This is a genomic window from Paenibacillus sacheonensis, from assembly GCF_009909195.1.
Taxonomy (GTDB): domain Bacteria; phylum Bacillota; class Bacilli; order Paenibacillales; family Paenibacillaceae; genus Paenibacillus_Z; species Paenibacillus_Z sacheonensis.
Window position 1 is genome coordinate 1 of the sequence record NZ_JAAAMU010000002.1, and the last position, 57,671, is coordinate 57,671.

46 protein-coding genes (1 of these 46 running past the window's edge) are annotated in these 57,671 nt (G+C 57.2%); 34 read left to right on the top strand and 12 right to left on the bottom strand.

All coding sequences use genetic code 11. The features are described from left to right. From GT003_RS03070 to gyrA, 9 genes are all read left to right on the top strand, one after another. On the top strand, positions 1-1,933 hold a 1,933-nt coding region (locus GT003_RS03070), incomplete at its 5' end, for a dynamin family protein (RefSeq protein WP_211676296.1). A 602-nt stretch (positions 1,934-2,535) separates the two neighbouring features. After that, positions 2,536-4,314, top strand: coding sequence for an ABC transporter ATP-binding protein (locus GT003_RS03075; protein WP_161694337.1), 1,779 nt, complete (start codon positions 2,536-2,538; stop codon positions 4,312-4,314). Next, positions 4,314-6,149, top strand: coding sequence for an ABC transporter ATP-binding protein (locus GT003_RS03080; RefSeq protein WP_338045846.1), 1,836 nt, complete (start codon positions 4,314-4,316; stop codon positions 6,147-6,149). Before GT003_RS03075 ends, GT003_RS03080 begins: the two co-directional genes overlap by 1 nt. Before the next feature lie 122 nt (positions 6,150-6,271). Then, positions 6,272-7,450 (top strand): formate-dependent phosphoribosylglycinamide formyltransferase, encoded by a 1,179-nt coding sequence (gene purT, locus GT003_RS03085; protein WP_161695253.1) that lies wholly within the window; start codon positions 6,272-6,274, stop codon positions 7,448-7,450. Between the two features lie 203 nt (positions 7,451-7,653). Beyond that, the gene (locus GT003_RS03090) at positions 7,654-8,481 is read left to right on the top strand and encodes a GDSL-type esterase/lipase family protein (RefSeq protein WP_161694339.1); all 828 of its coding nucleotides are present in this window, start codon (positions 7,654-7,656) and stop codon (positions 8,479-8,481) included. A gap of 11 nt (positions 8,482-8,492) precedes the next feature. Further along, entirely contained in the window at positions 8,493-9,461 is a 969-nt protein-coding gene (locus tag GT003_RS03095; protein WP_239565620.1) for an ABC transporter ATP-binding protein, read from the top strand. Further along, on the top strand, positions 9,454-10,440 hold the full coding sequence (locus GT003_RS03100; RefSeq protein WP_161694341.1) for an ABC transporter permease: 987 nt from the start codon (positions 9,454-9,456) through the stop codon (positions 10,438-10,440). Before GT003_RS03095 ends, GT003_RS03100 begins: the two co-directional genes overlap by 8 nt. 511 nt (positions 10,441-10,951) lie before the next feature. Beyond that, on the top strand, positions 10,952-12,925 hold the full coding sequence (parE, locus tag GT003_RS03105) for a DNA topoisomerase IV subunit B (protein WP_161694343.1): 1,974 nt from the start codon (positions 10,952-10,954) through the stop codon (positions 12,923-12,925). A gap of 94 nt (positions 12,926-13,019) precedes the next feature. Continuing rightward, positions 13,020-15,473, top strand: a complete 2,454-nt coding sequence (gene gyrA / locus GT003_RS03110; protein WP_161694345.1) for a DNA gyrase subunit A — start codon at positions 13,020-13,022, stop codon at positions 15,471-15,473. On the opposite strand, the gene GT003_RS32090 is transcribed toward gyrA, so the two are convergent. Next, the gene (locus GT003_RS32090) at positions 15,470-15,637 is read right to left on the bottom strand and encodes a hypothetical protein (protein WP_170312117.1); all 168 of its coding nucleotides are present in this window, start codon (positions 15,635-15,637) and stop codon (positions 15,470-15,472) included. The genes gyrA and GT003_RS32090 overlap by 4 nt on opposite strands. A 196-nt stretch (positions 15,638-15,833) precedes the next feature. Between GT003_RS32090 and GT003_RS03115 the strand changes: the two genes are divergently transcribed. After that, positions 15,834-16,241, top strand: coding sequence for a MarR family transcriptional regulator (locus tag GT003_RS03115; protein ID WP_161695257.1), 408 nt, complete (start codon positions 15,834-15,836; stop codon positions 16,239-16,241). Positions 16,242-16,444: 203 nt separating this feature from the next. Here GT003_RS03115 and GT003_RS03120 read toward each other — a convergent pair whose 3' ends face one another. From GT003_RS03120 to GT003_RS03135, 4 genes are read right to left on the bottom strand one after another with little or no spacing between them, the layout of a single operon-like run. Further along, on the bottom strand, positions 16,445-17,824 hold the full coding sequence (locus tag GT003_RS03120; RefSeq protein ID WP_161694347.1) for a CapA family protein: 1,380 nt from the start codon (positions 17,822-17,824) through the stop codon (positions 16,445-16,447). Further along, the gene (locus tag GT003_RS03125) at positions 17,821-18,579 is read right to left on the bottom strand and encodes an RluA family pseudouridine synthase (RefSeq protein WP_161694349.1); all 759 of its coding nucleotides are present in this window, start codon (positions 18,577-18,579) and stop codon (positions 17,821-17,823) included. The genes GT003_RS03120 and GT003_RS03125 overlap by 4 nt, the downstream gene beginning before the upstream one ends. A 1-nt stretch (position 18,580) precedes the next feature. After that, positions 18,581-19,447, bottom strand: coding sequence for a class I SAM-dependent methyltransferase (locus tag GT003_RS03130; protein ID WP_161694351.1), 867 nt, complete (start codon positions 19,445-19,447; stop codon positions 18,581-18,583). Then, positions 19,434-20,165, bottom strand: a complete 732-nt coding sequence (locus tag GT003_RS03135) for a response regulator transcription factor (protein ID WP_161694353.1) — start codon at positions 20,163-20,165, stop codon at positions 19,434-19,436. Before GT003_RS03135 ends, GT003_RS03130 begins: the two co-directional genes overlap by 14 nt. A 120-nt stretch (positions 20,166-20,285) precedes the next feature. On the opposite strand from GT003_RS03135, the gene GT003_RS03140 reads away from it, so the two are divergent. Continuing rightward, the gene (locus GT003_RS03140; RefSeq protein WP_161694355.1) at positions 20,286-22,319 is read left to right on the top strand and encodes a sensor histidine kinase; all 2,034 of its coding nucleotides are present in this window, start codon (positions 20,286-20,288) and stop codon (positions 22,317-22,319) included. Here the strand turns inward: GT003_RS03140 and GT003_RS03145 are convergent. Beyond that, positions 22,316-22,645: a helix-turn-helix domain-containing protein gene (locus GT003_RS03145; protein ID WP_161694357.1), complete on the bottom strand. Its 330-nt coding sequence runs from the start codon at positions 22,643-22,645 to the stop codon at positions 22,316-22,318. The genes GT003_RS03140 and GT003_RS03145 overlap by 4 nt on opposite strands. A 372-nt stretch (positions 22,646-23,017) precedes the next feature. On the opposite strand from GT003_RS03145, the gene araA reads away from it, so the two are divergent. After that, a complete protein-coding gene (gene araA / locus GT003_RS03150) occupies positions 23,018-24,511 on the top strand; it encodes an L-arabinose isomerase (RefSeq protein WP_161694359.1) in 1,494 nt (497 codons plus the stop codon). Between the two features lie 167 nt (positions 24,512-24,678). Here the strand turns inward: araA and GT003_RS03155 are convergent, their stop codons facing one another. Continuing rightward, on the bottom strand, positions 24,679-26,577 hold the full coding sequence (locus GT003_RS03155) for a terpene cyclase/mutase family protein (protein ID WP_161694361.1): 1,899 nt from the start codon (positions 26,575-26,577) through the stop codon (positions 24,679-24,681). Positions 26,578-26,850: 273 nt separating this feature from the next. Between GT003_RS03155 and GT003_RS03160 the strand changes: the two genes are divergently transcribed. From GT003_RS03160 to GT003_RS03185, 6 genes are all read left to right on the top strand, one after another. Beyond that, positions 26,851-27,903 (top strand): FecCD family ABC transporter permease, encoded by a 1,053-nt coding sequence (locus tag GT003_RS03160; protein WP_161695259.1) that lies wholly within the window; start codon positions 26,851-26,853, stop codon positions 27,901-27,903. 1 nt (position 27,904) lies between these two features. Further along, positions 27,905-28,921, top strand: coding sequence for a FecCD family ABC transporter permease (locus GT003_RS03165; RefSeq protein WP_161694363.1), 1,017 nt, complete (start codon positions 27,905-27,907; stop codon positions 28,919-28,921). A gap of 37 nt (positions 28,922-28,958) precedes the next feature. Beyond that, positions 28,959-30,674, top strand: a complete 1,716-nt coding sequence (locus GT003_RS03170; protein ID WP_161694365.1) for an ABC transporter ATP-binding protein — start codon at positions 28,959-28,961, stop codon at positions 30,672-30,674. 175 nt (positions 30,675-30,849) lie between these two features. Next, positions 30,850-32,088: an aminopeptidase gene (locus GT003_RS03175; RefSeq protein WP_161694367.1), complete on the top strand. Its 1,239-nt coding sequence runs from the start codon at positions 30,850-30,852 to the stop codon at positions 32,086-32,088. Between the two features lie 222 nt (positions 32,089-32,310). Continuing rightward, the gene (gene pnuC, locus GT003_RS03180) at positions 32,311-32,955 is read left to right on the top strand and encodes a nicotinamide riboside transporter PnuC (RefSeq protein ID WP_161694369.1); all 645 of its coding nucleotides are present in this window, start codon (positions 32,311-32,313) and stop codon (positions 32,953-32,955) included. Then, positions 32,952-33,977 carry an AAA family ATPase gene (locus tag GT003_RS03185; protein WP_161694371.1) on the top strand — a complete coding sequence of 342 codons (1,026 nt, stop codon included), beginning with the start codon at positions 32,952-32,954 and terminating at the stop codon, positions 33,975-33,977. Before pnuC ends, GT003_RS03185 begins: the two co-directional genes overlap by 4 nt. Positions 33,978-34,032: 55 nt before the next feature. Here the strand turns inward: GT003_RS03185 and GT003_RS03190 are convergent, their stop codons facing one another. The 5 genes from GT003_RS03190 to GT003_RS03210 all read right to left on the bottom strand — a co-directional run bounded on the left by GT003_RS03190 (position 34,033) and on the right by GT003_RS03210 (position 36,422). Further along, the gene (locus tag GT003_RS03190) at positions 34,033-34,572 is read right to left on the bottom strand and encodes a GNAT family N-acetyltransferase (protein ID WP_161694373.1); all 540 of its coding nucleotides are present in this window, start codon (positions 34,570-34,572) and stop codon (positions 34,033-34,035) included. Positions 34,573-34,644: 72 nt separating this feature from the next. Beyond that, positions 34,645-35,277, bottom strand: a complete 633-nt coding sequence (locus GT003_RS03195; RefSeq protein WP_161694375.1) for a hypothetical protein — start codon at positions 35,275-35,277, stop codon at positions 34,645-34,647. A gap of 12 nt (positions 35,278-35,289) precedes the next feature. Beyond that, positions 35,290-35,697: a permease prefix domain 1-containing protein gene (locus tag GT003_RS03200; RefSeq protein WP_161694377.1), complete on the bottom strand. Its 408-nt coding sequence runs from the start codon at positions 35,695-35,697 to the stop codon at positions 35,290-35,292. Between the two features lie 2 nt (positions 35,698-35,699). Further along, a complete protein-coding gene (locus GT003_RS03205; RefSeq protein ID WP_161694379.1) occupies positions 35,700-36,026 on the bottom strand; it encodes a PadR family transcriptional regulator in 327 nt (108 codons plus the stop codon). Between the two features lie 204 nt (positions 36,027-36,230). Further along, the gene (locus GT003_RS03210; RefSeq protein ID WP_161694381.1) at positions 36,231-36,422 is read right to left on the bottom strand and encodes a hypothetical protein; all 192 of its coding nucleotides are present in this window, start codon (positions 36,420-36,422) and stop codon (positions 36,231-36,233) included. Between the two features lie 183 nt (positions 36,423-36,605). Between GT003_RS03210 and GT003_RS03215 the strand changes: the two genes are divergently transcribed. From GT003_RS03215 to GT003_RS03290, 16 genes are all read left to right on the top strand, one after another. Next, on the top strand, positions 36,606-37,028 hold the full coding sequence (locus tag GT003_RS03215) for a VOC family protein (RefSeq protein WP_161694383.1): 423 nt from the start codon (positions 36,606-36,608) through the stop codon (positions 37,026-37,028). A 202-nt stretch (positions 37,029-37,230) separates the two neighbouring features. After that, positions 37,231-38,532, top strand: coding sequence for a potassium channel family protein (locus GT003_RS32220; RefSeq protein WP_204798861.1), 1,302 nt, complete (start codon positions 37,231-37,233; stop codon positions 38,530-38,532). 215 nt (positions 38,533-38,747) lie between these two features. Then, positions 38,748-39,227 carry a DUF6530 family protein gene (locus tag GT003_RS03225; RefSeq protein ID WP_161694385.1) on the top strand — a complete coding sequence of 160 codons (480 nt, stop codon included), beginning with the start codon at positions 38,748-38,750 and terminating at the stop codon, positions 39,225-39,227. 97 nt (positions 39,228-39,324) lie between these two features. Then, positions 39,325-39,897, top strand: coding sequence for a GNAT family N-acetyltransferase (locus GT003_RS03230; protein ID WP_161694387.1), 573 nt, complete (start codon positions 39,325-39,327; stop codon positions 39,895-39,897). A gap of 238 nt (positions 39,898-40,135) precedes the next feature. After that, complete coding sequence (locus tag GT003_RS03235) at positions 40,136-41,104, top strand: ABC transporter permease (protein WP_161694389.1); 969 nt, start codon at positions 40,136-40,138, stop codon at positions 41,102-41,104. A gap of 16 nt (positions 41,105-41,120) precedes the next feature. Further along, positions 41,121-42,011: a carbohydrate ABC transporter permease gene (locus tag GT003_RS03240; RefSeq protein WP_161694391.1), complete on the top strand. Its 891-nt coding sequence runs from the start codon at positions 41,121-41,123 to the stop codon at positions 42,009-42,011. Between the two features lie 85 nt (positions 42,012-42,096). Continuing rightward, positions 42,097-43,863, top strand: coding sequence for an extracellular solute-binding protein (locus tag GT003_RS03245; protein WP_161694393.1), 1,767 nt, complete (start codon positions 42,097-42,099; stop codon positions 43,861-43,863). A gap of 172 nt (positions 43,864-44,035) precedes the next feature. Further along, positions 44,036-45,817, top strand: coding sequence for a sensor histidine kinase (locus GT003_RS03250; protein ID WP_161694395.1), 1,782 nt, complete (start codon positions 44,036-44,038; stop codon positions 45,815-45,817). Continuing rightward, a complete protein-coding gene (locus GT003_RS03255; protein ID WP_161694397.1) occupies positions 45,810-47,402 on the top strand; it encodes a response regulator in 1,593 nt (530 codons plus the stop codon). The genes GT003_RS03250 and GT003_RS03255 overlap by 8 nt, the downstream gene beginning before the upstream one ends. Before the next feature lie 4 nt (positions 47,403-47,406). Next, positions 47,407-49,416 (top strand): beta-galactosidase, encoded by a 2,010-nt coding sequence (locus tag GT003_RS03260; protein WP_161694399.1) that lies wholly within the window; start codon positions 47,407-47,409, stop codon positions 49,414-49,416. A 248-nt stretch (positions 49,417-49,664) separates the two neighbouring features. Next, positions 49,665-50,648 carry a substrate-binding domain-containing protein gene (locus tag GT003_RS03265; RefSeq protein ID WP_161694401.1) on the top strand — a complete coding sequence of 328 codons (984 nt, stop codon included), beginning with the start codon at positions 49,665-49,667 and terminating at the stop codon, positions 50,646-50,648. Continuing rightward, positions 50,645-52,084: a sensor histidine kinase gene (locus GT003_RS03270; protein WP_161694403.1), complete on the top strand. Its 1,440-nt coding sequence runs from the start codon at positions 50,645-50,647 to the stop codon at positions 52,082-52,084. The genes GT003_RS03265 and GT003_RS03270 overlap by 4 nt, the downstream gene beginning before the upstream one ends. Then, positions 52,081-53,670 carry a response regulator gene (locus tag GT003_RS03275; RefSeq protein WP_161694405.1) on the top strand — a complete coding sequence of 530 codons (1,590 nt, stop codon included), beginning with the start codon at positions 52,081-52,083 and terminating at the stop codon, positions 53,668-53,670. The genes GT003_RS03270 and GT003_RS03275 overlap by 4 nt, the downstream gene beginning before the upstream one ends. Before the next feature lie 41 nt (positions 53,671-53,711). Then, complete coding sequence (xylF, locus tag GT003_RS03280; protein ID WP_161694407.1) at positions 53,712-54,794, top strand: D-xylose ABC transporter substrate-binding protein; 1,083 nt, start codon at positions 53,712-53,714, stop codon at positions 54,792-54,794. A 257-nt stretch (positions 54,795-55,051) separates the two neighbouring features. Then, positions 55,052-56,155, top strand: coding sequence for a sugar ABC transporter substrate-binding protein (locus GT003_RS03285; protein ID WP_161694409.1), 1,104 nt, complete (start codon positions 55,052-55,054; stop codon positions 56,153-56,155). A gap of 94 nt (positions 56,156-56,249) precedes the next feature. Then, positions 56,250-57,671 carry the 5' portion of a sugar ABC transporter ATP-binding protein gene (locus GT003_RS03290; RefSeq protein WP_161694411.1) on the top strand. It continues 99 nt past the right edge of the window, so only the first 1,422 of its 1,521 coding nucleotides appear in the window; the start codon lies at positions 56,250-56,252; its stop codon lies off the right edge, out of view.

The following is a 57,671-nucleotide window of genomic DNA, read 5'->3' on the forward strand; positions in this document are numbered from 1 at the left end:
CGCGGGCGCGGGCGCGCCCGCAGCAGCGGCGCCAAGCCCCGCCGCCGCGGAAGCCCTCGCTCCGCAGCGCCAAGCGGCGGAGCGGCTGAGCCGGGCGGCGGCACTGCTGGCGCCGCATGCATCGCTGGCCGCGACCGTGAACGGCATGCGCGACAAAGCGGAGCGTCTGCGCAGCAGCCGGTTCACGATCGCGCTGTTCGGTGCCTTCAGCGCGGGCAAATCCTCGCTCGCCAACGCCTTGCTCGGCGACGCGGTGCTGCCGGTCTCGCCGAATCCGACGACGGCGGCGGTCAACCGGATCGTTCCGCCGACGGCGGAGCGGCCGCATGGAACCGCGGCGGTCTGGATGAAATCGCGCGAGGCGATGCTGGATGACCTGCGTTACTCGCTCGGCTTATTGGGAGAGAACGCGGCGCAGCTAAGCGGCGACGAGCTGCTGCAGGCCATTCGCAAGCTGTCGCCGGACGGCGTGCATGCAGGCGGACGCCCGCATTACAGCTTCTTGAAGGCCGCGGCGAAGGGCTGGGCAGAGCACGAAGCCCATCTCGGGCAGCAGCTGGCCGTCAGCGCCGAGGATTACCGCCGTTATGTCGCGGAAGAATCGCGCTCCTGCTTCGTCAGCGAGATCGAGCTCTACCATGCGAATCCGCTGACCGCCCAAGGCATCGTCCTCGTGGATACGCCGGGCGCGGATTCCGTCAATGCGCGGCATACGGGCGTCGCGTTCAATTATATCAAGAACGCGGACGCGATCTTGTTCGTCACGTACTACAATCATGCCTTCTCGCAGGCCGACCGCCAGTTTTTAATGCAGCTCGGGCGCGTGAAGGATCAATTCGAATTGGATAAAATGTTCTTTATCGTCAATGCATCCGATCTCGCGGCCAGCCGGGAAGAGCTGGAGGGCGTGCTCGCGCACGTGGAGCGCAACCTCCAGCAGCACGGCATTCGTTTCCCGCGGATGTTCCCCGTATCGAGCCTGCAGGCGCTGGACGGCAAACGCGCCGGCAGCAGCCGCTTGATCGCGGAATCCGGCATAGGCGCCTTCGAGGAGTCGTTCCTCGGATTTACGCGGGGGGATCTCGGCGCGTTGGCCGTCGCTTCAGCCGAGCAGGAGCTCGAACGCGCCCGCCGCACGATCGCGAACTGGCTGGAAGCTGCTTCCGGGGATGAGCAATCGCGGGACCGCGTCCGAGAAGCCTTGCGCGCCAGTGCGGAGCGGGCGCGTCAGATGGCCGCGGCGCTCGCGGAGCCGAAGCAGCACGCGCAGCTGCAGCAGGAGCTGAAGGAGCTGCTCTTCTATGTGCTGCAGCGGGTGCAGTTCAGATTCGGCGACCATTACCATTTCGCCTTCAACCCGGCCGCCCTGCAGGACGACGGCAGGGACCTGAAGAAAGCGATGTGGACGTCGTGGCTGGAGCTGCAGCGATTGCTGCAAATCGAGCTGGCCCAGGAGCTGGAGGCGACATCGCTTCGCTTGGACAACACGCTCAACAAGCTGGCGGCGAAGCAGTATGCGGACACGGCGGAGGAAGCCGCCGGCTTGCTGGACGGTTTCGCGCCTTCCCCTTACAAGCCGCTGGAGCTTCCGACGCCGGAGGAGCAGCCTGCTTGGACGGCTCCCTCCGTGGACATGAAGCTGCTGTGGAGCAAGTTCAAATCGCCGAAGCATTTCTTTGAAGGCGAAGGCAAGACGGCGCTTCGTGCTTTGCTGGAGAAGGAGCTTGATATGCCGCTCCAAGCGTGGATGTCGGAGGCGGAGCAGGCATGGAGCCTCCGTTACGGCGACCTGATGCAGCAGGCTGCTGGGAACTGCGCGCGTCAGCTGCAGGCTGATATTGACGCGTTCTCCCAAGGAAAGCTGGCCTCTTTATCGGGCGGCACGAACGTTGCCGAGCTGCAGCGGATCCAGCAGGAACTTCAAGCGATTTAGCGGTTTGTTTCAAACGATTTCTAGGTTCGTTCCAAGCGATCGAACGGTGTATTTCAAACGATGTAACGCTTCAAGCCGATCAATTGAACGATTAACGTAAAACCGCATATTCAAAGGTTAACGAGCATACAGGTATTCTCATCGACAAGAAGCTTATTCGCGCCTTATTCGCGCCAATAAGCTTCTTTTTCGTTGCGATTCGAACGTACATTTGGAGTCAGCCCTCGATTCTATCTCCGGCCCGGCATGCGCGGCTTCCCCTGACGGATTGACAGCATCAAAAACGGCACGCGAAAGCCCCGATTTCCATGAAAAATAAATCATGCAAAAACAGAGGCAAATGTGCAAAAACGGAGGAATATGCTCCTATTTGCCACGATAGGAGACGATATCGAAGAATACCCCCTTACTTTTGAGCAGGATGGAAGCGCAAGCGAATATTGTCAATTATATGCCCCCGCACTCTGTTTGCCGTACCGGACTCATGCTGTTAATATTCAGACATATCAAGAAGAAACGGCCGTTGTCAACGTTGCGGCGCGGAACGTTTCTTCGCACCTACAAACAGCAGCACAAACCAGCACAGGGAGAGGGTTACCCAATTGGAAGTCTTCAAGCAGCTTAAACCGTATTACTGGGTCGAACGCAGAAGTTTGCTCGCTTCGATCGTCTTCATGATGTGCGCAACCGCGCTCGGACTCGTTTACCCCAATTTGCTTCGCGTTTTAATCGACAAAATCATCGTTCCCAAAAACTTCACGTGGGTTCCGGCATTGTCGCTCTCCGTAGTCGGGGTCATTATGATTAAAGGCAGCTTCGCGTTTCTGTCCGGTTTGTTCGGCGGCAGACTGGGTAACCGGGTTGCCTATCGTCTGCGCAACGCCTGCTACGAGAAGCTTCAAGCGCTGTCCTATCAATATTACGATACCGCCAAAACCGGAGACCTTATGTCCCGACTGACGGCGGATCTCGAAGCGGTGCGGAACTTCATCGGCTTCGGCTTCGTGCAAATCCTGAATATGTTCCTGATGGTTGTTTTCGGAGCGGCCATGATGTTCTCGATCCATTGGCAGCTGACGCTGATCACCTTGTGCACGATGCCGTTCCTCGCTTTCACGGCGATGCGCTTCGAGAAGAAGATTCATCCGGCTTTCCGGGAAATGCGGCAGGCGATGAGCAATCTGACGACGGCGGTTCAAGAGAACATCACGGGCGTCCGGACCGTCAAATCGTTCGCGCGCGAACCGTTCGAAATGGATAAATTCTCCAATCGCAGCGAGTTGTACAAGAAGAATCAAATCGGCGCATCGCAGCTGTGGGGCAAGTTTTTCCCGGTCATGGAGCTGCTCGCTAGCTTAAGCGTCGTCATCCTGCTCATCGCGGGCGGGAGACTCGTCATCAATGGTTCCATTACGCTCGGTTCGATGGTTGCTTTCTACAGCATGCTCTGGTATATCATCGGTCCCATGTGGAGCATCGGGTTTCAAATCAACAACTACACGCAGTCCAAGGCATCCGGTGAACGTCTGCTGGGACTGCTCAATGAATATGTACACGTAAAAGACAACGATCATCCGCTCGTTTTGGACGAAAGCACCGTCAAAGGCCATGTCGCGTTCCATGACGTCACATTCAATTACGCGGATAAAGCCCCGGCCGTGTCCAACATCAGCATCGACGCCAAGCCTGGATCGGTCATCGGATTGCTCGGCGCTACCGGCTCCGGCAAGTCGACTATCATCCAGCTGCTGATGCGGGCTTACAACGTCAAATCGGGCACGATCACGATCGACGGCATCGATATTCGCGATCTGTCGCTGGAAAGCCTGCGCAGCCACATCGCCATCGTCTTTCAAGAAACGTTCCTGTTCTCCTGTTCCATTCGCGACAATATCGCATACGGCATGGACGGCGTCACGATGGAACAGATCATCCATGCGTCGAAACTGGCGAAAGCGCATGACTTCATCATGGAGCTTCCGGAAGGCTACGATACCGTCGTCGGGGAGCGCGGCATGGGGCTCTCGGGCGGTCAGAAGCAGCGGATCGCCATCGCGCGGGCGCTGATCAAGAATCCGCGCATTCTGGTGCTGGACGACGCCACGAGCGCGGTCGACATGGAAACCGAGCATGAGATCCAAGCCGGCTTCAAGGAAGTCATGGCCGGTCGCACGACGTTCATTATCGCGCATCGGATATCGTCGCTCCGCCACGCGGACGAGATTATCGTGCTCGACGAAGGCCATATCAAGCAGCGCGGCACGCATGAGCAATTGGTTCGCCTGCCGGGACGGTACCGGGACACGTACGACATCCAATATGCCGACCGTCCGCTGACTGCCGACGAAATCATTGCAAAAGTAGAGAGAGGGGTCGTCTAGTGAGCGAGCAAGAGCAGCATAAGCCCCGCGGCGCGCATGAAAGATTCATCTACAAGGATGACGACGCGATCGAAAAGCCGTTTAACTGGGCCCAAATCGGCAGATTGTTTACGTATATGAAGCCGTACCGGAAGCAGCTGCTTCCGATCATCATCGTCATGATCGTGCTTGGCACGTTAACGCGTTTGGCGATTCCCGCCTTGTTCATCAAGGCGATCGACGATGCGATCCAGCCGAAGGACGGCAGCGATCCCAGCATGAATAAGCTGTACCTGTATGCCGGAATGATGTTCGCGCTTTATATTATTCAATGGGCGGCTAACACGTACCGGATCCGTTATACGAATATGATCGGCCAACAGGTCATTTACGATCTGCGCCACGACTTGTTCCGGCATATTCAGAAGCTGTCGTTCCGTTTCTTCGACAAGCGCCCGGCAGGCTCCGTGCTCGTGCGGGTCACGAACGACGTCAACGCGCTTCAGGACTTGTTCACGAACGGCGTCGTCAACCTGCTCATGGATTGCATCCAGCTGGTCGGGATCGTCATTATCCTTCTCGTCTGGAACTTCAAGCTCGGTCTTGCCATCATGATTACGGTACCGCTCATGTTCGTGGTCTCCACCGCGCTGCGCAAGCGGATCCGCTTCGCTTGGCAGGACGTGCGCATGAAGCAGTCCCGGATCAACGCGCATCTGAACGAGAGCATCCAAGGCATGCGCGTCACGCAATCGTATACGCAGGAGAAAGCGAATTTCAGCTTCTTCCAGCATGTCAATAACATCAACATCAAGGCGTGGAACAAAGCGTCGATGATGAATCAGGCATTCGGCCCGATCATCGAGGTCACGTCGGCGATCGGCACGCTCATCCTATTCTGGTACGGCGCGCACTTGATCGCCGTCGGAGCCATTACCGTCGGCCTTCTCGTCGGCTTTGCCAACTACGTCGGCAATTTCTGGGATCCGATCAACCGCCTAGGCCAAATGTACGCCCAGCTGCTGATCGCGATGGCTTCTTCGGAACGGATCTTCGAATTCATCGACGAAGAGCCGACCGTTGGAGAGTCGAAGGAAGCCCGGCAGCTGCCGCGCATCTCCGGCGACGTCAGCTTCGAGCATATCGTCTTCGAGTACGAGAAAGGAAGACCGGCGCTCAAGGGGATCGACCTGCACGTGAAAGCGGGCGAGACGATCGCGCTCGTCGGTCATACCGGCTCGGGCAAGAGCACAATCATGAACTTGCTCTGCCGGTTCTACGATCCCGTTCAAGGCGCCGTTCGGGTTGACGGCATCGATATCCGTTCGGTTACCCTGGAGAGCCTGCGTTCGCAGGTCGGCGTCGTGCTGCAGGATACGTTCATCTTCTCGGGCACGATCCGCGAAAACATTCGTTTCGGGCGCTTGGACGCGACCGACGACGAGATCGTCAAAGCGGCGACCGCGGTTGACGCGCATGACTTTATCATGAACCTGCCGGATGGTTACGACACGGAAGTGCAAGAGCGCGGCAACAGCCTGTCGATGGGACAGCGTCAGCTGCTCTCCTTCGCCCGGGCGCTGCTGGCCGATCCGCGCGTGCTCATCCTTGACGAGGCGACGGCGAGCATCGATACCGAAACCGAACTCAAAATCCAAGAAGCGCTCAAGAAGCTGCTTCAGGGACGTACCTCCTTCATCGTCGCGCACCGGTTGTCCACCATTCGCAATGCCGACCGCATCGTCGTGCTGGATCACGGCCAAATCGTCGAGCAGGGCAGCCATGACGAGCTCATCCGCCATAAAGGCACGTACAACGGTTTGATTGAAGCCCAGTACCGCTTTTTATCGGCCTAATTCTTGATTTTTCGGGACAGAACCTCCACAATGGAAGAAAAACGCGCAAGCCGGCCGGGCGGCGGGAATCGATTCTCGTCTCCGCCGGCACGCGATCTTCCTGGGAGGTTCTTTTCTTGTCTATGTATGGATCGCCGTATTCTACGACTGCCCGTAAAATCATGCTGCTCGGCTCCGGCGAGCTCGGTAAGGAAGTCATCATCGAGGCGCAGCGTCTTGGGGTCGAAACGATTGCCGTAGACCGTTACGAGAACGCGCCCGCGATGCAGGTCGCGCATCGTTCTTATGTCATCGATATGCTTGATGCCGAAGCGCTTCGCGAGCTGATTCTGAAAGAAACGCCGGATCTGATCGTCCCGGAGATCGAAGCGATCGCGACAAGCGCGCTCGTCGAACTGGAGGAAGAAGGCTGGGGCGTTATTCCGACCGCCCGTGCCGCGCTGCTCACGATGGATCGCGAGGGAATCCGCCGTCTGGCGGCCGAAACGCTCGGACTGCCGACCGCGCCCTATCGGTTCGCGGATTCGCTCGAGGAGCTGCAGGCAGCCGTAGCGGAACTGGGTACGCCTTGCGTCATCAAGCCGATCATGAGCTCTTCCGGCAAAGGCCAAAGCGTCTGCAAAACCGAGGAGGACGCCGAAGTTTGCTGGCAATACGCGATGGACGGCGGCCGCGCGAAGAGACAGCGCGTCATCGTCGAAGGGTTCATCCGCTTCGATTCGGAGATTACGCTGCTGACGGTACGATCCGTATCCGGCACTTCGTTCTGCGCGCCGATCGGCCATGTGCAGAAGGACGGCGACTACATCGAATCCTGGCAGCCGCATGAAATGCAGGCGCACCAAATCGCCGAAGCGGAAGCGATTGCCCGCGCTGTAACGGACGAGCTTGGCGGATACGGAATATACGGCGTCGAGCTGTTCCTGACGCAGGACGGCGTCTTGTTCAGCGAAGTTTCCCCGCGCCCGCACGATACCGGCATGGTGACGATGGCGACGCAGGATTTATCCGAGTTCGCGCTGCATGCCCGCGCGATTCTAGGCTTCCCGATTCCGACGATTCGTCTGCTGACGCCAGGGGCGACGCATACGCTGAAAGCCGATCGCGATTCGGATTCGTTCCAAATCGACGGCCTGCAGCATGCGCTCGCCGTACCGAACACGCAGGTGCGCGTCTTCGGCAAGCCGGTCACGAAGCCGGGCCGCCGGATGGCCGTGGCCCTCAGCACGGCTGACAATGCCGAGCAAGCGCGGGCGCTTGCCAAACAAGCCGCGCAATCGCTCTCGATTTCGTATACCTAAGTCATTTTGCATCGCGGGACATGTCCGCGCGGCGGTCTCCTTATTCGAGGGGGATTCGGCGCGGACATGTCTTTTTTATCACGTTCATGAGGTTGGATCGCATGAAAGGAATGGATGAATTTGCAAATTGATGCCGAAAGCATTACTTTAAATAGACTACGTAAATGTTTCAGCAATCGATAAAGAATGAGGAGCACAGCGAGATGAGAACGTTATCCTCCGGAAGCTTGTGGAAATTGATTGGGTTGTCGGCCGTGATCTCGACCTTGCTGCTGCTGGCGGGCTTCGGGTATGCCGTGAAAGATATGCTTCATCCGAAAGGCGAGGCTTTCGAGGGAACCGCGGCCGTCCCCGCGCTTCCGGCCAGCGGGAAGCTGAGCGAAGCCAAAGAGATATCCATTACGGCTATCGGCGATTCGCTCACCAAAGGAACCGGTGACGCGACGGGCGAAGGCTACGTCAAGCAAACGATTGCGCTGCTGGCCAAGAAATATCCGGACGCCGACGTCCGCTTGAATAATAACCTGGCCGTCAACGGGTTGAAGGCTGAACGGTTGGTCCGATTGCTGGAGACGGACAAAGGCTATCGTTACGCGCTGATGCAGTCGAACGTGATTCTCTTCACGATCGGCGGCAACGATTTGTTTCAGATCGCCGCAGGAAGCAGCGCCAACAAGAAGGCGGACGAGCTGGACTTGAACAAGCTCAAGGCGGAGCTTCCGCAAGGCTTGAACCAATTGGCGAAAGTAACGAAGCTGCTGCATGATATCAACCCGAACGCGCATGTCGTTTATGTGGGACTCTATAACCCGTTCTACGACATCCCGGATTTTCGCGCAGGCTCGCTGCAAATCCAGGCGTGGAACGAACAAGCCTACGCGCTGCTTCACCAGTACGGCAATATGAGCATGGTGCCGACGTTCGATTTGTTCGAGCAGACGATCGGCCGTTATTTGTCGTCGGACCATTTTCACCCCAACCATATCGGATACGCGCAGATTGCCTCACGCATCGCGCAGTCGCTGGAATAGGAGGAATCGCGATGAACAAGGCCATGAACGACGAGATTGTATTGTCCGTGAACGATCTCAAGAAACAAATCGGCGGCAAGCCGATCATTAAGGGCGTCACGTTCGACGTCCGCGGAGGAGAAATCTTCGGTTTTCTCGGGCCGAACGGAGCCGGCAAAACGACTACGATCCGGATGCTCGTCGATCTCATCAAGCCGTCCTCCGGCGAGATCACGATCTGCGGCGAGGATATCGGGCGCAATCCGGAAGCCGCGCTGCGGCACGTCGGCTGCATCGTCGAAAATCCGGAAGCCTATCCGTTTCTCACAGGCTGGGAGAACCTAGAGCATTTCGCGCGCATGCAGCGGAATATCGACGATACGCGCATTAGAGAGGTCGTCCAGATCGTCGGCTTGGATGCCCGCATTCACGATAAGGTGAGAACCTACTCGCTCGGGATGCGGCAGCGGCTCGGCATTGCGCAGGCGCTGCTCGGCAGACCGAAGCTGCTCATTCTCGATGAGCCGACGAACGGCCTGGATCCCAAAGGCATCAAGGAATTGAGGGTATTCGTTCGCATGCTGGCCGATCAAGGCATGAGCCTTTTTATTTCCAGCCATTTACTCAGCGAGATCCAATTGATGTGCGATCGCGTGGCTATTATCAGCAAAGGCGAGGTACTCGCCGTCGGCACGGTCGACGAACTCATACTTGGCGCCGGCCAATACGTCGTTTGGCAATTCGAGCAGCCTGGCGCCGGAAGGCGGCTCTTGGAGGGCGAGCTAGACGTTCAGCTGATTGGCGAGCATGAGCACCGAATCGACGAGAGCCTATTTGCCGGCATGCAGGATGTGCAGGTTACGACGATGAATCAGGAACGGATTCCTTCGTTGGTGGAGAAGGCGGTGCGCGCGGGAATCGGCGTCGTGGCCGTGCATCGCATTGCGCCGACCCTGGAGGAGCTGTTTTTGCGGATGACGGAGGGTGAAAGTATTGGATAGATTGCTGCCGCTCATACAGAACGAGGCGCTGAAGATATGGAAAAAGAAACGGTTTCTGGTCATTCTCATCGTGCTGCTTATTCTCATCCCGATCTTTACGTATGCGCAGATGAAGATCGCCGAGACGAACAAAAGCCATTTCAAGGACTGGCGGAATCAGCTGGTTCAGCAAATTAACGAATATCAAAATATGCTGTCCAGCGACCGCATTCCCGACGAGTGGAAGCGTTCGCGGCGGATCGCGGTGCAGCAGCTGCAGTATTATCTGGATCATGACGTCAATCCGAATTCGCCGGACGGCGTGACCTTTACGCGCAGTTTCATGTCGAACGCGGTTACGTTGTTTTTCCCGCTGCTCGTCCTCGCCATTGCATCCGACTTGGTATCCGGCGAACGTACGGCAGGCACGATCAAAATGCTGCTTACGCGGCCCGTGCGGCGATGGAAGATCCTGTTCAGCAAACTCGTCGCGCTTACGATGTATGTCTCATTGACCGTTGTCGCGAGCGCCGTTCTCTGTTATCTTATATCAGGCGCGGTCTTCGGCTACGACGGATGGGCCATGCCCGTCTTCACGGGGTTCGTCATTCAGGGCTCGTCCATCGAGAGCAGCTTCGTCCACGCGGTGCCCCAATGGCTCTACCTGCTGATGGAAGCGGGTTTGATCTGGGTTTCCTCCATGTCCGTTGCTTTGCTCGCCCTAATGGTATCCGTGCTCGTTCGCAGCACGGCCGCAAGCATCGTCACGATGATGGCAGCAGTCATCTCGGGTACGATATTATCCAGCATGTCTTCGTCGTGGCAAAGCGCGAAGTTCATCTTCTCCGTCAATTTGCAGCTGACCGATTATTTGGCGGGCTCGCCGCCGCCGATCACCGGCATGACGCTTGGATTCTCGCTGCTCGTGCTCGCGTTTTGGGCCGCGGCTTCCTTGACGGTTTCGTTCTCCGTCTTTACGAAACAAGACATCATGAATTAGAATAACTTGAAGCGAGTCATGCCGCGCATCGCGAGGCCGAATTCGAAAACTTTGTGAGAACGCTTGGCGCGGAGCGGGTTTATCGTGTATGGTTAATAGCCCGGGGGCCAGGGCGGAGACGCAGCTATTCAATTCCGCGGGGTTCATACCGTTAATGATGAAGGAACCGTCATTTTATGACGTTAAACTTGGATAGCAAGGTATCGTGTAAAACGTGGATTATGCTTTCGAAGCGAGTTTTTAAGCTCGCGTTGAAGTATTTCACAGAAGTATCGCTTAAAAACTTGGATTATGCTTCCGAAGCGAGTTTTTAAGCTCGCGTTGAAGTATTTCACAGAAGTATCGCTTAAAAACTTGGAGTATGCTTTCGAAGCGAGTTTTTAAGCTCGCGTTGAAGTATTTCACAGAAGTATCGCTTAAAAACTTGGTTTATGCTTCCGAAGCGAGTTTTTAAGCTCGCATTGAAGTATTTCAGAGAAGTATCGCTTAAAAACTTTAAGGAGGCCCCATAATGACTGAGCAGTTGAATCTGTTTGCGGGCGAAAAAAATTCGGCTGCCGGCAATTACGACGCGGACGATATTCAAGTGCTGGAGGGATTGACCGCCGTCCGCAAACGGCCCGGCATGTACATCGGCAGCACGAGCAGCTCGGGTCTTCATCATCTCGTCTGGGAAATCGTCGACAATGCCGTCGATGAACACTTGGCGAAGTTCTGCTCTGCCATCGACGTGTCGATCAACGGCGACGGTTCGATCACGGTCCGGGACAACGGGCGCGGCATTCCGACCGGCATGCATAAGACCGGCATTCCGACCCCGCAGGTCGTGTTCACGATCCTGCACGCTGGCGGTAAATTCGGCGGCGGCGGATACAAGAAGTCCGGCGGCCTGCACGGCGTCGGCGCGTCCGTCACGAACGCGTTGTCGGAGTGGCTGGAGGTCGAGATTTACCGGGAAGGCAAAATACATAAGCAGCGTTTTGAATATTGGGTCGACAAGGCCGGCAAGGAGCATGTCGGCGAACCGGTGACCGGTTTGGAGGTCATTGGCAATACGAACCGCACGGGCACCAAGATCACCTTCAAGCCCGATGCCCGCGTCTTCCATGGCAACATCTCGATCCATTACGAGACGCTGTCGGAACGGCTGCAGGAAATCGCGTTCCTGAACTCCGGTCTGAAGGTGAGCGTGAAGGACAGCCGGGGCGGCAAGGAAGATCAGTATTATTACGAAGGCGGCGCCAGCCAGTTCGTGCAGTTCCTGAACGAAGACAAGACAGTCCTTCACGACGTAATTCATTTTTCCGGCGAGCGTGACGATATCGAGGTCGAAGTGGCGCTGCAGTACAACGATGGGTACACGGAGACAATGGCTTCATTCGTTAATGCGATTCCGACAAGAGGCGGCGGCACGCACGAAACGGGCTTCAAAACGGCGTATACGCGCGTGATGAACGATTATGCCCGCAAGAACGGCCTGTTGAAGGAGAAAGACAAGAATCTGGAAGGCAATGATTTGCGCGAAGGCATGATGGCCGTCATCAACATCAAGATGGCGGACGTGGAATTCGTCGGCCAAACGAAGGATCAGCTCGGAAGCTCGTCGGCACGAAGCGCCGTCGATGCCATCGTGACCGAGAAAATGCAAGTATTTCTGGAAGAAAACCCGCAGGTGGCGCAGCTGCTGCTGAAGAAAGCGATACAAGCGTCCAGAGCCCGCGAAGCGGCGCGCAAGGCACGCGATGAAATCCGCAGCGGCAAGAAGAAGAGCGAGAGCTCCAATCTGAACGGCAAGCTTTCCCCGGCGCAATCGAAAGACGTCACAAGAACAGAGCTCTTCATCGTGGAAGGCGACTCCGCCGGCGGTTCGGCGAAACAGGGACGCGATTCCAAATACCAAGCCATTCTTCCGCTCAAAGGAAAACCGATGAACCCGGAGAAGGCCAAGCTGCTGGATATCCTCAAAAACGACGAATATAAGGCGGTTATTGCGGCGATCGGAGCGGGCATCGGTCCGGAATTCGACGCGGAATCGTGTAATTATAGCAAAATCATCATCATGACGGATGCGGATACGGACGGCGCGCATATCCAAGTGCTGCTGCTGACGTTCTTCTACCGGTACATGAAGCCGTTGATCGACTCCGGCCGCGTGTTCATCGCGCAGCCGCCGCTTTACAAGATCACGCGCAAATCCGGCAAGCTCGAAACGGTCCGATACGCATGGACGGACGAGCAGCTGCAAAACTACTTGAAGGAGTTCGGCAAAAACTTCGAGCTGCAGCGCTACAAAGGACTTGGCGAGATGAATCCCGATCAGCTCTGGGAAACGACGATGAATCAGGAAACCCGCACGCTCCTGCAGGTCCAGATCGAGGATGCCGCGAAAGCGGAACGCCGCGTCTCCACGCTGATGGGCGACAAGGTCGATCCGCGCAAACGTTGGATCGTCGAGAACGTCGACTTTACGGAGTATGAAGAATAATTAGCCTGGGAGTAGGCTTGCGAAATCGTTTTGTTCGATTAGCCGATCATTCGGCTGCTGGCTTCACACACAAACCTTTTAGGAGAGTATCGGCATGAGCATGCTGGAACAGTTTTTACCGGCGTTTCTGGAAGAGGTCGTCGGCGACCGCTTCGGACGTTATTCCAAATACATCATTCAAGACCGCGCCATACCCGACGTTCGCGACGGGCTGAAGCCGGTACAGCGGCGTATTCTGTACGCCATGTACGATGCGGGCAATACCCCGGACAAAGGTTACCGCAAGTCCGCCAAAACCGTCGGCGACGTCATGGGCAACTATCACCCTCATGGCGATTCGTCCATCTACGAAGGCATGGTGCGCATGGCGCAGCCTTGGAAAATGGGGCATATGCTCATCGACGGCCACGGCAACTGGGGCTCGATCGACGACGATCCGGCGGCGGCGATGCGGTATACGGAAGCTCGCTTGTCGCCGATCGCGATGGAGCTGCTGCGCGATATCGAGAAACGTACCGTCCTCTTCAAGGACAACTTCGATAATACGACGAAAGAACCGGTCGTGCTGCCTTCCCGATACCCGAATTTGCTGGTCAACGGCGTAAGCGGCATTTCGTCCGGCTTCGCAACGGAAATCCCGCCTCATAACCTGCGAGAGGTCATTAACGCATGCATGGCCATGATGGACAATCCGGCGATCGAGCTGGAACAGCTGATGACGATCGTGAAAGGCCCGGATTTTCCGACCAGCGGCATCATCATGGGCGAAGATGGCATCCGGGACGCCTACCAAACAGGCAAAGGGCGCATCTATCATCGTTCGAAGACGGCGATCGAAGACGTCAAGGGCGGACGCCAGCAAATCGTCATCACCGAAATTCCCTACCAGGTCGTAAAGTCCCGTCTCGTGACGGCCATGGAGAACATTCGGATCGAGAAGAAGGTCGAAGGGATCGCGGAAGTGCGCGACGAGAGCGGCCGGAACGGTCTGCGGATCGTCGTGGAGCTGAAGAAGGAAGCCGACGCCCAGGGCATTCTGGCTTACTTGCTGAAGAAAACCGACCTGCAGGTCGCTTACAGCTTCAACATGGTTGCGATCGTCAATAAAACGCCGCAGCAGCTGGGCTTGAAAGCCATGCTGGAAGCTTATATCGCGCATCAGAAGGAAGTCGTGACCCTTCGTTCCAAGTACGAGCTGGAGAAGGCGGAAGACCGCGCGCACGTGCTGGAAGGTTTAGCGAAGGCGCTCAATATTCTGGACGAAGTCATCGCTGCCATCAAGGCATCGAAGAACCGTCAGGATGCGCAGAACAATCTGGTCGCGCAATTCGGCTTCTCCGAACGGCAAGCGGATGCCATCTTAACGCTGCAATTATACCGTCTGACGAATTTGGAGATAACGTCGATCGAGAAAGAGCTCAAGGACATTCAGAAACGCATCGCGTATCTGCGTTCCATTCTCGATAGCGAGAAGAAATTGATCAGCGTCATCAAGGAAGAACTGACGGAGATCCGCGACAAATACGGCATCGACCGCCGCTCTGAGATCAAAGGTGAAGTGGAAGAGCTGAAGGTGAACCTGGAAGTCATCGTGGCATCGGAGGACGTCTTCGTCACGCTCAGCCAGGACGGCTATATCAAGCGGACGTCGAAGCTTTCGTTCACCCGTTCGGGCGGCGAGCTGTCGAGCGCCGGCGTGAAGGATGGCGACGTTATCCGCACGCTGATCGACGTCAATACGATCGACCAGCTGCTGCTCTTCACGCGCAAGGGGCAATATTATCAGCTGCCCGTCCATCTCATTCCGGAGTTCAAATGGAAGGATACCGGAACCGCGGTCGTCAACGTGGTGCCGATTCCGAAGGACGACAGCATCGTCAGCGTCATTCCGATCAAAGACTTCGAAGGGCCTGGCCGTTCGCTCGTCTTCGTGACGAAGCGGGGACAAGTGAAGCGTTCCGAGCTGAAGGATTACAAATCATCGCGTTCGACGGCCATCGCGGCAGTCAAGCTGGCGGAGGGCGACGATGTGCTCCGCGTCATGCAGAGCGACAATGCGAAGGAATTGCTGCTGTTGACGAAGAACGGCATGAGCATTCGGTTCGCCGAAAGCGAAGTGAACACGATGGGACGCGTCGCCTCCGGCGTGAAGGGCATCGCGCTACGCGAGGACGACGAAATCGTCGCCGCCGAGACCGTCAGCGGCGACGAGGGAGAAGTGCTTGTCATGACCGACCTCGGGTTCGCGAAGCGTTCCTTGCTGCTGGATTATCCGATGCAGGGCCGGGGCGGCAAAGGCGTGGCGACCTTCGAATTCAAGGAAGGCAAACGCGTTCGTCCGAACGGCGACCGGCTTATCGGCGGCCTGCTGTGCAAAGAAGAGCGGGAGCTTGTCCTGCTCGCGGGGTCCGGCGCGGTATTCTCGGTATCGACCGAGAAAGCGCCGATCGAAGACCGCAAATCGACAGGGCGCGCCCTTGCGCCGATCGATAAGAAAGACGCGCTCGTCGCGTTGTTCGTCAGGGCGGACCTGCAGCAGCAGGATTAATCGAACGGCTGATGCGGGGACTCCCGCTGCTCCAGCAGCTCGATCATCAATTCAAGCACAACCCACAATGGGGCCGGTTCATCGAGCCGGTCAAGCCATTGCGGTTTTTTTTCTATTCCGAAACGGCTCAATTTGCGCAAGATCTCCTGCTTGCGGTCCTCCATGTGCGATCACGCTCCTGTTCGATGTTTCGAGCCGGTACAACAGCCTATAGCACCAGTGTATGTCTAACGTTGTCAAATGGTTCTCTATTATAGCGATTAAGCGGGCAAAATATTAACTGCATTAACCTTAAATTCGACATTCGGTCATGGTATAATAAGGCATGAGCATAAATCGGACAGAAAGCGGGTGATGGTCATCGTTTCTGCGGAATTTGCCCGGCTGTGGATGAAGATGACGAAGGAATGGAAGACGCATCTGGAGGATGAATTGGCACCGAGCTTGACGGAAGGACAGCTGGTCGTATTGGAGCTGCTCCTGCAGCATCAGCCGATGAAGCCGTCGGATCTGCTGGCTTATCTGGAGACGACGCCTGCGGCGATCACGACGCTGCTGGATCGAATGGAACGCGGCGGCCTGGTGGTCCGAAACCGGGACGAGAGCGACAGACGGATCGTCTGGATCACGGCAACGGACAAAGGGAAAGAGGAAGCCGAGCGAGGCGTATCCATTCGGGATGCGTACATCAGCGAAGCGCTGGATCGGATTTCCCTGCACAATCAGCAACTGCTTGTTTATTTGCTCGGTAAGGTCGCGAATGCCTGAATTGGGATGGCGATCGTAGATTTACATACAGAAGAATCGAATGCACCAGCATTGAACTCATCGGAATTGAATTTATCAAAGTCGAATACAGCAAAAACCGCCCCTTTGATTCCCGCAGTGGAATCGAAGGGGCGGTTTCTATTTTACTTTTTAGAATGTCCTACAAGCCTGTCCACGCGACAGCCGTGAGGACGAAGTCAATGTTATTGAGAAGCTTGCAGTTGAACCGGCTTGCTGTGCATCGATTCGATTCGTTTCGTTACCTGCGCGTAAGTGCTCTTCACCGCGGCATAATCGGCCGAACTCAAATCGGCAAGCGATTTGGAAGCTATTGCGTCTCCGATCGGCACGATGGCATAGCGATTGACGCCCTTCACGCTCGTTCGGTGCACCCACGTCGGGATGGCCTTCACGCTGCCGATCGTCGTGGCGCCATGTTCCTTGTGGATGCCGACCTTGTAGATGACGCCGTAATCTTTCGTATTGCCGCGTTGATTGGATATGAAGTTGCCCATGGAATAAATGATGAGGCCTTTTCTTGCCGTGCCGTCCGGATTCGTCACTTCGGCGAGCTCGTAGGGCTGCACGACATGCGGATGGGAACCGGCGATAATGTCGGCGCCCGCGGCGATGAGGTTTCTGGCCAGCATCGTCTGTTCGTCGTTCGGCGTCGTCTGATACTCGATGCCGAAATGCAGGCACACCGTGATGAAGTCCGCCCCGGCCGCCTTCAAACGGCCGATGTCCTTGATGATGGCCTGCTCGTCGATGAGCGACACCGCATAAGGCTGGTCCTTCGGCAGCGGAATGCCGTTCGTTCCGTACGTGTAAGCAAGCAATCCCATGGATATGCCGGCGCGCTTCACGATCGTGAGCTTGTCGGCTTCCGCTTTCGAGCGTGCCGTTCCTTTGGTGTCCAGTCCAAGCTTCTGCAGCTTCGCGAGCGTCATGGCGATACCTTGGGAACCGCGGTCCATCGCATGGTTGTTGGCGTTCGTGATCGTCGTGAACCCGGCATACTTCAACGCATCGCCAAGCTCCGCCGGCGCATTGAAGCGCGGGTAACCAGATAATCCGAGCGACTTGCCCGCGATCGGCGTCTCCAGATTCCCGAGCGTCCAGTCGCCCTGTTCCAAGATCGGCTTCACCGGCTTGAAGAAGGAATTGAAGTTATACGTGCCGGCTGCCTCGTCGTATGCGCCCGGCAGCTGCGGCATGTGCATCATAATGTCGCCCGCCGCGACCCATGTCGCATCGTACGTCCCGTCGTCAACGGGCGGCTGAGCGCTGTCTCCGCCGGCATTCGGAACATCTTCATCCGCGCCGGGGGCATCCTCGCTGCCCGAGTTGCCGGCAGGCTCATCGGGCAGCTGCGAACCGTTATCCGGCGTATTGCCCGGATCGGAATCGGGAGCGGGTTCCTGCGAAGGTGGCGGCGATTCATGGCCGTTCGAATTGTCGGCGGCTTGGTCGGGAGGAACGGGAGCTAGCTTGGGACCCGATGAACAACCGCCGATCAGCAGCAGGCACAACAGGATAGGCAACCACCGCCTCGTCAACCGTTTCGCCGAACGGTGCTTCATCGGTCCGTACCTCCTTCGTGCGCCAGCAGTCGAAGCGCGCCGGAGAAATCCGCCTCGTCGAACCGGGTCCATGGCAGCGATGCCGGCGGGCGGGAGATAATGGTCAACCATTCCTTCGTGACGGGATGCGAGATTCCGATGGACGTCGACCATAAGGCGATGTCCTGCTCCCCTTGAACGGGCGGCGCGCCGTATTTGCGGTCGAAGACGAGCGGACAGCCGATCGCGGCCATCTGCGCCCGGATCTGATGGGACCGGCCCGTCAGGAGCTTCACCGCGACGAGGGAATACGCGCCCCGCTTCGCGGCGACCGCATAATCCAGGATCGCCTCTTTGGCGTCCCGGACCGCTTGTTCGTGAACCGTGACGATGTTGCGGCCCGCATCTTTGCGCAGGAAATGGCGCAGACGACCGGAAGAGGCAGCAGGAGCGCCGTGAACGACGGCAAGGTATATTTTGTCAAAGCTGCGGCTGCGGACGGATTCAGACAGCCTGGAGGCCGCTTTGGACGTCTTGGCGAAGAGCATCGCGCCGCCGACGGGCCGGTCCAGACGGTGGACGAGCCCGACGTAAACGTTGCCGGGCTTGCCGTACCGCACCTTCAAATCATCCTTCAGCAGGGTGACCATATCGGACTCGCCTGTTTCGTCGGCTTGCGAGAGGATACCCGGCGGCTTCACGACGGCAAGCAGATGGTTATCCTCATAGAGCACGGGAAGCAAGGGAGACGGATCGGGCCTGCCGCTGGCGGTCATGCTATTCGCCCTCCCAGCGTCCCAGAATGCCGCATGGCAGCGTCAAGCCCGACGTCGTGATCGGAATTCCGATTTCGCCGCAGTGGATGGAGCCTTCGAACTTGCGGCCTACCGTCATATGGAGCATATTGTGAAGCACGGTAGGAGACAGCCCTGTCGTGTAGGAATTGACCAGCACGAACAAGGGGTTCTCGCTCATAATACGCGTGCAGGATTCCAGGAACGGATACAGGTTCTGTTCCAGCTTCCACATCTCGCCATTCGGCCCGCGCCCGTAAGAAGGCGGATCCATAATGATGGCATCGTACCGGCTGCCGCGGCGTTCTTCGCGCTGGACGAATTTGAAGACGTCGTCCGTGATGTAACGGACCGGAGCAGAAGCAAGGCCCGACAGCTCGGCGTTTTCCTTCGCCCACTGCACCATGCCCTTCGCGGCATCGACGTGGCATACTTCCGCGCCCGCCGCCGCCGCCGCGACGGTAGCGCCGCCCGTATAGGCGAACAGGTTCAACACTTTGACCGGCCGGCCGGCATTCCGGATCTTGTCCATCATCCAGCTCCAGTTGACGGCTTGTTCCGGGAATAAGCCGGTATGCTTGAAGCTCGTCGGCTTGATATGGAATTTCAGCTCGCCGTAAGAGATGGTCCATCTCTCCGGCATTTTCGTGCGAAAATCCCATTCGCCGCCGCCCGAGGAGCTGCGATGGTAATGGCCGTCGGCCGTCTTCCAGCGGCCCGTCTCGTTCGCGATGGGCCAGATGACCTGCGGATCGGGCCTGCGGAGCACATAGGACCCCCAGCGTTCCAGTTTTTCGCCGTTTCCGGTATCGAGAAGCTCGTAATCTTTCCATAAATCAGCGTTGTACATGCGTGTTTCCTTCCTTGATGTTGAATTTATAGCCGACGCCCCGGACGGTGAGGATATAGGTCGGATTCGCGGGGTCCGGCTCGATTTTCTTGCGGAGATTGCTGACGTGCACCATGAGCGTGCGCGTGTCTCCCATACTATCGTGTCCCCAAACGATGGTGTACAGGTCGTCCAGGGCGAAGGCGCGGTTCGGCGTCTTGGCCAAGCGGACGAGCAGCTCGAACTCCTTGGTCGAGAGGAACACTTCTTTGCCCTGCACGTGCACGGTGCGTCCGGGCAAGTCGATGACGAGTCCGTCGAAACGAAGCACCTCGCCTGCGGCGCGGTCGTACGGATTCTGACGGTCGTTGACCGACTGGCGGCGCAGATGCGCCTTGACCCGCGCGACCAGCTGGCTCGGACTGAACGGTTTCGTCATGTAATCGTCGCCGCCCACGGTCAGACCATGTATAATGTCAGTATCGTCGTTTTTACAGCTGACAAACAGGATGGGAACATCCGAAACCTCCCGGATCCGCTTGCAGACGTCGAAGCCGTCCATTTGCTTGAGCTGCACGTCCAGGATGATCAAATCCGGCCGATACGAATCGGCGAACAGCACGGCGTCTTCGCCGTTGTCCGCCGTGTGCACATGATAGCCTTCGCGCTCCATGTACAGGCTGATCAGCTCGGTAATATCCGCTTCATCATCAACGACTAATATTTTGCTCCCAGACATCTTTCAGTTCCTCCTCTTCCCTCGCACTATTATAGCGAATGGAGGGAGGGGCGGGCAATCTACGTTTTTCAGGAGGGTACCGTCATTCGCCGCTTATCCGCACTATTCATGCTCATCCTTATGTCCATCATCTTCATCCTGCTTTCAGGCTGTACGGTTCGCGAAGGCAGCGCGATGCCCGCGGCCAAGAACGGCGTCATGGACCTGCGCGGCTGGTCGTTCGAAGAAAAGGGAGAGGTTGCGCTCTCCGGACAATGGTCGTTCTATACGGGCGAGCTGCTGACGCCGGGCGATTCGCGGCTGGATCGGTCCGACCGCTTCATCATGGTGCCGCGTTCATGGAACGGGCAAGGCTTCGCGACCTACAGGCTGAAGGTAGAGCTGGCGCCGCGTGAACGCTTGCTGGCGCTGCGCGTCCCGAACATATTCAGCAGCTACAGGCTGTGGATTGACGGGAAGGAAATGGCCGTTCAGGGACAAGTCGGGACGAGCCGTGCCGCGTCGGTGCCGCAGCAGTATCCGCGCATCGTTTCCTTTGACGCCAATTCGGACGCCGTCGATATCGTCATTCAAGTCTCCAATTTCCAGCACCGCAAAGGGGGAATCTGGGTCCCGATGCAGCTCGGGAACAGCGATACGATCGTGAACGGGCAGATGAAAACGACGGCCAAGGAAATGCTCATACTCGGCAGTCTGATCATTATCGGCGTCTATCACATCGGGCTCTTCGCATTCCGGCGGCAGGAGAAATTCATGCTGCATTTCGGACTCCTATGCCTGTTCGTGGCTGCCAGGGCGAGCGTCACGGGCGATAATTACCTGCTCCAGCTGTTCCCGATTCCGTGGGAAGGCGGGCTGAAGATCGAGTACATCTCCTTCTCGCTGAGCGCGGTTACCGGTTATCTGTACGTGTACCGGCTTTTTCCGCAGGAGGCGTCGAAGAAGGTCGCCCATGCCGTTATCGGCATCGGACTCGCGCTCTGCACGTTCGTCATCTTCTGTCCGGCGATCGTGTATTCCAGGCTGATTACCGTCTTTCAGCTGTACGTCGTCGCGGTTAGCGCGTACACGCTCTGCGTGCTCGCCGCGGCGAGATTCAGGAAACGGATCGGAGCCGCGTTCGTGCTTGTCGGCGTGGGGGTGTTCGTCCTGACGGTCTTGAACGACATGCTGTTCTATAATGAGTGGCTGATCTACGCGCAGTTAGTGCCGCTCGGATTGTTTTTCTTCATGCTGATGCAGTCGTTCATCATATCCAAACGGTTTTCGAGTGCCTTATATCAGGTCGAGCATGTATCGAACGAGCTTCGCGAGCTGAACGTGCATCTGGAGGAACGGATCGAGGAGCGGACGGTAGCGCTGAGCGAGGTCAACGATTCGCTGGCGCAGACCAACCGCGACTTGCAGCGCTCGGAAACGTCCAGGCGTCAACTGATGACGAATATTTCGCATGACCTGCGCACGCCGATCACGCTTCTCCAAGGGTATCTGGAGGCTTTCCAGGACGGCGTCGTCAAATCCGAGGAGCAGCAGCAGCGCTACATCAGGATGATGCTCGGGAAAGTGGGCGGGCTGAATCGTTTGATTCATGATTTGTTCGAGCTGACGAAGCTGGAGGCGGGACAAACGCGGTTCGACTTTGCGGAGGTCGTGCTGGGGCAGTGGAAGAGGCAGCTGCGCGACTTGTACGAGATCGACGTCATCAGCGCGGGACTGCGGTTCAGCTGCGAATTTCATAGCGAAAACGCGCCTCGGGAAAGTCATACCCGGGACGCCGAGCAGCAGAACCGCATCCGGCTGAGCTTGGATTTGTCCCGGATGGATCAAGTCATGGCGAATATTATCTACAATGCGATCAAGCATACGCCGAGAGGCGGGGAGATAACGCTTTCTTTTTTCTTCGAGGCTTCGACGAACCGGGTGATCATTACCGTCAGCGATACGGGAAGCGGGATCGAGGAGGAGCATCTGCCGTTCATCTTCGACCGGTTTTACAAAATCGAAGCTTCCCGCAATTCCGCGGAAGGAGGTAGCGGACTCGGGCTTGCCATCGCCAAGGAGATTGTCGAAGCCCACGGAGGCACGATCGGAGCGGTCAGCGCGGTCGACAAGGGCACCATGATTTGGTTCATGCTGCCGTGTACCGTACGCTAGCTTCGATCGGCCTGCTTGAGGACGGCCATCATCCGGTCGATGGACTGCTTGCGCCGCTCCTGATCCATGCCGTTTAAGATACGGATGATTTCGATGGCCTCGGGCGTTACCGATGTATCCGATCTCGCCGGCTCGCCGCCGATTATGTAGTCCAGGGATACGTTGAACAGGACCGCCAGCTTCTTCAAGGTTTCATAGACGGGCTGGCGATTGTTGATTTCGTAATGACTGTAAGCGGAACGCGTAATGCCGATCTGTCTGGCGACTTCTTCTTGCGAAATGTTTTTACGAAGCCTTAGTTCTCGCAATCGATCTCCCATCGTCATGATATATAGCTCCTTACGTCAATCTAGCCATCTAGTACTAGTCCGGAAGATGTCCTTCCGTCCTTCTACTAGATAATTTATGATACAAAGTGTATCATTGTCAAGGATTTATGGCAATATGCAAGGTATATTATAATTTTCTAACGATTATAGGCTCCTCGGGACGGAGAAAAAACGGTTGAAATGAAAGCCTTGTCATCGTACAATAAGGGAAGTTAAAGTTGTACGTACAAGTTAGAGCGTGGCCGTTTCAATTATTGCCGCATGTTTTCCGCATTTATTTGAGGTTATCGTGGCTTAGTCGACTGCTGTTTCGCGCTCATGTTCGTACAAGTTGATGAACTTTGGAGACGATGAAGGAGGAATATTGTCATGATTACCGTTAAGCCTTATCAATTTTGGTTCGTGACCGGAAGCCAGCATTTGTACGGACCCGAGACGCTGCTTGAGGTTGCCGAGCATTCCCGCATCATCGCCGAAGGATTGGACCGTGACGAAGCGGTCTCGTACGAGGTGGTATTCAAGCCGGTCGTGACGACGCCGGAGGAGATTTACAAGGTGTGCGCCGCCGCGAATGCGGACGAGCGCTGCGCGGGCATCATTACTTGGATGCATACGTTCTCGCCGGCCAAAATGTGGATTGCGGGCCTGACGGAGCTTCGCAAGCCTCTCCTGCACCTGCACACGCAGTTCAATCGGGACATTCCGTGGGATTCCATCGACATGGACTTCATGAATCTTAACCAGTCCGCGCACGGCGACCGCGAATACGGCTTCATCGGCGCCCGGATGGGCATCGCCCGCAAAGTCGTCGTCGGCTATTGGGAAGACGAGGCCGTCCGCGGCCGGATATCCGGATGGATGCGAACGGCGGTCGCGTTTACGGAGAGCCGTTTCTTGAAAGTCGCTCGTTTCGGGGACAACATGCGCCAAGTCGCGGTGACGGAAGGCGACAAGGTCGAAGCGCAGGTGAAATTCGGCTGGTCGATCAACGGCTTCGGCATCGGCGATTTGGTCGATTACACGGCTGGAATCACGGACGGCCAGCTGGATGCGCTGACGGCCGAATATGAATCCAGCTACGACATTGCGCCGGAAATCCGGAACGATGCGCAGAAATGGGAGGCCATTCGCGAGCAAGCGCGGATCGAGCTTGGCATGAAGGCGTTCCTGGAGGAAGGCGGATTTACGGCGTTCACGACGACGTTCGAGGACCTGCACGGCATGAAGCAGCTGCCGGGACTCGCCGTACAGCGCCTCATGGAAGCCGGTTATGGCTTCGGCGGCGAGGGAGACTGGAAGACTTCGGCGCTGACGAGAGTGATGAAAATCATTGCCGGCAACAAGGGGACGTCTTTCATGGAGGACTATACGTACCACTTCGAACCGGGAAACGAAATGGTTCTTGGTGCCCATATGCTGGAGATTTGTCCTACGATCGCGGCGGACCGGCCGCGGTTGGAAGTGCATCCGCTCGGCATCGGCGGCAAAGCCGATCCGGCCCGCATGATCTTCAACGGCCGCAGCGGCCAAGCGGTGAATGCCTGCTTGATCGACCTCGGCAGCCGATTCCGTCTCATCGTGAACATCGTGGACGCGGTCGACGTTCCCAAGGACATGCCGAAGCTGCCGGTAGCGCGCGTGCTGTGGAAGCCGCAGCCGTCGCTGAACGAATCCGCCGAGGCTTGGATTCGCGCAGGCGGTGCGCATCATACCGTATTCTCGTACGAAGTTACGGCCGAGCAGCTGCTGGATTGGGCGGAAATGGCGGGCATCGAGTGCGTCGTCATCGACGATGCGACGAACGCGAACGCGTTCCGCAACGAGCTGCGCTTGAACGATATGTATTGGCGGTTGAACCGCTAACCTTCCGGGCAATAGGAAGGAATCGAATAAATGAATGGAGAGGACTTTCCAGGCGGCGGCTGCCGACCGGGAAGGTCCTCTTGGCGTTCTACGGGTCATGGACGAACGAACGAAGCTGAGGCCGATCGCGCAGTTAAGCATCTGATCCCGGTTCAATGTTGCCGCAACTAATACTGACCATATTTATTTCGATAATTGGCGAGCGCCAAGAGCGGCCAAACGATCGAATAACTGTCATAGCGCGTGTAGAGACAGCCCGGCAGGCCCGCTCCGGTCGGATAGTCGGCGGCTGGTCCGGGTCGACAGATACGCGCCAGGAGGAAGTCGCAGGCGCGCTCCATCGCCGGGAGCGGTTTGTCGTGTACGGCGATCAGGGCATCGAGCGCCCAAGCCGTTTGCGAGAGCGTCGAATAGGCCAGCGGAACGTACCGCTTGACATGATCGCTGCCGCCGGATTCGCCGAAGCCGCCGTCCGGCTGCTGAATGCCGAGCAGCCACTCCACGGCTTTGCGGATTTGCGGCTGATCGACGGGTTCGCCGACGGCGGCCAAGCCGGTCAGAGCGGCCCATGTGCCGTAGACGTAACAAACGCCCCATCGGCCATACCAGGAGCCGTCCCGTTCTTGATGGCGGTACAGCCAATCCGCCGCTCGGCGAACGAAGGCGACCCCTCTCGTCAACCCTGCGCTGCGGCCGAGATATTCCAGCGTCCTGCCGGTCAGATCCGGCGTTGACGGGTCCGTTGCGGCATCCTCCGCGCCGTCCAGAGGAACCCAGCGGACGAGCGGATTGTCGATGTTGCGCTCGAAGGCGGCCCATCCGCCGTCGCTGTTCTGCATGCCCAGCAGCCACTGCAGGCCGAGGTCGACGGCGCGGCGCGGCGCGGCTCCTTGGAGGCCTCGGACGGCTCGCAGGGATGCAGTCGTATCGTCAACGTCGGGATTGATCGTGTTGACGTCCGAGAAGCCCCAGCCGCCCGCCATGGGCCGCCGCACGTTGCGCTTCCAGTCGCCCAGCGCGGTATGCTGGCGGTCGAGCAGGTAAGCGCCAGCTCCCGCGATGGCCGGATGCTCGGCGGGTACGCCGGCGTTCTGCAGGGCATGACTGATCAGCGCGGTGTCCCATTGGGCGGAAGTCGTAATTTGAACCGTAGGTTTGGCCGCTGCCTGCGCGTCCGCGAACACGAGGGACTCCAAGCCGCGCAGCGCGTTTTTCATGACGGGATGGCCGTTTGGATAACCGTTGGCGTACAGGGCATGCAGCATGAGGATGGTGGAGCTGGAGTAGCTGTAGAGCGTGCCGTCCGTTTCGATCCGATCCAATATGTACCGTTCAGCGCGGCTGGCGGCTTGGTCGTGCAGCTTGCCGGTAAGGTTCCACAGTCCTTTGCGGCGATGGTCGGAGAGATCGTGAAGCGGCAGGCTGAAGTGTTCCTGCCAGGCGCGGAGCAGGTCGTCGAATTCCTTTCCTCGGCGCGAGGGCTGCGTCAGCGGATGAATGGAGGGAAGCTTGTAATTCGGCTTTCGGTGTGCGAGCAGCAGCATCGGCGCCATATGCACGCGGGCATAGCCCGAGAAATGAAAGAAATGAATCGGCGACGAGGAAGGAAGCAGCAGAATGGCCAGCGGAAGCGGGAACCATCGGGGCCAGGGGTAACGGCCGATGAGCGCGAGATGAAATTTCGTCAGCAGGCTGTCGATTCGCTTCAGCCCGCCCAGTTCGGCGAAAGCGTCTTTCGCCCGTTTCAAGGCAGGTTCCTCCGATGAAAGTCCCGCATATTGCAAAGCATAATAACATTCCGCAGTCGCGGAAGCATTGCCCGGCATTTCGTCCGGATAAACGCGCCACGCGCCGTCGGCCGTTTGCTTGGCCAGCATCCGATCCGTCAATTCCTTCACGAGCTTCGGCCTGGAGATCCCCAAGCTCCGGAGCATAATTATCGCTGCGGCATCCACGGAAGTGCCGTATTCGATGAATCCCATGCGCCAGCTGCCGTCGGCGGCTTGCCGATGGAGCAGGCGGCCGATAAGCATGTCGATCCCGGACTGCACGCGTTGAAACATCATGTCAATCACCTCACTAGGTATTCTATGACGGCCGCTGCTTCATTCATGTCGTGACCAAGGCTACCGCTTGGTGTGTCTGTTCTATGGTCTTATTCCCAGCACTTCACAACTCGTCCTGTCGGGTTCGAATGCAGCGCGGGATTTGCCCGAATTCGGACTTTTGCAACAAAGAAGGTTGTAAAAGCATGGACAAGACGCCTTGAACTCTATATTATGAAAATGATTCTCATTCGTTCGGATTTTTCAGCATGATCTACATAACGCAAAGGTGGTCTGATTCTCGTGAACTCTGAGTCTGCATCGCATGGCGAATCCGGCCTCCAGACGACCGCTAGGCCGCTAGCGGCCGTACTTATACTCGTACTGGGTTTGGTCGCCCTTATCTTGGCGGCGGCGGTATCCATCTCCGTCGGCGCGACGGACATTTCGCTGGACACGGTATGGAATGCCGTATTCCATTTCAATCCGGATTTGACGACGCATCAGATCATCCGCGAGCTGCGATTGCCCCGCGTGCTCGCTGCCGCGCTGGCCGGCGCGGCATTCGCCGCGGCTGGCGCCATCATGCAGGGCATGACGCGCAATCCGCTTGCGGACTCCGGCATCCTCGGCATCAATGCCGGCGCCGGCCTCATGCTCGCCGTATGCTTCGCTTTCATGCCGGGGCTGCCCTTTATCAGCCTGATGCTCTTCGCATTCGCCGGGGCCGCTCTCGGCGCCGTCATCGTGTTCGGAGCGGGCTCGATGTCGCGGGGAGGGCTGTCGCCGCTTCGCCTCGTTCTCGCGGGCGCGGCGACTTCCGCGCTGCTGCTGGCGATTACCGACGGCATCGCGATCCATTATCAGATCGGCCGTGACCTGGCCTTCTGGTTCGCCGGCGGCTTGGCCGGCGTCAGCTGGGAGCAAGTGCGGCTGCTGGCGCCGTGGATTCTCGTCTGCCTCGCGGGCGCCGTCGCGCTGTCGCGCTCCATCACGCTGCTGAGCCTCGGCAACGATATCGCCATCGGCTTGGGCCAGCGCATCGGGCTGGTGAAAGCCGCCTGCACGCTGCTGGTGTTGGTACTGGCAGGCGCCTCCGTATCGGTCGTCGGGGCTGTCGGTTTCCTTGGACTTATTATTCCGCATGTGGCGCGCTACTTGGTCGGCGTTGATTATCGCTGGATCATTCCTTGCTCCGCCGTCCTGGGCGCGCTGCTGCTCGAGCTCTCGGATATCGGCGCGAGACTGTTCAATCCCATGGCCGAAACGCCGGTCGGCGCCGTGACCGCCCTGCTGGGCGTGCCTTTCTTTCTCTATCTGGCGATGAGAGACAGGAGGTCCAGCTAGCATGAAGTCAACTGCCTTCTCTCACGCGGAACGAAGCCGGGGCATCCGTGCGGCGCGAATCATGGGGATCATGCTCCTGCTCGTGGTTGTCTTGTTCATGATCAGCATGAATACGGGCGTTATCCGCCTGGCGCCGCTCGACGTTCTCCGGACGCTGTCCGGCTCCGGTTCCGATAATCAGGAGCTCATTCTGTTTCAATTCCGGCTTCCGCGCATCGTCATGTCGCTGCTGATCGGTGCGGGCTTCGGACTGTCGGGCTGCATGCTGCAGGGCATTACCCGGAACGCGCTGGCCGAGCCCGGCATTCTCGGGATTAACGCAGGAGCGGGTCTTGTCGTGCTGCTGTACGTTTCCTCGCATGCCGTGAACGGCAGCGTGTTCCTGCTGCCCGTCCTGTCGCTGCTCGGTGCGGGGGCCGCGGCCGCGCTCATTTATGGCTTATCGTACAGGCGCCATCAGGGCGTATCCACGATTCGCATGCTCCTCGTCGGCATAGCCATTGCGGCGGGGATTAACGCGTTGACGCTCGTGCTGACGTTGAAGCTGAATCCGGAACAGTTCACGTACGTGCAGACTTGGCTGGCGGGAAGCATCATGGGCACGGACTGGCGGTTCGTGACCGCGCTGCTGCCATGGCTGGTCGTGCTGCTGCCTGTCGCGTTCGCCAAAGCGCGCATTCTGGACGTGATGAATCTGGGCGATTTCACGGCAACGGGTCTTGGCTCGGCCGTGCAGCGGGAGCGGCTATACCTATTCGCCGCGGCTGTCGGCTTAGCGGCGTCGTGTACGGCGCTCGGCGGCTCCATCGGGTTCGTGGGGCTTATCGGTCCGCATCTGGCCCGCAGGCTCGTAGGTCCGCAGCATCGGCAATTGCTTCCGGCTTCCGCGCTTGCGGGCGCATTGCTGGTGATGGCGGCCGATACGATCGCCCGGCCGTTCGACGTGCCGACCGGCATCGTCGTCGCGGTCATCGGAGCGCCGTATTTCTTGTATTTGCTCGCCAAATCGCGCAACTGATACTCGCGTATTCGCAGGACAAGGAGGAAAGAGACTTATGCTGGCGCGTTTTATATCGTATTACAAGCCTTATAAGAAACTATTTTATCTCGACTTCTTCAGCGCCGTGTTAGCCGGCTTTCTGGAGCTCGGCTTCCCGCTCGCCGTCAATCAATTCATCGACAAGCTCCTGCCGGGCAAGGACTGGAGCCTAATCACCTGGGCTTGCGCGGGGCTGCTGTTTATTTACGCTTTGAACGCTTTCTTAAACTATATCGTGACCTATTGGGGCCATATGCTCGGTATCAATATCGAAACGGATATGCGACGCAAGCTGTTCGATCATGTCCAGAAGCTCAGCTTCCGGTTCTTCGACAACACGAAGACGGGCCATCTGATGTCCAGGCTGACGAACGACCTGATGGAAATCGGCGAAATGGCGCATCACGGGCCCGAGGATTTGTTTATCGCCGTCATGACCCTTGTCGGCGCTTTCGTCCTGATGCTGCTCATTAACTGGAAGCTCGCGGTGCTGACGTTCATCGTCGTTCCGCTCATGATCTGGCTGGCCATCATGTTCAGCTCCAAAATGACCAAGGCGTTCCATCAATTGTTCTCGGATATCGGGGATTTCAACGCGCGCGTCGAAGACAACGTCGGCGGCATTCGGGTCGTTCAGGCTTTCGGCAACGAGGAGCACGAGAGGAAGCTCTTTCATGAGAACAATCAGCGCTTTCGCCTGACGAAGCTGCTGTCGTACAAAATCATGGCGTCCAACACGTCGCTCAGCTACATCCTGAAGCGGCTGGTCACGCTGTTCGTTATGATATGCGGAACGTGGTTCGTCATCCGGGGCGAATTGACCGCGGGGGAATTCGTAGGCTTCCTGCTGCTGGCGAACGTATTCATCGGACCGATCGAGAAAATCAACGCCGTCATCGAAAGCTATCCGAAGGGCATCGCGGGCTTCAAGCGCTACGTCGAGCTGCTGGAAACCGAGCCGGAGGTAGCGGACCGGCCGAACGCCGTGAACGTAGGCAAGCTGAGAGGCGATATCGAATTCCGCGAAGTCGGCTTCGGTTACGAGAACGAGGCGAAGGTGCTGAACAACATTAACTTGATCATCCGCGAAGGCGAGACCGTTGCCTTCGTCGGTCCGTCCGGCGCGGGCAAAACGACGCTGTGCAGCCTGCTTCCAAGGTTCTATGATGTCAGCGAAGGCGGCATCTCGATCAACGGTTTGGATATTCGCGACATGACGCTCGCATCGCTGCGCAGAGGCATCGGCATCGTGCAGCAGGACGTTTTCCTGTTCTCGGGCACGCTGCGCGAGAACATTCTGTACGGCAAGATGGACGCCACGGCAGAGGAGATGGAGACGGCCGTGAAACGCGCCCAATTGGAAGCGTTCGTTCAATCGCTGCCGGAAGGGCTGGATACGATCGTCGGCGAGCGCGGCGTGAAGCTGTCCGGCGGACAGAAGCAGCGGGTAGCGATCGCCCGGATGTTCTTGAAGAACCCGCCGTATCTCATCTTGGACGAAGCGACTTCCGCCCTGGATACGGAGACGGAATTGGCGATCCAGCAATCGCTCGCCGAGCTTTCCCAGGGCCGTACGACGCTCGTCATCGCGCACCGGCTGGCGACCATCAAGAATGCGGACCGGATCATCGTCGTCACGGAGCAAGGCGTCTCCGAGCAGGGCAGGCACGAGGAGCTGCTGGCTGCAGGCGGGCATTACAGCAGGCTTCATCGGGCGCAGTTTCAGAACTAATGTTCGTCGCTTCTATCTGTGATCCGAAGAAGCAGCATCGAAGACCGTTCCAGCCTCGGCTGCGAATGGTCTTTTTTGCATGGAGCGGCTTCGCATTGCTATAATGAATTGCATTTGGGGCAACGATGTCCCGCTGGCTTCATGCCAATCTAACCGAAGAGGAGTGCGAATAGCAATGAGAACGTTCCAGCAACGGATGGAGCAATACGCTGCGCTGGCGGTCGAAGTGGGCGTCAACGTACAGCCCGGCCAGAAGCTTTGCGTCATCGCCCCGATTGCGGCTGCGGAGTTCGTGCGTGAAATCGTCAAGCATGCGTACAGGATCGGCTCGACCTACGTACACGTCGACTGGAGCGACGAAGACGTGACGCGCGCGCGTCTCGAGCATTCGCCCGAAGCAGGGCTGTCCGTATACCCGACATGGATTGCCGACGGCCGCGTCCAAATGGCGGAGGACGGCGCCGCGTTCCTGTGGGTCGATGCAGGGGATCCGGACCTGTTGAACGGCATCGATGCGGTTCGGATCGGCACGATGACGAAAGCGCAGCAGAACGCGCTGCAGGCGTTCCGCAAATATACGTTGAACAATGAGTGTGCGTGGTCCATCGTAGCGGTTCCCACGCAGGCGTGGGCGAATAAAGTGTTTCCTGAACAGGCCGAAGCCGAGCGCGTCCAAGCGCTGTGGGAGGCGATCTTCGCCGCTGTGCGCGTCGACGCGGAAGATCCGGTCGCCGCATGGCGCGGACATGCCGATAATCTGCGCGCCAAGGCAGGCAGGCTGAACGAGCAGAAATATTCGGAGCTGAGATACCGCAGCGCCTCGACGGGAACGGACGTGACGATCGGCTTGCCCGAGGGACATGTATGGGTCAGCGCCGGCACGCAAAGCAAGCAAGGATCCACGTTCATTCCGAACATGCCGACGGAGGAAGTGTTTACATCGCCGCATCGCATGCGCATTAACGGAAAAGTCGTGAGCAGCAAGCCGCTCAGTTATAACGGCAACCTGATCGATCGTTTCTCGATTACGTTCGCCGAAGGCCGCATCTCCGCGTTCGCAGCCGAGCAGGGAGAGGATGCGCTTCGCCAATTGATCGAGACGGACGACGGATCGCACTACTTGGGCGAGATCGCGCTCGTGCCGTATCATTCGCCGATTTCGGATACGAATGTCACGTTCTACAATACGTTGTTCGACGAGAACGCAGCTTGTCACTTGGCAATCGGTTTCGCTTTTCCGTTCTGCTTGGAGGGCGGCTTGCAGCTGAGCAAGGAAGAACAGTCGGCGCGCGGATTGAATCAGAGCTTGGCGCACGTGGATTTCATGATCGGTACGGCGGATCTGGAAATCGACGGGGTGCGGGAGGACGGCAGCCTGGATCCGGTATTCCGGAACGGGAACTGGGCATTTTAATGCGTTTATAAGCCTGTACGACTTACGTTTGCAGCGGCTTTTCGCACCGGGATACGCGGGTTGCGAAAAGCCCTTTTTCTAAAATAAGGGTTGACATTCGTTTTTAATATGTCATAATGACAATATCAAACAACGGACATTTAGCCGTCCGACAACTCGTTTCATGGCTATTGATATTGTCGTTATGACATGATGACTACTTCTGTGCAGGGGGAATGACGAATGAACAAACCTTGGGTGCTGCCGGCCTTATTCGCGATTATGGTTGGAATCGCGTATTATACCTCATCCTCGGCGCTTGAAATCGCGGCGACGACGACGGGGCTGCTCAGCGTATGGCTGACGGCGAGGGAGCGGATATGGGCTTGGCCGATCGGCCTGGTCAATGTCGCCTGCTTCTTCTACATGTTCGAGGATGCTAAGCTGTACGCGGATATGATGCTTCAAGTCTTCTTCTTCGTCCTGAGCGTATACGGCTGGATCGCATGGCTGAACGGCCGAGGCGCCGCCAAAGTCCGGCCGACAAGGACGATAACCGTCCGACTAAGCTGGACGCTGGCCTTGCTTCTGGTGGCCGTCACGCTGCTGTGGGGTTATGTGCTCGAGCAGTACACCGGCGCATCGATTCCTTACGCGGATGCGCTGATCGCGACGCTCAGCCTCATCGCTCAATATTTGCTCTCTTCGAAAATACTTCAAAACTGGCTCTGCTGGATTGCAGTCGACGTCATGTCGATCGTCATGTACGCTTACAAAGACCTGCATTCGCTGGCGTTTCTCTACACGATCTTCTTGGCAATCGCGATCGCGGGGCATCTATCGTGGCAGCGAGAATATCGGTCCTTGAAGGGAGGCGTGCCCGTATGAATGAACGACGCACGGGGCTGACGCTCGGCAAGTTCGCGCCGCTGCACCGCGGCCATCAGCTGATGATCGAAACCGCGATTCAAGAAACCGACGACGTCATCGTCGTCATCTATGATTGTCCGGAGACGACGGATATTCCGCTGAACGTCCGCGCCGGCTGGATCCGGACGCTGTATCCGCAGGTGCAGGTCATCGAAGCATGGGACGGACCGGCGGCGATGGGAGATACCCCGGAGATCAAGCAGCTGCAGGAGTATTATATCCTAGGCTTGCTGAACGGGAGACGGGTTACCCATTTCTACTCCAGCGAATTCTACGGGGAGCATATGAGCGCGGCGCTCGGCGCCGAGAACCGCCAGGTCGATGTCAGGCGCATTCAGGTGCCGGTCTCGGGAACGCAAGTTCGGTTGGATCCCTATGCCAACCGCGAATTCGTGAGTCCGGTCGTCTATAACGACCTCATCGCCAAAGCAGTTCTGCTAGGCGCTCCATCCACGGGAAAAACCACGCTAGCCGCGTATATGGCGGAACGAATGAATACGGCGTGGATGCCGGAATACGGACGAGAATACTGGGAACAGCATCAAACCGACCGCCGGCTTGCGCCGGAGCAGCTGGAGGAGATCGCCGCCGTCCATATCGAACGGGAAGACCGGCTGACGCAGGACGCGCGGGAGGTGCTGTTCGTCGATACGAATGCCATCACGACGTATATGTTCGCCCTTGACTATCATGGCTCGGCGACGCAGGGATTGACGCTTCTGGCGGAGCGGGCCGCGGCGCGTTACGATCTCGTCTTCCTATGCGATACGGACATTCCGTACGACGATACGTGGGACCGCTCGGGAGCGGTGCACAGGGAAGTCTTCCAGAAGCAGATCGAGGCCGATCTGCGGACGCGCCGCATCCCGTACATCCTGCTTCGCGGGTCGTTGAGCGATCGGGCCGAACAAGTGGAGGCGATACTTCGGAAGTTCCGCAAATATCGAAGTCCGTTTGAGTGGATGGGGCGCGATGCATAGCGACATGAAAAAAACCATGCGAGGAGAAGACTCATTCGCATGGTTTTTGCCGTTTTTAACAGCCTAGCTGTTTCTCGTACAAGCAGAATCCGCTCGGCGACGTGCCTTTGAACGTATAGCCGATGCCGCTGTAGAATGCGTTCAGCTTCGGGTTGCTGGCAATGCAGTCGAGACGCATCACGGTCTTGCCCGGGAACGAAACGCCGGTTTCGGCCCAGCGCACCATATCCGCGCCGAGACCGCGTCCGGCGTAATCGCGATTGATGGCGAGCCGGTGGAGGTAGACGACGGATTCATGTCCGTCCGGTCCCCATAAATTATGGTCCCAATCGCCGGGCACCTGCATGAGCAGCACGATGCCGGCGAGTTTCTCGCCATCCTTGAACAGGAAGAGTTCGCCCTTCTCGATGTGACCGGTAACGTCATGATGATCGTCGCCCGACAATAGCGCGCTCCACTGGGTCGAGCCTTGGCTTTGCAGCCATCTGGCAGCGCCGACGAGAAGTTCCATGACGGCGGCCGTATCGGCCGGCTTCGCCTGGATGACCGAAATGCGCGCATTCGCATGATCGTTGTGCATGATGTAATTAAGCATGTTGGTTTCTCCGTCCGTTTTCCGTTTGATACTTGCGCAGGCTTCTATTGTAGCATCCGGCGCCCGAAGTGTTCAAACCGCGGGTTTCTTTACGAAGAAATACATGCTGAGCGGCCACCAGACCACTGCGAAAATCGGATAGATCGCCCAGATCTCTTCCGGCGAAGTAATCGCGTTGACCGTAATGAACAGCGCGCTGCTGAGCAGCGAAGCGCAGAGCGCGAACGAGAACCACTGGCGCGTACGGACGAAATAGATCGACATCGGCCACCAGAGAACGGCATAGGCGGGGAAAATGATCCACGGAAACTGCGGAGAGAGCAGCAGATTCAGCATGCCGTAGTAGATGATGATGCAGAAGCTGCCGATCAGCGCCATGGCGAGCGTACCCGCGAAACGGCCGGCATACATGAGAATCGGCCACCAAACGATGGCAAAGCCGGCGTACAGGATCCAAGGATAGCCGGGGGTTTCCGTGATGTTCTGATAAGCGAGATAAGCGATGATGAGAACTGTCGTTGCGACGGAATAGGCTTTGATCCGCCCGCTTCCCGCAAAATACAAGGCGACCGGCCACTGAATGAGGGCGAATGCGGGATGAATGAACCATACGACGCCGGGCGAAGTCAAGTAATTGACAAGCGCCAGGAAGAAGATGCTCATGATACTGCCCGAAACGGCAAATGCTATGCGATGTGTCTTCATCGGATCGCCTCCTTATTTCCATCCCAGCCATTTGTAGAACATGACGAGCGGCCACCAGGCAACGGCGAAGGTAGGGTAGACGAACCAGATGCTATCGGGCGTATAGTACACGTTAATGAACAGGAAGAGAGCGATGATGAGGCCGCTGCCCCATAACGAGAAGCCGAGGTGAAGGCCGTACTGTTTCCGGGAGGAGACAGGCTTGCCGTCCTTAACGCCAAGCTCCTGCTTGATGTCCGTGATGTCGCCGAATTCGACGATCGCCTTATTGGTGGCGTCTTCCTCGGTTTTGCCGCCGCGCACGAGATCGAACACCTTTTCCTCGAGGTTTTGCGTGATTTCTTCCTGAATGGCCTGTTTCTGTTCGCTGTCCGGAATATCCGAGAACCATTCTTCCACATGCGTTCTGATCTTTTTCATCGTTATAGTCCCTCCATGAATATATTGACGATCTCTTTGATCTCGTTCCATTCTTCGACGGTTTCCTTCAGATAGGCCTTGCCGAGCTTCGTAATCTTGTAATACCGGCGCTTGCCGCCGTGCGAAATGTCGCCGAGGTACGATTCGATCAGCTCTTTGCGCTCGAGCCGTTGGAAAACCGCATACAGGGTTGCCTCTTTAATTTGAAACCGGTCGTCGGTGCGGACGCTGATTTCTTTGGAAATCTCATAGCCGTAACGGTCTTCTTCATAAATCAGCCGTAAAATGATGGCATCGAGATGACCGCGGATGATGTCGCTTCGGATCATGCTGGTTCCTCCAGTCCTTGTTCGATGACTACGTTCAAGCCCGTGCGGCGAATTGCTCTATGTCGCAGTGCTCTATCTCACAGTGTTCTATCTGATAGAGTTCTATCTGATGGAGTAAATGTATCACATCATTACTCTACGTGTCAAAGTAATAATTTCAATGCCGCATAAACAGAAGAAAAGCGCCCGGTTAAGGGCGCTCCGCTAACGCTTTTGGATGTTTTTTCCGCCTCGTTTGGCGTTCTGCCCGCCTTCGTTGGCATAGGTACCGATGTTGCGGTTGATCTGCGAATTGCCGCTCGCGCGCTGGTTGATCGTGATCCATTTGTTGACCGTGATGTAGTAGACGGTGGTTACGCCTTTTCTGCTTCTGCCGGTGCGTTTAAATGGTTTCATCGCGAATCCCTCCATACTCGTGGTTGTTACAGGATATGCCCGGCGGATAGACATGCTTATGTGGATGTCCATTTATCCACAGGATGGGTGCGGATTTGCACGAGTGCCGGGGGATGCTATAATGGCGAAGGAAGAAGGCTTTTCCAACCGATCTATAATCATGAATTGGGAGCGTGCAGCGGGATGTCTGTAGATGCTTATTTGAATTTCAACGGAAACTGCAGGGAAGTCGTCGACTATTACGCGGATGTTTTCGAGACGGACAAGCCTAAATTCCAGACGTTCGGCGACATGCCGGCTCATCCCGATTATCCGCTTCCGGAAGAAGCGAAATCGATGATCATGCATGCGCGGCTCACCATCAGCGGAAGCAACGTCATGTTCTCGGACGTCTTCCCGGGCATGCCGTTCACGGTGGGCAATAACATTAGTTTGGCCGTCGTCACGGATGACAGGGAAGAGATCGAACGCGCGTTCAATCGCCTGCGCGAAGGCGGCAGCGTGGCCATGGAGCTGCAGCAGACGCCATGGAGCGCCTTGTACGGCCAAGTAACGGACCGTTTCGGCATTCTTTGGCAGTTCAATCTGGGCATCGGCGAGATGTAAGAATCGAACATGACCACTTTCAAGTTCAGATAAGCATTCCATAACGGGGTCTTCGCAGCGGCGAAGGCGCCGTTTTTATTGCGTTCGCGAATGGACGTGCCTGACATTGCCGCCGCGCATACAAATAGCTCCATCGGCAGAACGGTGTGAGTTGGCGCCGATTGGGGTATATATGCTTCAAACGCGAAGGGAGCTTGAAGCCATGCGCCTGCCGGAACGGATCTCGTCTTATCGTCATATCGCGATGACGCTGCTGATCATCGCGGCCAGCTTGGAATATTCGCTTGTTCATACGTCCTACCACGCCTTGCTGAAGATCGTGAAGGTAGCCGCCGCATTGGTGTTGGCATGGGCATTCTACCGGGATCAGCGCGCCGTGTTTTCCAGCTGGCAGATGAAGCTGTCCCGGCAAATGCTCTTGCACGTGGCGGTACTCTTGCTCGCGCTGCTCGGTTTCCAGGCATCGGCTTCCGGTATCGAGGTCCTCGTGAGGGAAACGAACGCCTATGGTCCCGAGCGCACGGAACAGTTGGAGATCGGCATCCAGATGGCCGCGTATCCGTTGTTGATCCTGCTGCTCGGTCTGTTCACGCAGGGTTATATCCCGTGGCTGAGGCGCAACGCGAAACATTTGACGCTGCTCTTGTACCTGTTTCTATGGATATGGTGCGGTGCGTTTTATTTCTATATGGCCGAGCGAACGAAAGGCAGCGATTTCATCTTCTCGGACGAGGCGAAGATCCAAATGACCTTGAAGGGCATCTCGTCCGACGAGCGTTACGATGACTATGACGAATATCGGCTGCAGGAAATATTGAAGAAAGGGCAGTACAAGAAGGATTATCTGAAAATGGGAGACGATGAATTCCTGACGACGGACGCGACGGGCATCGATTGGGGCGAAATTTACGAGAACATGCTCGGCAGGGAAGGCTATGCGTACTTTTCCTTCGGCACCTCTTCGGAGCCGTTGACGATCAAGCCGAAGCTGCTGGATTACGACGCTTTGGGTGCCTGGGAGCCTTACTTGGGGAAATCGTTTCAAGTCGTCGACGTACGGCTCTACAAGAGCAAGGACGGCAGGACGGGGAACAATGAAGTGGTCTATGTACCCGCGAACGAAGGGGCGGAGGCAGGGCAGACGCAGCTGGGAGAACCTGACGAAACGATGAAGCTGTATTTTGCGGGGCAGGATTACGAGCATTTCATGCAGGTGTTCGACGGCGACCGCAGAGATCGGCATCTGAGCCGTCTCATCGCGGCTTCCCATACGCTGCCGGACGGCAAGTTTCTCGAGCTGTACGTCGGCATCAACGGCTATGCGAGCTATCATATCGAGGACTTCTGGTATTTCAGCGCGATTACGATTACGACGCTCGGCTTCGGCGACATTACGCCGAATTCCGGCCCGGTCAAGACGGCGGTCACGGTCGAAACGCTGCTCGGCGTGCTGCTCATCGGGATCTATGTATCCGGGGTCAGAACGAAGAAACCTGGCAGTTGATGCCGGCGGCGATAAGAGACTTATCAGGGTTGCCGGCAGGAAGCGCCTCCGGCAAAGCTTGCTTGCTTCCATGACGAATGGCGATATACGGCGCCCGTTCTCCGCGCTGCTGTCCGATTGACAGCGCTTGGGGAATGGGCTATGATCGTTTTGTGATTTAGTAAAGCAGTAAATTACTATATGAAGATTCGATACCGAGAACAGGAGCGAGCAGCATGAAAATTCCAACGACATTGAAGCATAAACCGGTCATCGTATCGGAGAATTACGAGCAGATCGACGGCAGATACGCCAATCATTCGGACGCCAAAGGGTTGTCGCTTGGACTGGCCCAATGGAACGACCGGGGCAAAATCGATATCTCGGCCAAAGTGTGGCGATACACGGGCGAGAAATGGTCGAGACAATCCGAGGAGCTGCCGCTGCATCGCGTGCTGGACCTGGCGATTCTGGTCAGCAGGAGCATCCTGCATTTTCAGGATGCGTATCGTTTCAAGGACCTGTACGACCCGGAACAGCCGGTACTCGACCGTGTCGGCCTGCAAGGCGACGCCATGACGATCTCCGTCTGCACGGACAACGAGAAGATCAAAGAAGACATGCAATTGTTCAATCAAGCGCTGGGCGAAGACGGCGAGATGATCGGCGAACGGCTGCGGACGCTGTCCCGCATGCTGAAGGAGCTTGGCTACTAACGAGCGTAGCCGGCTGCCGCGGCTTGGTTGCCATGCCGCATGAATCGCCGGCGCGAGCAGACCGTTACGAAGACGATAATCAAGGGAGCGGATTCGAATGTCGGAAACGAATCAAACGCAGCTGCTTATGGTGAAAGAAGGGTTGGACGCGCTGCCCGCGATGTCGCTGCCCGAAGGGTATCGGGTCAGAAGTTTTCGTTCGGGCGACGAGGAGGCGTGGGAACGCATAATCCGGGAATCCTTCGGCGACCCGCATTCCTTCGCGAAGCATATGACGGAAGACGAGGCGTACAAGCCGGAACGGGTATGGTTCGTATGCGATGACGGCGATATGCCGGTCGCGACCGCTTCCGCATGGTTCAAACCGGAATGGACTGCGGATACCGGTTACCTGCACATGGTCGGCATTCTGCCGGAGCATGCGGGACGGAGGCTGGGCTATTGGGTCAGCTTGGCGGCGCTGCTGCAGATGGAGCGGGAAGACCGGACGCGGTGCGTGCTGCACACGGATAATTTTCGCCTGCCGGCAGTCAAGACGTATCTCAAGCTGGGTTACTCGCCGGAGATCGTCGACGAGGGACATGCGGAACGCTGGCGGGGACTGGCGAGCGTATTGGGCAAGCGGATCGAAGGCGTCGATAGCAGCGGCAATGCCGTAAGCTTCGGCTAACCAAACAGGGATTGTTCACGAGGTCGAACCCAGACTTCATGAACGATCCTTTTTTGTTATGCTCATTCGGCAATAAGGCCTCGCAAGGGAAGATCTGCCATCGAACCGCGGGTCATCCATCGAGCTTGCGGGAGCAGGTCAATATAGCTCATTTCTAAGGTCGACTGCTGAGGTTTGTAAGGTTGAAGGCGCTTCCGTCCCAAGGCATACTTAGGGTGTAGGCAAGAAGGAGGACACCATGGCAAAATTAGTGATCGAACAACAGACGGCAACGCCGCATCCTGCCCCGGCGAATCGCAGAACGCTATGGCGAACGCTGTACCTGCAGAGGTATCTGCTCCTGATGACGGTGCCTTTCGTTATCTGGGCGTTGATTTTTTCGTACGGACCGCTCTGGGGATGGATCATGGCCTTCCAGAAATACAAGATCGGCCAAGGCATCTGGCATAGTCCGTTCGTCGGATTGGACAACTTCAAGGAACTGTTCAAGGACGACGATTTTTACCCCGTGCTGCGCAATACGCTCGTCATGGCCGTGATGAATCTGGTTACGGGCTTTGTCGGCGCGATCGTGCTGGCGCTCATGCTGAATGAAGTGAAGAACCAGTTCTTCAAGCGGACCATCCAAACCATCACCTACATTCCGCATTTCGTCTCGTGGGTCGTCATCGCGAACATCGTCCTGACGTTCCTGTCGCCGGACGGAGGGATGGTCAACAGCCTGCTCATGAAGCTGGGCATCATTCATGAACCGATCTATTTCATGGCAAAAGAAGGCTACTTCTGGTACATCCAGACCGCCGCGAACCTGTGGAAGGAAATCGGCTGGAGCACGATCATCTACTTGGCCGTGCTTGCGAGCTTGAATCCCGAGCATTACGAAGCAGCGGATATCGACGGCGCCACTCGTCTGCAGAAGATGCGGTACATCTCTCTTCCGGGCATCATGCCGACCGCGTTCCTGCTGCTGATCATGTCGCTCGGCTGGCTGATCCAAGGCGGCTTCGAGTCGCAATACTTGCTCGGCAACGATGTCGTCAGCGGCCGTTCCGAGGTGCTGGATTTGTACGCGCTCCGTTATTCGACCCAAATCGGCGATTTCTCTTACGGCGTCGCGATCAGCATTTTCAAGTCGGTCGTGTCGATCGCGCTGGTCGTATCCGTCAATATGCTGGCCCGAAAAACCGCTCAAACTCGACTTTTCTAATGAAAGGAGCCCCAACATGATTCGGCAGCGCTCATTCGGAGACTTGGCCTTTGCGTTCCTCAATACGTTCGGATTGGCTTTGCTCGGATTCATTACGCTCTTTCCGTTCATCCATCTGCTGGCGATCTCGCTTAACGAGCCGCTGGATATGATCAAAGGCGGCATCACCTGGCTGCCGCGCAAGCTGTCCTGGTTCAATTACAGCTATGTCTTCGACAACAAGAATCTCTTCATGGCGGCCTTCGTATCGATCGCAAGAACGGTCGTCGGCACCTTCCTCGGCGTCGTATGCACGGCCATGATCGCGTACGCCCTGAGCCGGAGGGAATTCATCTTCCGCAAGCCGTTCAATTTCTACTTCGTCCTGACGCTGTACGTCAACGGCGGCTTGATTCCGGGCTACCTGCTGATCAAGAATATCGGACTCATGAACAACTTCTGGGTCTACATCCTGCCGATTCTGGTCAGCGCCTACAACGTCATGATCATGCGAAGCTATTTCGAGCAGCTGCCCGAAGGCGTAGTCGAATCCGCCAAGATCGACGGCGCGAACGATTTCCAAACGCTGTTCCGCATCATCATTCCGATCAGCATGCCCGTCATCGCGACGGTGACCTTGTTCATCGGGGTACAGCATTGGAACTCCTGGTTCGATAACTACTTGTATACGAGCCGCAGCCAGAGCTTAAGCCTGATGCAGTACGAGCTGATGAAGGTGCTCCTGCAGTCCGTCAACCAGTCGGCCGTCACGGCCGGATCTTCCGCGGCGAACGACGTAGCGCGCCTCAGTCCGCAGTCCATCCGGGCCGCATTGACGATCGTCGTCACGCTTCCGATCCTGATCGTCTACCCGTTCCTGCAGAAGTATTTCGTGAAAGGCATCACCATGTCGGCCATGAAGGAATAGCGATGCTGTTCCGGCCGAAGACCGCGGTATCATCGGGGGTTCATACACCGTAGATATAAAATGATATAGAATGCGAGGGTGTCATATGAAAGCGAAACATACCAAGAGAAGACTGGCTTTACTCTCACTCACCTGCATGACCGCGCTTGTATTTACAGGCTGCGCCTCCAACAACAATAACGGGGGAAATACGGCGGACAATGCGAACACGCCTCCGGCAGCGACGAACGATGGCAGCAAGGCGGCGAATGAAGGCACCGCGAACGAAGGCAATAAAGAGCCGGCGGCGGACACGTCCCCGGTCACGTTCACGATCAGCACGAGCGACAACAAGCTGAACTGGGATAATCCGGTCAGCCAGAAGCTGACGGAGAAGACGGGCGCGACGCTGAAATACGATCTGATCGTCGGCGACGAGAAGCAAAAATGGGACATTTGGCTCGCCGGCGGCGACTATCCGGACATCATGCCGCTCGATCCCGAGCATGTCAAGAAATACAAGGACGCGGGCGCCATCATTCCGCTCAACGACCTCATCGAGAAATACGGCCCTCATATCAAAGAAAAATATGGCGACATGTACAACCTGCTGAAATCCGACGACGGCAACATCGACTCGATCTCGAGCGTGCTCCTGAACAAAGAAGCATCCCCGGACGCCGTGCCGAACTTCATCGTGCAATACGACGTGTTGAAGGAAGCCGGATATCCGACGATCAAAACGCTGGATCAGCTCTACGGCATCATCGCCGATTACGTCCAGAAGCATCCTAAAATCGACGGCAAGGACACGATCGGCTACACGGCGGCCATGGCCGACTGGATCATGGATGCGCAGTTCAACAATCCGATCACGTTCGCTGCCGGCCAGCCGGACCACGGCAATTTCCGGATCGACGGCGACGGCAAGGTCTCGTATAATCCGCTCACGGACGACGCGAAGACGTACGACAAATTCCTGAACAAGATGTACTCGAACGGCCTGCTGGACAAGGAGACGTTCTCGCTCAACATGGACGGCATGCGTGCCAAAATGGCGCAAGGCCGCGTCCTGGCCGCGTTCGCGCCGGCCTGGATTCTCGGCGATACCGAGAAATCGCTTCGCGCCGCCGGCAAACCGGAACGCGCTTACGCGCATATTCCGATCTACTTCAATGAAAGCATCGTCGACCATAACAATACGATCACGCCGATCGGCACGGGCACGGGCCAATGGGTCATCACGAAGAACGCCAAGAATCCGGAACGCATCATCCAATTCATCGATTACCTATTCTCCGACGAAGGCCAAATTCTGACGCACTGGGGCATCGAAGGCAAGGATTACACGGTCGTGGACGGCAAGCGCGTCGAGAATCCGGAGAAGATCAAGAATACCGCTTCCGACCCGGATTACATGTACAAAACCGGTCTGAAGGGTCCGAGCAGCGGCCCTGCGGGAGAATGGTTCTCGCTTGGCAACGGCGCGAAGCTCGGCGACGGCGACTACGCGACGCCGACCACCAAGGATTCCGTCGTCACCGGCTACGACGACATGACGAAGGAAGTGCTGGCGAAGTACGGCAAAACCGTATGGGCGGACTTCCTGCCGCCGGTCGAGAAAGTGCCTGGCTATCTCTGGCAGCTGACGCCTCCGGAAAGCACGAAAGTGCAGCAGCAAAAAATCAGCGACGACTGGCGCAAAGGCATTCCGAAGCTGATCATGTCCAAGGGCGACGCCGAGTTCGACAAGAACTGGGATAACATGAAAAACGCGATCACGAAGGACGGCCTCGTCGAGTATGAAGGAGCCTTCACGCAATTGTGGGCGGATTTCAACGCCAAATACCAGGCTCAGCTGGGCAGCAACTAGCGGCAGCCGGACGGGAATCATACCGCTGAAGGAGCTTCAATAACCGATAACTCCTTATCTCGCTACCGGGATAAGGAGTTATCTCCATGTAGAGGTAATATTCCGGCGGCGGAGAATAAATAGGATGGGCGAGCCGCTCGCCGACAATGCGACAGCTAAGGAGAACGCTTCGATGAAAATACGCACCAAGCTGATCTTGGCCAATCTGTTCATCATGCTGCTTCTGCTCAGCGCATTGACCTACGTGTTGATGAAGCGCAGCAGCGACATCGTTTTCGATAATATGGTCGAGAACGCGGATCTCTCCTTGTCCCAAGTAGCCGCGAACCTGGATCATACCTTGGGGGCATACGAAGAAATCGCGAACTCCCTTTATCTGAATTCATCGCTCCAGGAGATGCTGTCGCAAAATTATCCCGATCTTCGCGACGCGTACGACGACTATTTCAGTAAATTCGAACCGCTCGACTCCGCGATGAAGCTGACGCAGAATGTCTCTTCCTTGATTATTTACACGGATAATCCGTCATTCGTATTCGCGAATTTTCATCTGATCGACGGCGAGATCAGGGCGAGCGACTGGTACCAGAAGGTCATGAGCAATCCGTTCGGCACCTATTGGACGGCTTCGTACATGAACGAATTCCCCGAGCACCAGGTTTTCAGTCTCCGTAAACGGCTGAACAAGCAAAATCCGAATTCGCCGCTGGTCGTGTCGATCGAGGTGAACGTCAGCGTGCTGAACGATTTGATTCATGAGGAAAGCAAACAAAAACGGTTTATATTCACCATGCCAAACGGCGTGACGCTGCTGGACTCTTCCGCTCAGTCGCCTATCGATAATCTGAAGCGGCTTCCGTTTCAGGACCGAATCCTGGGTAACGCGGAAGGCAACTTTCTCTATAAGGACGGCAAGGACAGCTATCAGGTATTATTCAAGACGCTCGATTCGCGCAACGTGGTCAGGGGCATGAAGGTCATCACGCTCATCCCGGTCACGGAATTCATGCCGAAAATCAAACAATTGCAGTCGCTTGCGCTCGTGCTGCTAGCTGGCGCGATGTTCCTCTCGGCGACGCTGATCTTCGGCTTCTCGCTCGGACTGACGCGGCGATTTACCGAGCTGTCGACGAAAATGAGGCGCGTCCACAAGGATAATTTCGAAAGCTTCATCGAGGTCAAGGGCAAGGACGAGGTGGCCCAGCTCGGTCAAATCTTCAACGTGATGGTCAGGCGGCTCGGCCAGCTGGTGAGCGAGACCTATCAGGCGAAGATCGACCGGCAGGAGCAGGAGCTGCGGACCAAGGAAGCGGAATTGTACGCGCTTCATGCGCAGATCAAGCCGCATTTCCTGTTCAACATCCTGAATACGATCCGCGGCAAGCTGCTTATCTCCGGCGACAGGGACAATGCCCGTATAATCGGGCTGCTCGCCAAGTCGTTCCGCATGATGCTGAAGAACGGCGGACAGGAGATCCCGCTTATGGAGGAGATCGAATTCATCGATCGCTATTTGCAGCTGCAGTCGTACCGGTACGTCGATAAATTCGATTACGCCATCGACATCCCCGAGGACATCAAGTCGATCGCGATTCCCCGGATGTCGCTGCAGCCGCTCGTCGAGAATGCGATCGTGCACGGCATCGAGCTGAACGACGGCTTCTCCCACCTTCGCGTGACGGGCACGCGGCTGGCGGATCGCATCCACTTGACCGTCGAGGACGACGGGCTTGGCCTGTCGGCTTCGCGGCTGGCCGAGATTCATCGCTGGTTGAAGGAAGGAACGACGTTATCCCGCGATACCCATATCGGGCTGCGCAACGTACACAGCAGGTTGAAGGATATGTATGGCGAATCCTACGGGCTGATCGTCGAGAGCACGGAAGGCCAAGGTGCGCGAGTGACGATGATTCTCCCGGACGAAACAGGCGCGAGAGGTGACGGCGATGTATGACGTGTTGATTGTAGAAGATGAGCCGATTGCACGGGAATCATTGAAATACTTGATCGATTGGCAGGCGCTCGGCTTCGAGATCAAGGGCGAGGCCGAGAACGGCCAGCAGGCGCTGGCCATGATGCGCGGCCACTATTATTCGCTCGTGCTGACCGATATTCGGATGCCGGTCATGAGCGGCCTCGAGTTTATCGCCGAGCTGCGGAAGTTTTCCGGCGCGGAGGTCATTATCCTGACGGGTTACGACGATTTCGAATACGCGCGCCAAGGACTGAAGCTCGGCGTGCAGGATTATTTGCTGAAACCGGTGGACGAGGACGATCTCGCCGCCGTGATCGAGCGAATCAAGGGCGATCTGGACCTCAAATACAGGACGCGCAAACAGTTGGACCTCGGCGTATCGGCGCTGCGCGACCGTTTCTTCAAGCAGTGGGCGCACGGTCAGGTGAAAGCCGGCGAATTTCTGGAACAGTCGAAGCTGCTCGGCGTGTCGGTCGATTGGCCATCGACGTGCTGTCTGGTCGTTGAAATGGATTTCGTGCAGGCGCTTCATGCGTACTGGACGGATCAGGAGCTGTCGCTCAAGCGATTCGCGATTCGCAATATCATCGAGGATGTATGCGGAGACGGCGGCAGCGTGTTCGAGGAGTCGGAGGAACGGTTCGCGGTGCTGTGCAAGGGCTCGGGCGACGAGAAGGACGACCTGAGCGGCGCGTTTCAGCTGGCGGAGCGATTGGCGTCGGCGATCAGCCTGTACGCCAAGGAAACGGTCAGCATCGGCGTCGGTCATGTCGTCGATTCCCGTGAAGCCGTGCCGCAGTCCTTCGCGGCGGCGGAGAAAGCGCTGGACGGCAAGTTCCTGCACGGGAAGAACGCCATCTTGACGGGCATGCCGGGCGAAGCCAAGGATACGGAACAGACGGAGCTCCGCGCCATGGAGGAGAACGTCATCGAAGCGATGAAGACCTTCCGCTTGGATCGGGTCCGGGAGGCGCTTCATGCCTTGAAGGAAGCTTACAGATCGAGCCGCGTGGAGCCGGGGGTCATTAAGCTTCGCGTGCTGGAGCAGCTGATCCAATTGTTCCATGTCGTGAAGGAAGCCGGCGCGAACCATGCCCTCTTATTCGATTCGCAGTTCGGCGATTACGACCATGTCATGACGATTCGCACGATCGACGAGCTGCATCGGTTCATCGAGGACAAATGCCTGTCCGCCTTCGAGCTGCTCGTGCGCATGAAGGAGCAGCAGCCGAATAAAGTGTTCGTCACGGTGCAGAAGCTCGTCCAGGAACAGTTCCAGACGCCGATCAGCCTGCGCAGCATCGCCCAACAGGTCTATATGAACCCGCATTACCTCGGCAAGCTGTTCAAGGCGAACGCCGGGACGTCGTTCAACGAATACCTGCTTCGGATCCGGATGGAGAAAGCGAAGGAGCTGCTTCGCTTCACGGACAAGAAAGTGTACGAAATCGCGCAGGAAGTCGGGTTCGGGGAACTCGACTGGTTCTACAAGCGGTTCAAATTATACACGGGGCTGAGCGCCGGCGAATATCGGTCGGCATATCAGCCTCAATCGAAGGAGTGATCGCATGCTGTTCGGAGTTTGCTATTATCCGGAGCATTGGCCGGAGGAGCGTTGGGCTACGGATGCCCGCATGATGCAGGAAGCAGGGATGAACGTCGTCCGGATCGGCGAGTTCGCCTGGTCCAAGCTCGAGCGCAGGGAAGGGGAATTCGATTTCTCCTGGCTGGACCGCATCATCGATCTGCTGGCGGGACACGGCATTCGCGTCATTTTTGGAACGCCGACCGCCACCCCGCCGAAATGGCTGATGGACAAACACCCCGACATCTACATGCGGGATAAGTTCGGGCATGTGCGGGGCTTCGGCAACCGCAGGCATTATTGTTATAACGCCGCGTCCTATCAGCCGTACATCCAGAAGATCGTCGAACGCTTGGCAAGCCGCTATGCCAACAATCCCAATATCCTGGCGTGGCAGATCGACAATGAGTTCGGCTGCAACGATACGACCCGCTGTTACTGCGAGAACTGCAGAACGGCCTTTCATGTGTGGCTGCAAGAGAAATACGGGGATATCGACGCCATGAACGAACGTTGGGGCACCGTGTTCTGGAGCCAAATCTATAACGAGTGGCATGAAATCGTGCTCCCGGCGAATACGCCGTTTCCGCTCCATAACCCGGGCTTGGAGTTGGATTACCGCAGATTCGCTTCCGATTCGGTATGCAAGTTCCAGAAGTTCCAAACGGACCTCATTCGCTCGATCGCGCCGCATCAGACCGTCACGCACAATCTGATGGGCACGTTCAACGAAATCGACGGCTACGATCTATCCGAGGAGCTGGATATCGTATCCTGGGATAATTATCCCAACCTCATGTTCACGCGGGACGTCAATCCTGCCGTTGCGGCGATGTCGCATGACATGACGCGCGGTTTGAAGGAGCGGAACTTCTGGGTCATGGAGCATCAGAGCGGCCAGCCCGGCGGCAATGTCATGTTTCCGACGCCGAAGCCGCAGGAGCTGCGGCGCTGGACGTACCAGTCCATCGCGCATGGAGCGGACGGGATTCTGTATTTCCGCTGGCGCGGCTGCCTGTTCGGCGCCGAACAATTCTGGCATGCCATCCTGCAGCATGACGGAAAGCCGGGCCGCAAGTACGCGGAGACGAAAGCGGTCGGCGAAGAATTGAAGCGCGTCTCGCGGCTGCTCGAAGGGACGGAGAACCGGCCGCAGGCGGCCATGATTCGCTCGTACGACAACGAATGGACGTTCGAGATTCAGCCGCACATCATGAATTACTCCTACATGGATCATTTTACGGGCTATTATCAATTTTTCTACGATCATCATATCGGAACGGATATCGTCTCCCCTGCCGCGGATTTCACGAAATACAAGCTGCTCGTCCTGTCGAATTTCATCATGGCGACGGACGACATGGTGGAGCGCCTGTATGCGTTCGTGGAAGCGGGAGGCTCCCTCGTGCTGGATTTCCGCGCAGGGGCGAAGGACTGGGACAACCGCATGGAGCCATTGACGCTGCCCGGGAAATTCGCCGAGCTGCTCGGAATCACGGTGGAAGAGTACGGCGTGCTGTTCAAGGACGACCGGCGGCGGATCAAGGCGAACGGGCAGGATGCCGACTTCGGCGGAGGCAAGTGGGTGGACGTCATCGAGCTGCGGGGCGCGGAGGCGCTTGCCGTGTTCGACGAGGATTATTACGCGGGCCGTCCCGCCGTCACGAAGCATGCGTTCGGACAAGGGCACGCTTATTACATCGGGACGGAGATCGACGCTTCGCTGCGCGACCATATCTTCGGCACGATCTGCGGGGACGCCGGAATTACGCTCGGCCGGCCGGCGGTCTCCGCGCCGCCGGGAGTCGAGGTCGTGTCGCGTTCGAACGAAACGCGCGAATACACGTTCGTCATCAACCATACGGTGGATCCGGTGATCGTAGACCTTGACGGTCCGATTCAAGATTGGCTGTCCGGCCGCGTCTTCGAGCATGGACCGGCGGAGCTGGAAGGCAACGGCGTATGGATGCTAGGACGACCTGCTGCGGAATAAGGCATAATGGACTTCTGACGAAGAAGAAACGAGAAGAGAAGAAACGAGAAGAGACGTGCTCATGGCACGTCTCTTTGTTATGCTGCAGCTTGTAAGTTATCCAATAACAGTTCCATAAAATTCAAGCGTCTGGCCAATTCAGCGGCCGCATACTAATAAAACCCACCGCTCTCACAAATATTAGTCCTATGCAAAGCATGGATTTCCGGATAGAATAGGTGCAAAAACGCTTTCATTAAGGGGTTAGCATGAAAAAGCTACTATTTGCCACGGTTTTCGCAGGCAGCTTGGCTGCGTTGGCGGTGACGCTCTACTTGATGCTGACGATCTACAGCGGCGATCAGGGGATGTCGGGCGGTTCGGAAACCGCGCTCGGCGCCCATTCCGAGCGGGTGGTCGTGATCTCGCAGGAGCAAGGGAGCTACGTGATGGACGAAATCGAGAAAGGCGCCCGGACTGCGGCTGCCGGACATGGGATGATGATCGATTTCTGGGGCGTATACCGTTCGAACGACGAGGAACTGCTGAAGCAGATCGATATTGCAATCGCTTCCAAGGTGGACGGCATCATTCTGGAGGGCGCGGACAGGCCGGATTTCGTGCGGCTGGTGAATAAGGCGACGGAGAAGGGAATCCCGGTCATTACGATCAACTCGGACGCCCCCGGCAGCCTGCGCAAAACCTATATCGGCTCCAACCATTACCAGGAAGGCATTCTGATGGGGCAGCATCTTGCCCAACAGCTGCATGGCAAGGGGACGATCGGCGTGATTACGAACGCGGAGTCCTCGGATACCGATCAGCTGCGGCTGAAAGGGCTGCGCGAGGTGCTGGATCGGCATGCCGGCGTTAAGCTCGTGTTCGCGTCCGAGGATGCGTCCAAGCTGCAGGCGAGCATGCAGACCTTCGATATTTTGAACCACGTTCCGGACGTCATCGCGTTCATCGGACTTCCCGCCGATTCGGGCAAGCGCATCGTGGAGGCGGTCGATTTCCGTTCCAGGCGGAAGGACAGCCAAGTGTTCATGTTCGATGCTTCGCCGCAGACGAAGTCGATGATCAAAGACGGGCTTATTCAAGCCGGACTGTCGCAGCATTACGAGGACATGGGGAAAATGAGCGTCGATTTGCTGCAGCGCTGGCTGGACAGCGAACGTCTTCCGCTCGATCCCAGCTATTATACGCCGATCAGCGTCGTCGGGCCCGCCGACGTGAAAGAGGAAGCGCCATGAAGACGATTCGCAGCAAAATGATGATGCTCTCGATCATTATTTGGATCATCATGGCGTTCATCTGGATCTCCATGAGCATCTTCAACCAGCGGACCGTGGAGAAGTACAACGACATTCTGCAGCGCTACCTGCTGATGAATCAAGCTTCCGAGCTGAGCCGGCAAGCGCTGACGACGCTGAATACGTACCGGATGTCTCCGACGGAAGATAACCTGAGGAAGTACGTCGAAGACGGCAATCGGCTGCTGCGCATGAAGATGGACATGAACCTGCTGCGCAATCCGAACAACGAGATGCAGCTGGTCGATTTTCAACATATGGTCGACAGCCAATCGCAGGCGATGAATCTGGCCGTTCGGTTCCAGCGCGACCATGACGACGAAGCGGTAGCGGAGCAATTCGACGAGGCCTCGAACATTTCCGGCTATATCTCGGAGGCGGCGTTGTCGCTGATCGGCAGCGAGCAGCACACGTACGACAATTTCTATCGGCAGATCATCGAGCGCAGCAACGAGATCAAGAAAATGGGCTTCTGGACGCTCGCCTTCGTCTCGCTGCTGCTGCTGCTGTTCTCCTACCGGTTCGTAAACAGCGTCACGCGGCCGATCCTGAAGCTGACGCAGTCGGCGCGCGAGCTGTCGCGCGGCAATTTCCAGAAACCGATCGTCATCAGCAATAACGACGACATGTCGTTTCTGGCCAAGACGCTGGACAACATGCGGCTCAGCATCGGCAGCCTGTTCGACGAAGTGCAGAGCAAAGCCCAGCTGGAATACGACCTGCACAAGCATAAGCTGATGCTCAAGGAAAGCGAGCTGAAGAGCCTGCAAAGCCAGATCAATCCGCATTTTCTGTTCAATACGCTGAATATGCTGTCCAAGGAAGCCTATCTGGCTGGCGCGGACAAGACGAGCGAGCTGATCAGCTCGGTTGCCGGCATGCTGCGGTACAATCTCCGGCGGATGGACAGCCGGGTATCGCTTCGGGACGAGATCAACGTCGTGGAAGAATATTTGACGATCCAGCAGGCGCGCTTCGGCTCCCGCGTCATTGTCGTCCGGGAGATCGACGAAGCCGCATTGGATCTGGAAGTCCCGATTCTCATCCTGCAGCCGCTCGTCGAGAACGCGTTCATCTACGCCATCGAGCCGTCGGAGGACGGCGGCGTGCTTACGCTGCGCGTCGTTAACGGCGACGAATACGTACGCGTGCAGGTGATGGACGACGGGCCGGGAATGACATCCGAGAAGCTGGCCGGCCTCATGTCCGACGCGGAGTCGGCGGATTACAAGGGCCATTCCACCGGCCTCGGCATCCGCAATGTGCGCGATCGGCTGCAATTGTTCTACGGCGAAGAGGATTTGATTGCGATCGATGCCCCGATCGGGGAAGGAACCAGCATTACGATCAAGCTGCCAAGGAGGCCGAATACATGATAACGCTACTGATCGTGGATGATGAACCGATCGAACGAACGGCGCTGCAGCGCATGGTCCAGGAAGGCATGGACGATATCGTCATCGTCGGCCAGGCCGCCAACGGCCGCGAAGCGATCGAAGCGGCGGCGCGGCTGAAGCCGGATCTGATCACGATGGACATCAAGATGCCGGGCATAGGCGGTCTTCAGGCCATCGAGACTATTACCGCGACGGATAAACAAGTTAAATTCATCGTGGTCACGGCTTACGACACGTTCGAGTTCGCCCAGCAGGCGCTGCGGCTGGGCGTTCGCGACTACCTGCTGAAGCCGAGCAAAACCGCGGTCGTCTTGGAAACGATCGGCAGAGTTGCCGACGAGATCCGCGCTTCGCATCGGGACGCGGAGAGCCGGCGCAAGGAACAGGAGCGTCTTCGCAGGATGCTGCCCGTCGTAGAGGCCGATATCGTCTCGCAGCTGCTGTTCGATTTCGCCCCTTCCGTTCACCTGAACGAAATGATCGATTTGCTCGAAGCGCCGGAGATGAAGGATGGTTTCGTCATGAACGTCCTGCTGCAGGATCATGGCGGTTCGCAGGAAGGCGCGCCGGGGGATTTCGAGGCGCTTCAGCTGGCGCTGGCCGGGCAGCTGGAGGCTTCGTCGGTGCACGGCTGGGTCGGCAAAGCGTCCGGCAAGCAAATTCCGCTTATCATATTCAAAGATATCCGCCAGTCTTACCGCCAAGCAGCCGTCGGCATCGGCAGGACGCTCGTTCAGGCGCTGCGCCGCATGACCGGCGCGGAGCCGTTCATCGGCATCGGCGGGCTGTACGCGGATCGGAAAGACATGCGTAAATCCTATCACGAAGCGCTGCTCGCATCCGTCGATCTGTCGCTTCCCGCGCGGTTCCGCTTGTACGAGGACCTGCCGCATCATGAGCTTCCGGCAAGCGGCCCTCGTGTCTTGGAGCTCGAGAAATGCGTGCTGGAGGACGTGCGCCGCGGCCATTGGGAGTCGGCCGTATCGGGCGCCTTGCGGGTCATTGACGTATATGAAACCGCAGGACAGCCGATCGGCATCGCGCAGCAGCGAATCTTCGAGGTGCTGATCGTCCTGACGCGCATGTTGGAGGAGATGGGGTACGAGCTGGATAAACCATACTATCCGCATCAGACCTCGGGCTACATGCAGCTGAAGACGGAAACGAGCGTGCTGCTCGGCCGTTTGGCGGAAGCGACGGCATTAAAGGCGGGCGACATGGAATCGGATCTCGTGACGACGATGAAGACGTTCATCCGGGAGCATGCCCGCGAGAATCTGTCGCTCGAGCGGGTCGCGGCCGAGATCGACAGGAATCCGTTCTATGTGAGCAAGCTGTTCAAGTCGCATTTCGGGATGAACTATATCGATTACTTGACGGAGTGCCGGATGGAGACCGCCAAGCAGCTGATGCAGGACGCGGAGAAGAGCTTGAAAGAAATCACGTACGAGATCGGCTACCATGATCCGAACTATTTCAGCCGGGTATTCAAGAAGATCGTCGGCTATTCGCCCACGGAATATCGGAAAATGCTGCTTCGTCCGTTGGATAAGAAACTGACGTAGGCTGCTTCGGCAGGCAGCTTCACGGGAAGGAGCGATGAAGGATGAAGCAGAGCTTCAAACAAAGCGGATTGGCCGGCGTATTCACGGTTCTGCTGACGTTGCTCTCCGCGTGTTCTTCCGGCGGGCAAGGCGCCGGGAGCGGGGCGAAGCCCGCGGCGGAGGACCCGAACCAAGCGGCTGTACGCGAATTGGTCGTCGGCTTGTCGCTCGATACGCTGCTGGAGGAACGCTGGAAGAAGGACCGGGACCTGTTCAAGGCCGCGGTCGAGAAGCTGGGCGCGAAGGTCGACGTGCAAGCGGCGAACGGCGACGACGCGAAGCAGATCGCGCAGGCGGAGAACATGATCTCGAAGCATGTGGACGTGCTTGTCGTCGTGCCGCATGATGCCCAGGTATCGGCGGCCATCGTGGCGAAGGCGCATCAAGCCGGCGTCAAGGTGATCTCGTACGACCGCTTGATCTTGAACGCGGACGTGGACCTGTATGTGTCGTTCGACAATGAGAAAGTCGGCGAGCTGCAGGCGGAGGCGCTCGTCTCGAAGGTGCCGCGGGGCAATTACGTGCTGATCGAGGGTGCGGATACGGACAACAACGCGCACATGTTCAAGCGGGGGCAGATGAAGGTGCTGCAGCCCCTTGTCGACCGCGGCGACATTCAGATCGTGTACGACCAGTTCACGAAAGAATGGAAGCCGGTCAACGCGCTGGCGAACATGAAGACGGCGCTCGCCGCGAACCGCGATGCGATCGACGCGGTCATCGCGGCGAACGACGGAACGGCTGGCGGCGTCGTAGGCGCCTTGGCGGAACGGCGGCTGGCGGGAACGACGCCCGTCACCGGCATGGATGCGGAGCTGGCTGCCGCGCAGCGGATCGTGGAAGGGACGCAGACGATGACCGTGTACAAACCGATCCGCAAGCTGGCCGAGACGGCTGCCGCGCTCGCCGTGCAGATGGCCGAGGGCAAGAAAGTTAGCACGGACAAGACCGTGTTCAACAAGAAAATCGACGTGCCGGCCATCCTGCTCGAGCCGATTGCCGTGAATCGGACGAATATCGATGCGACGATTATCGCGGACGGCTTTCACAGCCGGGAGGACGTTTACCGCAACGTGGACAACTAGGCGATGGATGTTACGGAAAGAACGGCGTTTCTGCTGCCAAGCAGAGACGCCGTTCTTTTTGCTTTTCCGGCATGACTCATTGAGAGATAGACGAAGCCTGGAATGCCGGGTGCGCGTATACGGACAAGCCCATGTCAAAATAGTATAGGCAGTATGAAAAAAGTGCTATAAGAGAGCGCTTTCAGCTGCGGCGTCCGATGCTATAGTTGGATTTGTAAGCGCTTCAGACATTTTCGATATCGAGAGGGGTAACACAAATGGGAAAAGGCTTGAAACGGATCTCGCTGCTGCTCGTGATCGTGATCTTAGCGGTCGCCGTGGCGGCATGCGGTAAAAACGGAGGCAGCAAAGTGAGCGTCGGCATCGTGCTTCCGACGAAAGACGAGCCGCGCTGGGTACAAGATGAGCAGCGCTTCAAGGATGCGCTGAAGGGGACGGATTATTCGACTGAAATTTTGTTCAGTCAAGGTTCTTCGGCGAAAGAGAAAGAAAACGTGGAAACGTTGATCAATAAAGGGATTCAAGTTCTGATCATCTGCCCGCAGGACGGTGCCGCGGCGGCGGGCGCGGTAGAGTCGGCGAAGAAAGCCGGCATCAAAGTCATCTCTTATGACCGCCTCATCACCAACACCGACGCCGTCGACTACTACGTCACGTTCGACAGCGTGGAAGTAGGCAAAGCGCAGGCGCAGTACCTGGTCGACCATGCCAAAGGCAGCGGCGAGCCGCTCTACCTGTACGCCGGCGCTTCTTCCGATAACAACGCCTTCCTGTTCTTCCAAGGCGCGTGGACGGTGCTTCAGCCGAAAATCGCGGACGGCACGTTCAAAATCGCGAACTCCAGCGAAGCCGAAGGCTTGAAAGGCAAAGCCGAGCTGTCCCGCGACGAAATGAGCAAAATCATCGGTCAAGTCACGACGAACTGGGATGCCAACGAAGCCAAGAACAAAGCGCAAACGCATCTGACGGCCGCAGCGGCGGACATGAAGGGCGACGTTGCGATCTTGGCGCCGAATGACGGCACCGCTCGTTCCATCGCCGACGTATTCGCCTCGGATTCGGCCATCAAGAGCTATGTCGTCAGCGGTCAAGACGCGGAGCAGGCTTCCGTTCAGTACGTGATCGACGGCAAGCAGTCGATGACGGTATTCAAGGACGTGCGCAGCTTGGTCAAGGATGCCATGGGCATGGCAGTCGCCCTCCTCGAAGGCAATGCGCCCGATACGACGGGCTCGTACAACAACGGCAAAATCGACGTGAAAGCGAAGCAAACGGAAGTCATCGTCGTCGACAAAGACAACGTGAAAGAAAAGCTGATCGATTCCGAATATTACAAAGCCAGCGATTTCACAGGACTGTAAGCGCAGCACCGATTTCCCTGCGGAGAAGCGGCGGCGGATGCAAGTCTCTCGCTGCTTCTCGTTCGCGGGAATGGTCCCGTTAGGAGCGATAAACATGAGCAAACCGATTTTGGAAATGAAGGAAATCTCGAAGGGGTTTACGGGAGTCAAAGCGCTCTCCGCCGTGAATTTCAAGGTCGAGCAGGGCGAGATTCATTGTTTGATCGGCGAGAACGGCGCAGGCAAATCGACGCTGATGAAGGTGCTGAGCGGCGTTTACCCGCATGGCACGTACAAGGGAGACATCGTGTTCGAGGGCAGCGTGCAAAGCTTCGCCAGGATCAGCGACAGCGTCAAGGCGGGGATCGCCATTATTTATCAGGAGCTCGCGCTGTTCCCCGATTTGACGGTGTACGAAAATATTTTCGCGGGCAACGAGATTACCCAAGGCGCCGTCGTGAACTGGAACCGAACGATCGTCCAGGCGAAGGAAATGCTGCGGAAAGTAAAACTGAACGTCAATCCCGAGACGAAGATCAAAGATCTGGGCGTCGGCAAGCAGCAATTGGTCGAAATCGCAAAGGCGTTAAGCAAGGACGTGAAGCTGCTTATTCTCGACGAGCCGACGGCCGCGCTGAACGAGGACGACAGCGAGAACCTGCTGACGCTCCTGCGCGAGCTGAAACAGCAGGGCATCACATGCATTATGATCTCCCACAAATTGAAGGAAGTCATCGCGATCGCGGACAAAGCAACCGTGCTCCGCGACGGCCGGACGATCTGCACGCTGGACGCGTCCAAAGGCGAAATTACCGAGAGCGTCATCATCAAAAACATGGTAGGGCGCGAAATCGACGATATTTATCCGAAACGGACGAACCGCAGCTTCGGCGAGAACGTGCTTGAAATCCGCAATTGGAGGGCATACGACGCCAAGCTTGGCAGGAACGTCGTCAAGAACGTCGATCTCCACGTGAAAAAAGGCGAAATCGTCGGCATCGCCGGCTTGATGGGCTCCGGAAGAACGGAATTGGCGCTGAGCTTGTTCGGCAATCCGAAGTCGTATAAATTGCAGGGCGACCTGCTGCTGGAAGGGAAAACTCGCAGCTTCAAGCATACGCGGGACGCCATCAAGGCGGGCATCGCTTACGTGACGGAGGATCGCAAGGGCGACGGCTTGTTCCTGATCCAGGATATCAAGAACAACATCTCGGCAGCCAATCTGGAAGCGGTCGCTTCGCGCGGCATCATCAACGGCAACGAGGAAGTGAAGGTCGCGAACGGCTATAAGCAGTCGATGAATATCAAGGCGCCGTCCGTCGAACAGATCGTCGGCAATCTCAGCGGCGGCAATCAGCAGAAGGTGTCGCTCGGCAAATGGCTGTTCGTCGGTCCGAAGCTGCTCATCCTGGACGAACCGACGCGCGGCATCGACGTCGGCGCCAAATTCGAAATTTATACGATCATGAACAAGCTGATCAGCGAAGGCATGAGCATCATCATGATCTCGTCCGAGCTGGGCGAGGTGCTCGGCATG

Bases quoted from the DNA above. Each gene is read 5' to 3' on its own strand.
- purT (WP_161695253.1), top strand. From the start codon at position 6,272: ATGTATGGATCGCCGTATTCTACGACTGCCCGTAAAATCATGCTGCTC.
- GT003_RS03090 (WP_161694339.1), top strand. From the start codon at position 7,654: ATGAGAACGTTATCCTCCGGAAGCTTGTGGAAATTGATTGGGTTGTCG.
- GT003_RS03095 (WP_239565620.1), top strand. From the start codon at position 8,493: ATGAACAAGGCCATGAACGACGAGATTGTATTGTCCGTGAACGATCTC.
- parE (WP_161694343.1), top strand. From the start codon at position 10,952: ATGACTGAGCAGTTGAATCTGTTTGCGGGCGAAAAAAATTCGGCTGCC.
- gyrA (WP_161694345.1), top strand. From the start codon at position 13,020: ATGAGCATGCTGGAACAGTTTTTACCGGCGTTTCTGGAAGAGGTCGTC.
- GT003_RS32090 (WP_170312117.1), bottom strand. From the start codon at position 15,637: ATGGAGGACCGCAAGCAGGAGATCTTGCGCAAATTGAGCCGTTTCGGA.
- GT003_RS03120 (WP_161694347.1), bottom strand. From the start codon at position 17,824: ATGAAGCACCGTTCGGCGAAACGGTTGACGAGGCGGTGGTTGCCTATC.
- GT003_RS03125 (WP_161694349.1), bottom strand. From the start codon at position 18,579: ATGACCGCCAGCGGCAGGCCCGATCCGTCTCCCTTGCTTCCCGTGCTC.
- GT003_RS03130 (WP_161694351.1), bottom strand. From the start codon at position 19,447: ATGTACAACGCTGATTTATGGAAAGATTACGAGCTTCTCGATACCGGA.
- GT003_RS03135 (WP_161694353.1), bottom strand. From the start codon at position 20,165: ATGTCTGGGAGCAAAATATTAGTCGTTGATGATGAAGCGGATATTACC.
- GT003_RS03140 (WP_161694355.1), top strand. From the start codon at position 20,286: ATGTCCATCATCTTCATCCTGCTTTCAGGCTGTACGGTTCGCGAAGGC.
- GT003_RS03145 (WP_161694357.1), bottom strand. From the start codon at position 22,645: ATGACGATGGGAGATCGATTGCGAGAACTAAGGCTTCGTAAAAACATT.
- araA (WP_161694359.1), top strand. From the start codon at position 23,018: ATGATTACCGTTAAGCCTTATCAATTTTGGTTCGTGACCGGAAGCCAG.
- GT003_RS03155 (WP_161694361.1), bottom strand. From the start codon at position 26,577: ATGATGTTTCAACGCGTGCAGTCCGGGATCGACATGCTTATCGGCCGC.
- GT003_RS03165 (WP_161694363.1), top strand. From the start codon at position 27,905: ATGAAGTCAACTGCCTTCTCTCACGCGGAACGAAGCCGGGGCATCCGT.
- GT003_RS03170 (WP_161694365.1), top strand. From the start codon at position 28,959: ATGCTGGCGCGTTTTATATCGTATTACAAGCCTTATAAGAAACTATTT.
- GT003_RS03175 (WP_161694367.1), top strand. From the start codon at position 30,850: ATGAGAACGTTCCAGCAACGGATGGAGCAATACGCTGCGCTGGCGGTC.
- pnuC (WP_161694369.1), top strand. From the start codon at position 32,311: ATGAACAAACCTTGGGTGCTGCCGGCCTTATTCGCGATTATGGTTGGA.
- GT003_RS03185 (WP_161694371.1), top strand. From the start codon at position 32,952: ATGAATGAACGACGCACGGGGCTGACGCTCGGCAAGTTCGCGCCGCTG.
- GT003_RS03190 (WP_161694373.1), bottom strand. From the start codon at position 34,572: ATGCTTAATTACATCATGCACAACGATCATGCGAATGCGCGCATTTCG.
- GT003_RS03195 (WP_161694375.1), bottom strand. From the start codon at position 35,277: ATGAAGACACATCGCATAGCATTTGCCGTTTCGGGCAGTATCATGAGC.
- GT003_RS03200 (WP_161694377.1), bottom strand. From the start codon at position 35,697: ATGAAAAAGATCAGAACGCATGTGGAAGAATGGTTCTCGGATATTCCG.
- GT003_RS03205 (WP_161694379.1), bottom strand. From the start codon at position 36,026: ATGATCCGAAGCGACATCATCCGCGGTCATCTCGATGCCATCATTTTA.
- GT003_RS03210 (WP_161694381.1), bottom strand. From the start codon at position 36,422: ATGAAACCATTTAAACGCACCGGCAGAAGCAGAAAAGGCGTAACCACC.
- GT003_RS03215 (WP_161694383.1), top strand. From the start codon at position 36,606: ATGTCTGTAGATGCTTATTTGAATTTCAACGGAAACTGCAGGGAAGTC.
- GT003_RS32220 (WP_204798861.1), top strand. From the start codon at position 37,231: ATGCGCCTGCCGGAACGGATCTCGTCTTATCGTCATATCGCGATGACG.
- GT003_RS03225 (WP_161694385.1), top strand. From the start codon at position 38,748: ATGAAAATTCCAACGACATTGAAGCATAAACCGGTCATCGTATCGGAG.
- GT003_RS03230 (WP_161694387.1), top strand. From the start codon at position 39,325: ATGTCGGAAACGAATCAAACGCAGCTGCTTATGGTGAAAGAAGGGTTG.
- GT003_RS03235 (WP_161694389.1), top strand. From the start codon at position 40,136: ATGGCAAAATTAGTGATCGAACAACAGACGGCAACGCCGCATCCTGCC.
- GT003_RS03240 (WP_161694391.1), top strand. From the start codon at position 41,121: ATGATTCGGCAGCGCTCATTCGGAGACTTGGCCTTTGCGTTCCTCAAT.
- GT003_RS03245 (WP_161694393.1), top strand. From the start codon at position 42,097: ATGAAAGCGAAACATACCAAGAGAAGACTGGCTTTACTCTCACTCACC.
- GT003_RS03250 (WP_161694395.1), top strand. From the start codon at position 44,036: ATGAAAATACGCACCAAGCTGATCTTGGCCAATCTGTTCATCATGCTG.
- GT003_RS03255 (WP_161694397.1), top strand. From the start codon at position 45,810: ATGTATGACGTGTTGATTGTAGAAGATGAGCCGATTGCACGGGAATCA.
- GT003_RS03260 (WP_161694399.1), top strand. From the start codon at position 47,407: ATGCTGTTCGGAGTTTGCTATTATCCGGAGCATTGGCCGGAGGAGCGT.
- GT003_RS03265 (WP_161694401.1), top strand. From the start codon at position 49,665: ATGAAAAAGCTACTATTTGCCACGGTTTTCGCAGGCAGCTTGGCTGCG.
- GT003_RS03270 (WP_161694403.1), top strand. From the start codon at position 50,645: ATGAAGACGATTCGCAGCAAAATGATGATGCTCTCGATCATTATTTGG.
- GT003_RS03275 (WP_161694405.1), top strand. From the start codon at position 52,081: ATGATAACGCTACTGATCGTGGATGATGAACCGATCGAACGAACGGCG.
- xylF (WP_161694407.1), top strand. From the start codon at position 53,712: ATGAAGCAGAGCTTCAAACAAAGCGGATTGGCCGGCGTATTCACGGTT.
- GT003_RS03285 (WP_161694409.1), top strand. From the start codon at position 55,052: ATGGGAAAAGGCTTGAAACGGATCTCGCTGCTGCTCGTGATCGTGATC.